The following is a 54,896-nucleotide window of genomic DNA, read 5'->3' as shown; positions in this document are numbered from 1 at the left end:
CGTTTCCGCGCGTGGAGGTGCATTCGCCGCCATAATCGTGCCGCGACCGCAAATACTGGAGGGGGCTTGCATCGATTTTTCGGGTGGGCACGCTATTTCCATGACGCACGCAATTCCGGCATGATGGCGGCCTCGTCGCCCTCGCCGGCGGATTTTCTGCGCACAAGCCTTCCGCCAAGGGCTTGAGCCTCATTCAACGGTGTTAACACAGGGGATATTCCATGCTGAAGAAACTCGCACTTGCCGTCTCGCTCTCCGCCTTCGCGGTGGGTGCGGCCCAGGCCGCCGACGTCGTCGTCTCGTCGAAGATCGACACCGAAGGCACGCTGCTCGGCAACGTCATCGCGCTCGCGCTCGAAGCCAACGGCATCAAGACGCAGGACCGCATCGCGCTCGGCGCGACACCGGTCGTGCGCAAGGCGATCACCGCCGGCGAAATCGACATCTATCCGGAATATACCGGCAATGCCGGCTTCTTCTTCAACAAGGCGGATGACGCCGCCTGGAAGAACATCGACCAGGGCTATGAGCTGGCGAAGAAGCTCGATTACGACGCCAACAAGATCGTCTGGCTGACGCCGTCGCCTGCCAACAATACCTGGGCGCTCGCCGTGCGCAATGATGTCGCCCAACCGAACAAGCTGAAGAGCCTGACGGACTTCGGCAAATGGGTTGCCGGCGGCGGTGCCGCCAAACTTGCCGCCTCCGCCGAATTCGTCAATTCGGCCGGTGCGCTTCCCGCCTTCCAGACGACCTACGGCTTCCAGCTGAAGCCCGACCAGACCGTCGTTCTCTCCGGCGGTGATACGGCGGCGACGATCAAGGCGGCCGCCGACCAGACGAACGGCGTCAATACCGCGATGGTCTACGGCACCGACGGCGCGATCGAAGCGGCCGAACTAACCGTTCTCGAAGACGACAAGAACGTGCAGCAGGTCTATGCGCCGACGCCGATCATCCGCGAAGAGGTGCTGAAGGCCAATCCGAAGATCGAGGAAGTGCTCTCGCCGATCTTCAAGAGCCTGACCGCCGACGAATTGCGCAAGCTCAACGCCAAGATCCAGGTCGACGGCGAGCCGGCAAAGTCCGTCGCCGAAGCCTATCTCAAGGAAAAAGGCTTCCTGAAATAGTCATCGCTCGCTCCGCCCGACGTTCGGGCGGAGCCTCCCTTTGCTGATAGGATTGAGCGGACAGGTTGGCAGACAGGGTTGAATTGATGGAAGAAACCTCAGCGGTCCGCAGGCTGGACCGGCTCGGCGTGGTTCTGGTGGCCGGCGGCATTGCGGCGACGGCCCTGATGCCCTTCATCTATGTGAAGGCCAACCGTATCGCCGCCGGCAAGCCGATGCTGCTCACGCAGCTTCTTCCCCAGCCTTCCGTCATCATCCTGACCGCGCTTCTCCTTCTCACCGCTTTCGCCGCGCTGCTGCTCACCAACGCCCTTGCCCGGCTTATGGTCGCGACGCTCTGCCTTGCGGCGCTGATCGTTGCGATCGGCCTCGTCTCGGCAGCGGCGACGCCGCCCGGCAGCACGGTGGCGCGGATGACGCCCGGCGGCGGTTTCTGGGCGCTGTTTGCCGTGATCGGGCTCGTGATATCAGATGCGCTTGTCAAAATCCGGCTGGCGCCGTGGATGCGGGTCGCAGCCCTTGCGGCCTATACGGCGCTGCTGTTCCTCTCGCTCACGTCAGGCCTGCTCGACAGCCTTTCGATCATGAAGGAATTTTCCACACGGGCTGCGCAATTCGAGACCGAGGCGATTTCGCATCTGCTGCTGGCCTTCGGCTCGCTTGCCATCGCCATCATTCTCGGCCTGCCGCTCGGCATCCTCTGCTTCTGGGTGCCGAAGCTGCGGGCCATCGTGCTGCAGGGGCTGAGCCTCATCCAGACGATCCCGAGTCTGGCGCTCTTCGGCCTGCTGATGCTGCCACTCGGTTATCTCGCCACCCATGTGCCGCTGGCCGCTGCCATCGGCATCCGCGGCATCGGCACGGCGCCGGCATTGATCGCACTGGTGCTCTATTCGCTGCTGCCGATCGTCGCTAACACCGTCGTCGGCTTGCAGGGCGTCGACCCCGCGGTGCGCGACGCGGCCGCCGGCATGGGACTGACGCGCTTGCAGATCCTGACCCGCATCGACATGCCGCTCGCCTTCCCCGTCATCCTCACCGGCATCCGCATCGTGCTGGTGCAGGCGATCGGCATGGTGACGATCGCCGCGCTGATCGGCGGCGGCGGCTTCGGCATCTTCATCTTCCAGGGGCTCGGCCAGACGGCCATGGACCTCGTCCTGCTCGGCGCCGTGCCGACCGTCTTCTTCGCCTTCTCATCGGCCGTCATCCTCGATGCGGTCATCGACAGCATCCGGGGATCCGCCGCATGAGCATGATCGAGATCAGGAACGTCACCAAGCGCTACGGCACGGCCACCGTCGTCGACAATGTCTCGATGAAGGTCGAGAAGGGTGAGATCACCGTCATCGTTGGCACCTCGGGCTCGGGCAAATCGACGCTGATGCGGATGATCAACCGGTTGGTGCCGATCACCGAAGGTCAGATCTTCGTCGGCGGGCAGAATGTCATGGACGTTGAGGTGACCGAGCTGCGCCGCAAGATCGGCTATGCCATCCAGGGCCACGGCCTGTTTCCGCACCGCACCGTGGCGCAGAATATCGCCACTGTCCCGCAGCTTCTCGATTGGGATTCCGCCCGCATCGCCAAACGGGTCGAGGAACTGCTCGGGCTTTTCAACCTCGATCCGGCGACCTTTGCCGACAAATACCCGCACCAGCTTTCCGGCGGCCAGCAGCAGCGTGTGGGCGTCGCCCGGGCGCTGGCGGCCGAGCCGGAACTGCTGTTGATGGACGAACCCTTCGGGGCGCTCGACCCGGTCATCCGCGGCAAGGCGCAGGACGATCTGCTGGCGATCCAGAAGCAGTTCGGCACGACGATCATTCTCGTCACCCACGACATGGACGAGGCCTTCCATCTCGGCAACCAGATCGCTGTCATGAGCCAGGGCCGATTGCTGCAATGCTCGACCCCGGAAAAGATCCTCACCGAACCGGCCGACCCCTTCGTGCAGCAATTGACCGGCACCTCCGACCGGGCGCTGAAGCTGATGTCGCTGCTGCCGCTGAAGGAAAGCATGGCGCCGGCGAAAAGCGGTCTCGCCTATGCCCTGCCGCAGTCGCTCAGCCTGCGCGATGCGCTGGCCGAAATGATCTGGCAGGGGGTCGACGAGGCGGCCGTTGAAAACGGCGAGAAGGCGGCTGTCGGGTCGATCTCGATGAGCCGGCTTCTCGAGCTGGGCCGCAAGGCATGAAACTCCTCGTCGCCAATCTCTTCCGCCTGGCGGCGCTCGCCCTGCTGTTGATCCTGCTGTTCAGGACGGAGTGGCTTTCCTTCCTGCTCACGCCGTTGACCAACAACAATGCGCCCGCCGTCTATACGCAGAACAGCCTTGCCTCGCTGGCCGTCGGCCATCTGCAACTGGTGATCGGCTCGATTGTCTGCAGCGCCGTGCTTGCCGTTGTCGGCGGCATTTTCGTGACGCGGGAAAGCGGGGCTGACTTCCTGCCGCTGTCGCGCGCCATCGCCAATGCGGGGCAGACCTTTCCGCCGGTCGCGGTGCTGGCGCTCGCCGTTCCCGCCACCGGCTTCGGCGCCATGCCGACGCTGATCGCGCTCTTTCTCTACGGCCTGCTGCCGATCTTCGAAAACACCGTCGCCGGCTTGAAACAGGTTTCGCCGCAGGTGCTCGATGCCGCCGACGGCATGGGTATGAACGGCACGCAGCGGCTGTTTCGCGTCGAGCTGCCGCTTGCCCTGCCGCTGATCCTCGAAGGGCTGAAGGTTGCGACCGTCATCAATATCGGCACGGCGACGATCGGCTCGACGGTTGCGGCAAAGGGTCTCGGCGAGGTGATCATCGCCGGGCTGATTTCCGACAATACCGCCTTCATTCTGCAGGGCGGCCTGATCGTCGGCCTGATGGCGGTGCTGATCTATGACGCCATGGGCCTGGTCGAAGCGGCGATCACCCGAAGAATCGGCTTGCGCCCGGCGTAAAAGGACGGGTACCAAGTGCCACAGCGTCCTTTGCGCGTCTGAAAAGACGCGCGGCGCCGTCGTGGAATGGGAGGCAGAATTGGCGAAGATGATCCACTCGATGATCCGCGTTCTCGACGAGGCGCGCTCGGTCGACTTCTACGGCAAGGCCTTCGGCCTTTCGGTCGCCGACCGCGTCGATTTCGAAACCTTCACGCTGATCTATCTGAGCAATGCCGAGACCGGCTTCGAGCTGGAGCTGACCGTCAACAAGGGCCGGACCGCGCCCTATGAGCTCGGCAATGCCTATGGTCATCTCGCCGTCTCGGTCGAAGAGGTGGCGGTCGAACGCAAGCGGCTGTCGAAGCTCGGGCTTCATCCCGGCGAACTGGTGGAGCTCAACCGCGACGGCAAGCTCTTCGGCCTGTTCTTCTTCATCAGCGATCCCGACGGCTACAAGATTGAGGTGCTGCAGCGCCACGGCCGGTTTCTCTGACGCTTCTTTCGGCGACATAGTTCTACTCCACACCTAATCCCACAGCTTCGAGCGGCATGAATCAGGAGCCCGCCCATGATCGAGAAAACCGCGCTCAATTCCGGCTGGACGCTTACCTGTAACGATACAGGAAGATCCGGCCTGCCGGCCGTGATACCCGCAACGGTGCCGGGCTGCGTGCATCTCGACCTGCTCGCCAACCGGCTGATCCCCGATCCCTATATCGACGTCAACGAGATCACCAATGACTGGATCGGCAAAACCGACTGGACCTATCGCTGCAGCTTCGAGGCAATGCCTGATGATGGCAGGGTATGGGAACTCGTCTTCGACGGGCTCGATACGATCGCGGTGATATCCCTCAACGGCCAAGAGATCGGCCGCACCTTCAACATGCACCGCACCTATCGCTTCGATGCGTCGGAGCTGCTGAAGGCCGGGAGCAACGAACTCACGGTCACCTTCCGCTCGGCCTACGCCTATGGCGCGCAGATGGAGAGGCATTACGGCTACCGCCCCAACAACTATCCGGGACCCGGCAATCTGATGCGCAAGATGGCCTGCAATTTCGGCTGGGACTGGGGACCGACGCTGGTGACGGCAGGTCTCTGGAAGCCGGTGCGGCTGGAAGGCTGGGATCGGGCGCGGCTTGCCGAAACGCGCGTATCGGCAACGCTTGCCGGCGGCGATGGGTTGGTCAAGGTCCATGCGAAGCTGGCGCGGCATGGCGACAAGGCGCCGTGCAAGCTCGTCGCCGCAATCGGCGGCGTGACCCAGACGGTGGCGATCGATGCTGACGAAGACGAGAGCGCCTTCGAGCTTACTCTGCCCTCGCCGCAGCTGTGGTGGCCGCATCATCTCGGCGCGCAACCGCTCTATCCGATGACGCTGAGGCTGGTCGACGAGGCCAGCGGCGATCTGCTCGACAGCTTTGAACGCGAACTCGGCTTCCGCTCGCTGCGGCTCGACACCGCGGCCGACGAACACGGCTCGGCCTTCACCTTCGTCATCAACGACGTGCCGCTGTTCATCTGCGGGGCGAACTGGATTCCGGACGATTGTTTCCCCCCGCGAGTGACGGCCGAGCGTTATGCCGCACGGATCGAGGAGGCAAAGGCCGCCAACATCCATCTGCTGCGCGTCTGGGGCGGCGGCATTTTCGAGGCCGACGAATTCTATCAGGCCTGCGACCGTATGGGCATGCTGGTCTGGCAGGATTTCCTCTTTGCCTGCGCCGCCTATCCGGAGGAGGAGCCGCTCAGAAGCGAGATCGAGGCGGAGGTGCGCGACAATGTCGTGCGGCTGATGCCGCATGCCTCGCTGGTCCTCTGGAACGGCAATAACGAGAATATCTGGGGCTTCGACGAATGGGGCTGGCGGCCGATCATCAAGGCGGGCAAGAGCTGGGGGCTCGGCTATTATCTCGACCTGCTGCCCAAACTCTGCCGCGAACTCGATCCCGATCGGCCCTATTATCCCGGCAGCCCCTATTCCGGCTCGATGGAGATCGAACCCAATGCGGACGGCCATGGCTGCAAACACATCTGGGACGTGTGGAACGATGTCGGCTATGAGGTCTACCGCAATTACATCCCGCGTTTCTGCTCCGAATTCGGCTGGCAGGCGCCGGCGGCCAGGGCGACGATCGAAGAGAGCGTGCACGACCAGCCGCTGACGCCGCAATCGAACGGCGTCTTCCACCATCAGAAGGCGACCGAGGGTAATGACAAGCTGATCCGCGGCCTTGCCGGCCATCTGCCGGAGCCGCAGACAATGGACGACTGGCATTTCGCCACCCAGCTCAACCAGGCGCGCGCCATCCGCTTCGGCGTCGAGCACATGCGCTCGCACCGGAATGTCTGCAAGGGCGCGGTGGTCTGGCAGTTCAACGATTGCTGGCCGGTGACCTCATGGGCGGCGCTCGATTCGGCCGGCCGCCGCAAGCCGCTCTGGTATGCGCTGAAGGCAGCCTATGATCCGCGCCTGCTGACGATCCAGCCGCGCGGCGGCGGGCTTGTCGCGGTGGCGGTCAACGAACGCACCCTGTTCTGGCGGGCGAAGATCAGCGGCAAACGCCTGAGGCTCGATGGCACCGTGCTTGCCGAATTCGAATTCTGGCGGCTGCTCTGCGACCGCTTCGAGGCCAAGGAATTTCCGTTGCCCGAGGATATCGTCACTCCCGGCTTACCGAAGGACGAGCTCATCGTCGTGCAGATGCTGGACAGGCGCGCCTTCCATTATTTCGTCGAGGATATCGAGCTTGCCTTGCCGGCACCGCGGCTGGCGGTCGATGTCACCAGCATTGAGGGCGGGTATCAGGTCAAGGTGACGGCGCAAAACTTCCTCAAGGATGTCTGCCTGATGGCGGATCGGCTGGATCCGGATGCCGTCGTCGATTCGATGCTGGTGACGCTGTTGCCGGGCGAGAGCCATGTCTTTGCGGTCAAGACGGCGAAGGCGATCAGGGCGGAGGATATTGTCATCGGCACCGTGCTGCGATCGGCCAATGATCTTGTTGTCGGTTCGCGCTAGCTGCCCCTCACCCTAACCCTCTGCCCGTAAACGGGTAGAGGGACGAGCCCTGCGAGAGCGATGTGGGAACGGAGAGGTCGCGGTACATCCCCATCGCCCCGTTTACGGGGAGAAGGTAGCGGCAGCCGGATGAGGGGCTGCCGAGCCATGACATTTGTCACCAAACACCAAAAAGGCCCCGCATGCCGCGGGGCCCTTCCAGCTCGGCCTATCGGACGACGTTACATCCAGTAGGGCGGCACGCCGTAGTAATCATAGACCCGGCGGCCATTATCGTTGTACCAGGTGTCGTCATCGTCCGAATAGCTCGGGGCGTCTTCGATCTGCTCCTTGGTCAGGTCGATGCGATAGCCGTCCAGCTGGGTGTCGTAGTTCAGCTTTTCCCAGGGAAGCGGATAGTGATCGTGGCCGATGCCCAGGAAGCCGCCGAAACTCAGCACGGCATAGGCGACGCGGCCGTCGAGTTTTCCGATAATCAGGCGTTCGATCGAGCCGATATGCCTGCCATCCGAACCATAAACACGGGTGCCTTCGACACGGTCGCTGGCGATCATCGCATGCGTGCCCTCGACGTTCGGGTCGCGGCGGGTGGCGTCAGTATCCTGGTTCAACATTGTGCACCTCCTTTTGGTGTTTCCTCATAGTGAGTCTGCAGGATCAACGTCATGGCCGACTCAAAGTTCCCCAGCCTTCCTACGATCCGGCGATGGCCGAATGTTGACGTTTACGTCAAGGTTAGTATAGCTTCATTCGGCTTGAACCGTTCAGGCAATGGCATAAGCTGCCGGACTGGAAGACGGAGGATCTTTCCGGTCAATATGGGCCAGACGATTGCTGGCTCAGCGGCGGCCGCAAGGGAGAGAGGATACGATGAACAGCATTTCCGTCCATCCGAACGGAGCCAAACCCGACAAGCCCTGGCTTGCCAGCTATCCCGATGTCGTTCCGGCCGAACTCCCACCTCTGGAATATGCCTCGCTTGCCGAAATGCTGGAAAAATCCTGCGCCCGTTACGCCGACCGGACGGTGTTTTCCAGCATGGGCAAGGCGATGCGCTATCGTGAACTGGAGAGCAAGACGCGCAAACTCGCCGCCTGGCTGCAGAGCATCGGCCTCGAGAAGGGCGATCGCGTCGCCGTGATGATGCCGAACGTGCTGCAGAACCCGATCGCCACCTACGCCATCCTGCGCGCCGGCCTCGTCGTGGTGAACGTCAACCCGCTCTATACGCCGCGCGAACTCGAACATCAGCTGCGGGATTCCGGCGCCAAGGCGATCTTCGTGCTGGAGAATTTCGCCCGCACGGTGGAGCAGGTGCTCAACAAGACGGATCTGCGCCATGTCGTCGTCACCTCGCTCGGCGAAATGCTGGGACCCAAGGGGCTGATCGTCAATTTCGTCGTGCGCAAGGTGAAGAAGCTCGTTCCCTCCTGGTCGATCCCGCAGCACAAGAGCTTCGGCCAGGTGCTGCGCGAAGGGGCGGGAAAGAAGCTTGCGCCGGTGACGCTTGCCGGCGGCGATATCGCCTTCCTGCAATATACCGGCGGCACGACGGGCGTTGCCAAGGGCGCGGTGCTGACGCATGCGAACCTGCTCGCCAACAAGCAGCAGCTGTCACTCTGGCTCCGCTCGGCCTTCGAGCGCAAGAAGCAGCCGGAGGTGCTGAATTTCCTCTGCGCCCTGCCGCTCTACCATATCTTTGCGCTGACGGTGAATTCGCTGATGGGCATGTCGCTCGGCGCCCACAATATCCTGATCGCCAATCCGCGCGACATTCCCGGTCTCGTCAAGGAATTCGGCAAATCCGACGTGCATATCTTCCCCGGCCTCAACACGCTGTTCAATGCGCTGATGAACAATGCCGATTTCGCCAAGCTCGACTTCTCCCCGCTGATCATGTCGCTCGGCGGCGGCATGGCCGTCCAGCGGCCGGTCGCCGACCGCTGGCTCAAGATGACGGGCACGCCGGTGACGGAGGGCTACGGCCTTTCCGAAACCTCGCCTGTCGCCACCGCCAACCGTTTCGATTCGGCCGAGTTCACCGGTACGATCGGCCTGCCGCTGCCCTCCACCGACCTCGACATCCGCGACGAGGAAGGCAATTCGTTACCGCTTGGCCAGGTCGGCGAGATCTGCATCCGCGGGCCGCAGGTGATGGCCGGCTACTGGCAGAAGCCGGAGGAGACGGCGCGGGTGATGACCGATGACGGCTATTTCCGCTCGGGCGACATGGGTTTCATGGACGAACGCGGCTATACCAAGATCGTCGACCGCAAGAAGGACATGATCCTGGTCTCCGGCTTCAATGTCTATCCGAACGAGATCGAGGAGGTCGCCGCCATGCATGCCGGCATTCTCGAGGCCGCGGCCATCGGCGTGCCGGACGGACATTCGGGCGAGGCGGTCAAACTCTTCGTCGTCAGGAAGGATCCGAACCTGACCGAGGCAGAGGTGAAAGCCCATTGCATCGCCAATCTTACCAACTACAAACGGCCACGCTTCATCGAGTTCCGCACCGAACTGCCGAAGTCGCCGGTTGGCAAGATCCTGCGCAAGGACCTGCGCGGCTGAATTTGACGAATTCAAAGTGTTACAACGTCCTTTGCACGTCTTTCGGACGCGCGGCGCTCTAATGAAATTGAGGGCCATCCGCTCGCCGCGGGTGGCTTTTTTCTATTTCGGCAGGTGGCTGAACTTGATTTGCGGGTGATAAAGCGAATAGTTTCCGCAACCCTTTCCGCCTCCAAAGGAGCCTCCCATGAACGCCATCGTCGAACAGCTGAAAAGCACCGCTGATGCCACCAAGGCGACCGATATCCGTGCCGCCTTCGCCGCCGATCAGCAGCGCTTTTCGCGTTTTTCCGTTTCGCTTGACGACCTGCTGATGGATTTTTCCAAGACGGCGGTGAATGACGATATCCTCAAGCTGCTGGTGAAGCTTGCCGAAGACGGCGGCGTCGAGAAGAAGCGCGAGGAAATGTTCTCGGGCAAGGCGATCAATTTCACCGAGGACCGCGCCGTTCTGCACACCGCGCTGCGCAACCGCTCCAACACGCCGGTTCTGGTCGACGGCAAGGACGTCATGCCCGACGTCAATGCCGTGCTTGCCGCCATGGGCAAGTTCGCCGACGAGATTCGCTCCGGCGCGCTGAAGGGCGCCACCGGCAAGGCGATCACCGACGTCGTCAATATCGGTATCGGCGGCTCGGATCTCGGCCCTGTGATGGCGACGCTGGCGCTTGCCCCCTTTCATGACGGCCCGCGCGCGCATTTCGTCTCCAACATCGACGGCGCCCATATCGCCGATATCCTGAAGCTGGTGCAGCCGGAAACGACGCTGTTCATCGTCGCTTCGAAGACCTTCACCACCGTCGAGACGATGACCAATGCGCAGACGGCGCGCAATTTCATCGCCAAGGCGCTCGGCGAAGCGGCCGTGCAGCACCATTTCGCCGCCGTCTCGACGGCGCTCGACAAGGTCGCTGCCTTCGGCATCGACAGCGCCCGCGTCTTCGGCTTCTGGGACTGGGTCGGCGGCCGCTACTCCATCTGGTCGGCGATCGGCCTGCCGCTGATGATCGCCGTCGGGCCGGAGAATTTCGGCAAATTCCTCGATGGCGCTCATGCCGTCGACAATCACTTCCGTAAGGCGCCGATTACCGAAAACCTGCCGATGCTGCTCGGCCTGATCGGCTTCTACCACCGCAATGTGCTGGGCTACCCCACCCGCGCCATCCTGCCCTACGACCAGCGCCTGTCGCGCTTCCCGGCCTATCTGCAGCAGCTCGACATGGAATCGAACGGCAAGGGCGTCACCATCGACGGCACGCCGGTCGAGGGCAATTCCGGCCCGGTCGTCTGGGGCGAACCCGGCACCAACGGCCAGCACGCCTTCTACCAGCTCATCCACCAGGGCACGAGCATCATCCCGGCCGAATTCATGATCGCCGCCAATGCCTTCGAGCCGGAGCTGCGTCACCAGCACCAGCTGCTCATCTCCAACGTTCTCGCCCAGTCGGAAGCCCTGATGAAGGGCCGCACCTTCGCGGAGGCCAAGAAGCAGCTGACCGACAAGGGTATGGACGACAAGAAGGCCGACTTCATCGCGCCGCACCGCGTCTTTAACGGCAACCGCCCATCGATCACCTTTGTCTACGACAAGCTGACCCCCTACGCCCTCGGCCGCCTGATCGCGCTTTACGAACACCGCGTCTTCGTCGAGGGCGTGCTTTTCCGCATCAACTCCTTCGACCAGTGGGGCGTCGAGCTCGGCAAGGAACTGGCAACCGGCCTGCTGCCGGTCGTCGAAGGCAAGGAAAGTGCAGCAGGCCATGATTCCTCGACGCAGGGCCTGGTTGCGGCGCTGGCGAAGCTGGCGAAGTAAGCGGGCGAGATTGCCCCTCACCCTGACCCTCTCCCCGTTCTGACGGGGCGAGGGGACGTGCCAAACGCAGCGTCAATGGGGATGGGGAGGTGGCCGCAGCCGGATGAGGGGCGAAGCGGGCTTTAACCTTACATACCAATCTCATGCACCCAGAGCGGATTGGCGCCAGCATGGTCATTGCGGCCCGCAAATGGTGAACTGATGGCGGCCTGCCTGAAGCATCCCTGTCGATGGGGCCTGTGGCGCAAAGCCGGATTGAACTTTCTTCTAATAGAAAATTTTAGAAAGAATTCTTTCAATCTGCCGCCATCGCCCTAGATTCAAGCAAAATATGTGCGCAGGGTACTTCCGACGACATGGCCTACAAGCCGGGGGCGATGCCCCGTTTCATTGTTTCCGCTGGCGTATGCGCCGGGCCACTCGCGTCCGGATCGGCTCTTTCGCGCCCAGTTCAGGAGATTGCCCGAGACGCTCACCATAGAGCGTTTTCACGATCCTTCTTCACCAAAGGAAATTCATGAGCCGTCTTATCGTCGTTTCCAATCGTGTTCCCATGCCGGCCAAGGATGGGAGCGCCGCGGCCGGCGGCCTGGCGGTCGCGCTGCAGGCAGCCCTGCAGGCGCGCGGCGGCATCTGGATGGGATGGTCGGGAGAGTCGAGCGGAGACAGGGAGCCTGGCCCGCTGTCGCAACTGCAGAAGGGTAACATTACCTATGCGCTGACCGATCTCACCGACACCGACGTCGAGGAATATTATCGCGGATTTGCAAACCGTGTTCTCTGGCCCATCTGTCACTACCGCCTCGACCTCGCCGAATATGGCCGAAAGGAAATGGCCGGTTATTTCCGCGTCAACCGGTTTTTCGCGCACCGGCTGGCGCCGATGATCGAGCCGGACGACATCATCTGGGTTCATGACTACCACCTCATTCCGCTGGCCGCCGAACTGCGCCAAATGGGGCTGAAGAACCGGATCGGCTTCTTCCTGCACATTCCCTGGCCGCCGGCCGACATTCTCGTCACGATGCCGGTCCATGAAGAAATCATGCGCGGGCTCTCGCATTACGATCTCGTCGGCTTCCAGACGGACTACGACCTCCAGAACTTCGCCGGGTATCTCAGAAGGGAAGGCATTGGCGACGACCTCGGAAATGGATCGTTCGATTCACATGGGCGGATATTCAAGGCGGGCGCCTATCCGATCGGTATCGAAACCGCGGGCTTCGCCGACTTCGCCGAGAGCGCCGCAAACAATGTCATGGTGCAAAAGACCCGGCGCAGCATCGAGGGCCGCGACATGATCATCGGGGTCGATCGGCTCGATTATTCCAAGGGCATCATTCAGCGGCTGGAAGCGTTCGAACGCTTCCTCACCGGCAATCCCGCCTATCAGAACAAGGTCACCTATCTGCAGATCACGCCGAAGTCGCGATCGGAAGTTCCCGAATACGAGCATATGCAGAAGATGGTCGCCGAGCAGGCCGGCCGCGTCAACGGCGCCATCGGGACGGTCGACTGGGTGCCTATCCGCTATGTCAACCGTTCGATCAACCGCACCGTGCTCGCCGGCCTCTACCGCCTGGCGACGATCGGGCTGGTCACGCCGTTGCGCGACGGCATGAATCTCGTCGCCAAGGAATATGTCGCCGCCCAGAATCCGGATCGCCCGGGCGTTCTGGTGTTATCGCGCTTCGCCGGCGCGGCTCGGGAGCTGAAGGGTGCGCTGCTGGTCAATCCCTACGATGTCGAAGGCACTGCCAATGCGATTGCCAGGGGCCTTGCCATGTCGCTTGGGGAGCGCCGCGAACGCTGGAGCATGATGATGGAGCATCTGCTCTCTCACGATGTCTCGCTTTGGTGCGAAAACTTCTTGCGGGACCTGGTGACCGCTCCCGAACTTCCCCGGACAATCGCCTGATCGATCAGCGTCCAGCCGTCATCGCAAAAAGCCTCGCACCGTCCCCGGCGCGAGGGTTAAAGCCCGATCTCATGCGCCCAGGGCGGATTGGCGCCGGCGCGGGAGACCGTGACGGCGGCGGCTTTGGCGCCGAGGGCCAGGGCGTTGTGGAGTGCCTTTTCGTCGAGCGAGGCGACCTGAGGCTTGGTCAGCAGACCATCCATCTTCAAGGAAGCCAGGATTCCGGCATCGAAGGTGTCGCCGGCGCCGACCGTGTCGACGACGGTGACGCGTTGGCTCGGGACCGTGACTTTACGCTCCTTGGTATAGCCGGAAGCACCTTCCGCACCCTTGGTGATGACGACGAGCTTGGCGCCGTGGGCAAGCCAGTGGGCGGCGAGCGTATCGTGGTCGCCTTCCAAGCCGAACCATTCGAGGTCCTCGTCGGAGAATTTGACGATGTCTGATTTGGCGGCCATGCGCTTGATGCGGGCCATATGCGACGGCTTGTCCTTGATGAAACCGGGACGGATATTCGGATCGAGCGAGATGACGCGGCTTGCGGCTTCGCGGTCGAGAAGCGCCTCGTAGGTTTCGCCGCAGGGGCTGGGGATCAAGCTGATGGCGCCGAAATGCAAGGCTTCGCAATCATCGCCCAGAACAGGCAGGTCGGCCGTGGTGATCATCCGGCCGGCCGTGCCCTCGTCGTAAAAGGCATAGGTCGCCTGGCCATTGACCAGCTTGACGAAGGCGATGGTCGAGGGACGCGGCGTGATGGCGCACGGGCTGTAATCGACATTGCTCGCCTTCAACGTCGCGAGCAGGATTTCGCCCATCATGTCATCGGCAATGCCGGTGAAGAAGGCGGTGGGGATGCCGAGGCGGCCGAGCGCGATCGCGGTGTTGAAAATCGCGCCGCCGGCATAGGGCGCAAAGCCCTTTTCGCCGAGCGTCGTGTCCCTCGGCAGCATGTCGATCAAGGCTTCGCCGCAGCACAAAATCATCGTATTCCTCCCAACAGCACTGATATGTCCATCAATCGATTAAGTGAGCTTTTGTCAACTGGCTAGAGCGAAAGCTCACTAACCCCACCATTCCTGCCCGACCAGGCCAGCGGCGCATCAAGGAAGGCCTCGACCTCCGTCAGCGTCTTGTCGTCAAAGAGCTTCTGCGCCTTGGCGACGGCCAGAACATTGCGCCAGGTGGCGATGTGATGCAGCCGGACCTTGCCGTCGGTAAAGCGCTGTTCGCCGAAGATACCGTAGAAGAACAGCGCAATGCCATGATCGACTATGCCGCCGGCGGCACGAACCGCGTCGATGAACTTGAACATGCTGCCGCCGGCTGTCGTCAGGTCTTCGATGACGAGAACGCGCGAGCCTTCCGGCATGTTGCCTTCGATCTGGGCATTGCGGCCATGGCCCTTCGGCTGCTTGCGGACATAGATCATCGGCAGGCCGAGGCGGTCAGCCAGCAGCGCGGCAAAGGGGATGCCGGCGGTCTCGCCGCCGGCGATACAATCGAACTGCTCGAAGCCGGCATCGCGCAGCAGGGTGCTGGCAGCGAAATCCATCACCGTCGAGCGGATGCGCGGGAAGGAAAGCAGCTTGCGGCAATCGATATAGACCGGGCTCGCCATGCCGGAGGCGAGTTTGTAAGGCTGGGCGGCATTGAAATGCACCGCCTTGATTTCCCAGAGCATCTTGGCCACCAGTTCGGCCATCACGGCGCGGTCGGGAAATGTGGTCTGGATCATGCGGCTCTCCTTCGGCTTGGGTCCTTGGGGGAATAGCAGCAAGAGCCCGACGTTTCCAGACGAAAGGCGAGCCAATTACCGCAGCAGACGACCGATATCGGCGATCTGCATCTTCTTGAACAGGGCGATCGCCTGGGCGCCCTCCTCCGCATCGAGCGAAACCGCATATCGCACGCCGGCGGCAAGCAGTTGCATCGTCAGCCGGGCGATCGCCAGCAGTTCCTTGCGGTCGCGATCCGGCCATAGGCGGACGAGCACGGCGAGAAATGCCTGGGCATGAAATTCCATGTCCTTGGCATCGACCTGCTGCAGCAGCTTGTCGGTATGGGTCGCATGCCAGATGTCGCGCATGACGGGCTCGCGGCGGAAGAAGCCGTAATATTCGTCAACGATCGTGGCGAGCGCGCCTTGCAGCCCCGCAGCATCGGTGACCTTCGCCAGCTCCGCCTCGACGCATCGCCTGCCCTCTTCGTTGAAACGCTCGGCCAATGTCCGGATGATCGAGCTCTTATCGGGGAAATATTGGTAGAGGGCGCCGAAGGAAAGGCCGGCCTTTTCGACGATCTCGCTCATTTTCAAGCCGTCGCTGCCATGGCTTTCGATCAGCTCGGAGGCGACGGCGAGGATCTTTTCGAAGCGCTCACGGCCGCGCTGCTGGCTGGGGATCCGGCGCAGCTGGCCGCTATGCTCCTGCTGGCGCCTGCGCGTTGCGACCGGCTGCTCCGACATCGTCTGCTCCTTTTCCAAGTTGACAAAGAAAATAAGAGAGTTTATCTCATTTTGCAAATGAGAGAGTTTCTCTTGTTTTGATCAAGGAAGGAGCTTCGACATGCAGAATTCCGAAATCGTCCTCGTCGGTGGATCGGGAAAGACCGGCGGCCGCATCATCAAGCGCCTGGAAGCGCGCGGGCTGAACGTTCGCGCGGCGTCACGCTCCAGCGCCCGTCCCTTCGACTGGGAGGACAGGTCGACCTGGCGCGAGGCGCTTGAGGGCGCATCGAGCGCCTATGTCGCCTTCCAGCCGGATCTTTCCGTCGCCTGGGCGGCAGAGGCGATCGGCGCACTCGCCAAGGTCGCGGTCGACTGTGGCCTTACGCATATCGTGCTGCTTTCCGGCCGCGGCGAAGAGGGCGCGCAACGCAGCGAGGCAGCGCTGAAGGCGTCCGGCATTGACACCACCATCCTGCGCGCCTCCTGGTTCTGCCAGAACTTCAGTGAGGGCGCCTTTGTCGAGCAGATCATCGGCAGCCGGCTGCAATTGCCGGCAGGCGAGATCAGCGAACCGTTCATCGATGCCGACGACATCGCCGATGCCGCCGTCGCCGCCTTGACCGATCCCCGCCATCGCAACAAGGTTTACGAACTGACCGGCCCGCGGGCACTGACCTTCCGACAGGCGGTCGCCGAGATCGCCGCGGCCACTGGGCAGCCGATCGAATATAAGCAGGTGTCGATGGCGGATTTCACCGGCGGGCTTGCTGCAGCCGGCCTGCCCCAAGGCCTGATCGATCTTCTGGAGGAACTGTTCGGCCAGGTGCTCGACGGGCGCAATTCCAAGGTGATGGGCGGTGTCACCGAGATCCTCGGCCGCCCTGCCACCGATTTCAGCCAATATGCCCGCCGAGCGGCGACAAGCGGAATATGGAGCGCCTGACCATGCAGATCGTTCTCACCCTCTCCCTCGCCGCCGCGGCAATCGGCAGCGGCCTCGTCGCCGGCATCTTCTTCGCCTTCTCGACCTTCATCATGACCGCCTTCTCGCGCATCCCGGCGGAACAGGGCATCGCGGCGATGAACTCGATCAACGCCACGATCGTCCGCTCGCCCTTCATGGGCCTTTTCGTGCCGACGGCAATCCTCTGCATCGTCATCGCGGTGCTGGCGGTGATCGACTGGCGCGGCGGGGCATCCGTGTTGATGCTCGCAGGTGCGACCCTCTATGTCGTCGCCTCATTCCTCTCGACCATCATCTTCAACGTGCCGATGAACGATGCGCTTGATAAGGTCGGCGGCAGCGGGGCGGAGGCGGTTCAGCTCTGGACCAGCTATCTCAGGGACTGGACATGGTGGAACCATGTGCGGACGATCGCCTCGCTGCTCGCCTCGGTGGCATTCGTGCGGGCGCTGATGATTGTCTAGGCGGCGCGTCTGCCACACGTCCTTCTCCCCGGCGGGGGTCCGAAGGACGGGTCGAGACCCGCGGCTCGACCTCGGTCGGTGCCGGCAGGCGGTTGAGGGGGTGAGCGGCAAGGCCGCGAATGCACGGAGCGTAAGCGAAGGGCAACATATAGGGTGTGCCGTGCGCCCCCTCATCCGACCCTTCGGGCCACCTTCTCACCGCTGGGGAGAGGAGGGAGCCAAGCCGCCCCTCGTCTACTTCTGCTCGCAAAAGGCAATGCGGTTGCTGAAAGGATCGATGACCGTCATCTCCAATCCCCACGGCGCTTCCTCGACGCCGGGCTTCATGTAGCGGTAGTCCTTGCCCGAGAGTTCGGCGTGGTAGGCCCGGATATTGGCGACACGGACGAAGGCTTTGGCGCCGGGGCTGGCGTCGCCGGAATGTTCGCTCAAATGCAGCGCCATGCCGTCGCGCGAGACCTGGCAATAGAGCGGGAAGTTCTCGCCGAAACGGTGCTCCCAATCGAGATGAAAGCCGAGGAATCCGCAATAGAATTCCATGGCTTTCTCGACCGAGAAGATCCGGAAGATCGGCATCGGCGGCTCGATGCCGATGGCGGAGGAAGCGCCCGCCGCATCGATCTTGGCCGAGAGGATGTTCCATTGGTCGAGCCCGAACTGGCGGGCGACGATTTCGAGAGTCTCGCTGTGGGTCAGCGAAATGTCGCGGTCGGCGAGAGCCTGCCGCAAGGTTTTTGCCATGAGCTTGGCGTCGCGAAAATCGCGCATGATGTCATCCTTCCGTTGGCGGCAAACAGGAAGATCAGTGCCCGCGTCTGCTGACCCGTTCGCCATCGATCGCCAAACGGCAAGGGATGTGAAGGATGTTTTCTGGATGCATTCACCATAACGCCAAAGTGTCAAACGTCGAGCGTCGCGGGGCGGCTGGCCGCATCCAGCCGAGGTCGATTTTATGAAAGCACCGGTCAGGAATCAAGACGCGGTGCGCGAGGGAATCGCCTGCAGGTGGCCGGCAAGCTCAACCCTGTTGCGGCCGCCGCGCTTGGCGACGTAGAGCGCCTTGTCGGCGGCACTCAGCATGGCGTCGAAATCCAGGCTGTTCGAGCGGCCGGGCGCAACGCCGACGCTGACCGTGCATGTCAGCACTTCGTTGTCGATCTGGATCTCGCGCGCTTCGAAGGCGCGGCGGATGCGCTCGGCCGCCAATTCCGCCCGGCCGGGCATGATCTCCTTCAGTACCAGCGCGAATTCCTCGCCGCCGAGCCGGGCGGCGATATCTCCGGCGCGGCAATGGGCGGCGAGTTCGGCGGCGAAGGCCCTGATCACGCTGTCGCCCACGGCATGGCCGAAGCGGTCGTTGACGGATTTGAAATGATCGATATCGAAGACGATGACGGCGGTGGTGTTGCCCATCGGGCGCGTGCCGTACTCGTCGAACAGGGCGCGGCGGTTGAGCAGGCCGGTCAGCGGATCGGTGATCGCCTCGAGGCGATGGCGAGCGGCGAGCCGCCACTGATGCAGCGCCAGCGACAGCGCGCCGATCCCGGTCATGCCGGCGATGCAGACGGCGAGACTCAGATCTTCGGCCCAGTTGCTGGGGGCCTTGCCGAGCACCAGCTTTCCGTCGGAGATCAGCACGGCGGCGCAGAGGACGAAGGAGATTGCGGTCAGCGTATAAAGCGCGGTGATGCCGAGGAGCGGGGCCGGCGCCTCGGCGCGGGCGAGCCAATATTGCCGGGCGGTGGCAAAGAGCAAAAGAGCAATGGCGATATTGTCGGCAATGAAGGCGAGGCCGTCATAACCCAACAGCATCGGCACGACGGAGAAGACCATCGCCGCAAGGGCGCGGATCGCGATGGCCGGAACGGACGGACGGCCGGTGAGGAACTGCCGGCCGGCCCCCCAGATGGTAGCAAAACCGGCATGAAACAGCACGAAGTTGGCGACGCCCAACCATGTCTCCGGCGTATTGACATAGGCGCTGTAGACAAAAATGCCGCTGACGACCAGGACCAGGCCGACGGTGGCGGTGAGCAGCACCGTTTCCGCCCGGCGGACAATCCAGCTGCCCATCAGTGTCACGGCAAGGCATGCCGCGGAGACGCCGAGCGCTAGCAAAAGGGAGTTGTAGTCAAGCATCATGCTCTTCAGTCTCCGCAGCTATTCCAGTGCCGGATGTTGGCAGCTTCTGGGGTTCGCAGCGAGGAATGTCTTATGCATCCGTTAACAAATGATGCACTGCACAATGCAAATGTTACGCGTTTAACGTCACGCCGAAACTTAAGATGAATATTCCATTTAAAATTGAATTCTGAAAACCTATACCTGCTACACCACCTGCCAATGCAGGGGAAACATCGGATCGAACACCGTCACCGGACCGGCGCCGGTTTCAATCTTCGCGGGAAAGACGACCGGCTCGGCCTGCCGTGAGAGCGTGATGCGCTCTTCGTTCGGCGCAAGCCCGTACCAGGCCGGCCCGTTCAGCGAGGTGAAGGCTTCGAGCCGCTCCAGCGCGCCCTCCTGCTCGAAGACATGGGCAAGGCAGCTCATCGTATTGACCGAGGTGTAAATGCCGGCGCAGCCGCAGGCGCATTCCTTCAGCGGATCGACATGCGGGGCGGAATCGGTGCCGAGGAAGAAGCGGCCGTCACCGCTTGCGGCGGCCGCACGCAGGGCCAGCCGGTGGTTCTCGCGCTTGGCGACCGGCAGGCAGTAATAATGCGGGCGGATGCCGCCAACCAGGATGGCGTTGCGGTTGATGATCAGGTGATGGGTGGTGATCGAGCCGGCGAGATTTGATTTGGCGGCCTTGATGTAATCGACGCCATCTGCTGTCGTGACATGCTCCATCGTCACCTTCAGTTCCGGCAGACGCTTCCGCAGCGGATCGAGCACGGTGTCGATGAAGACGGCCTCACGATCGAAGATATCGACCTCAGGCGTCGTCACCTCGCCATGGACGCAGAGCGGCAGGCCGATCTTCGCCATGCGTTCCAGCACCGGCATCGCCTTTTCCATATCGCGCACGCCGCCATGCGAATTGGTCGTGGCGCCGGCGGGATAAAGCTTGACGGCAGTGATGAGGCCGCTCGCAGCCCCCTCCTCCACGTCATCGGGGCTGGTATGCTCGGTGAGGTAAAGCGTCATCAGCGGCTGGAAGCGATGGCCGTCCGGCAGCGCCTTGAGGATACGCTCGCGATAGGCCCTGGCGTCAGTGGTGGTGACAACGGGCGGCACGAGATTGGGCATGATGATGGCGCGGGCGAAGGTGCGGCTCGTATCGGCGATCACGCCTTCCAGCATGGCGCCATCGCGCAGATGCAGGTGCCAGTCGTCAGGACGGCGGATGGTGATCGATTGCATGGCGGGCCTCCGAAGCGATGCGTCTGCGGCCTCGATAGCACTAAAGCGCGTCGCATTGAAATTGATTCATGCGACGCGCTTTCGCTCTTTTTTCAAGCATGTCGTTACCCCGGAACCGCAGCACACTTCCGGGCGACATGCATTAGCGCCTCGCATTGAAATTGATTCATGCGATGCGCTTTCGCTCTTTTTCCATGCATGCCGCACGGGATCACGCCAGCGCGATCTCCAGCGTCACATCGGCCGGGCGGCGGTTTTCGAGGATCAGCCGGCCGTTCGGCAGGTCGTTGCCGTAGACCTTGGCGCTGGCGGCTTCCTCGGTCAGCTTATAACCGCGCCAGCGATCCCAAAGGCGCTCTTCCAGCACCTCGATCGGAGGGGCGAGCATGATCGTGTAGTCGAAGATGCCGTCGAGTTCAGCCCATTTGCCCTGCGTGAAGAGCAGATAATTGCCCTCGATGATGATGAAACGATCCTCGGGAGAGATCGGGCGGGCAGAGGCAATCGCAAGCTCGCGCGAGCGATCGAAGACCGGGACGAGGACTTCCTGATCTGCGGGGCGAACCGCGCGGACGATATCCAGGAAGCCGCGCACATCGAAGGTTTCCGGAATGCCCTTGCGGGCAAGCAGGCCGCGTTCGATGAGAATGGCATTGTCCATGTGGAAACCATCCATGGGCAGCACCGCGACACGCTCGCCTTTCGCCTTTAGGGCGTTGGCCAGATTGTCGGCCATGGTCGATTTGCCGGCACCCGGCGGCCCGGCGATAGCGACCAGGAAACGCCTGGAGTTGCCGGCGCGGTCAAGAACTGCGCCGGCGATTTCGTCGATGCGTGCCGTCATGCCGCGACGGTCTCCGTCGGCACCGCCTTGGCGCCGGTCATGAAGGCGACGGCGTCGGACATGGTGTATTCCTTCGGATCGATCACCGTGAGACGCCGGCCGAGGCGGTGGATATGGATCCGGTCGGCCACCTCGAACACATGCGGCATGTTGTGGGAGATCAGCACGATCGGCAGGCCGCGGGCTCTGACGTCGAGGATCAGTTCCAGCACGCGGCGGCTTTCCTTGACGCCAAGGGCTGCCGTCGGTTCGTCCATGATGATGACCTTCGAGCCGAAGGCGGCGGCGCGGGCGACCGCGACACCCTGGCGCTGGCCGCCGGAGAGCGTTTCCACCGCCTGGTTGATGTTCTGGATGGTCATCAGGCCGAGTTCGGACAGCTTGTTGCGCGCGAGCTTCTCCATGGCCGGCCGGTCGAGCATGCGGAACATGGAGCCGAGCATGCCCGGTTTGCGGATCTCGCGGCCGAGGAACATGTTGTCGGCGATCGACAGCGCCGGCGACAGAGCAAGGTTCTGATAGACGGTCTCGATGCCGGCCTCGCGCGCTTCCATCGGCGAGCGGAACTGCACCTGCCGGCCTTCCAGCGTGATCACCCCCTCGTCCGGGGTGACGGCGCCCGAGATCGCCTTGATCAGCGAGGACTTGCCGGCGCCGTTATCGCCGATGACGGCGAGGATTTCACCCGGATAGAGGTCGAAATCGGCATTGTCGAGGGCGGTCACGCGGCCGTAGCGCTTGACGAGACCGCGGGCGGTGAGAAGGGGTTCGCGAGCCATGATTACACCGAAACCTTTCTGATCCACTGATCGATAGCGACGGCGGCGATGATCAGCACGCCCGTCAGGAGGACTTTCCATTGCGGGTCGGCACCGAGCATGTTGAGGCCCATCGACACGACGCCGACGATCATCGCGCCGAACAGCGTGCCGAGAATGGAGCCGCGGCCGCCGAAGAGCGAGATGCCGCCGATCACGGTCGCGGTGATCGCCTGGAGGTTATAGTCGGTGACCGCCGAGGACGGCGAGATCGAGCCGTTGCGGCCGATCGAGACCCAGGCGGCGAAGGCGGCGATGACGCCCGAAATCGTATAGACGGTAAGCAGCACCTTCTTGGTCTGGATGCCGGAGAGCTTGGCCGCTTCCGGATCGTCGCCGACCGCATAGACATGCCGGCCCCAGGCGGTGTGATTGAGCACATACCAGAGCAGCAGGACGAGCAGCACCATGGCGATGACGCCCAGCGTCAGCACGGCTGTGCCGGCTTTGAAGCTCATGGCGAAAAGATGCAGCAGCGGCGCCTGTTCGTCGACGTCGGTGTCGCGGATCGTCTCATTGGCGGAATAGATGAAATTCGTCGCCATGACGATATTCCAGGTGCCGAGCGTGACGATGAACGGCGGCAGTTTCATGTAGGCGACGAGGAAGCCGTTCAGCAATCCGCACAGGCCGCCGACAAGCATGCCGGCTGCGACCGCGATCGGTGTCGGTATGCCGTAGGTGATGGCGACATTGCCCATGATGACGGCCGAGATCACCATGATGACGCCGATCGAAAGATCGATACCGGCCGTCAGGATCACCAGCGTCTGGGCGGCGCCCAGAATACCGACGATGGCGATCTGCTGCAGGATCAGCGTCAGCGTATAGGACGAAAAGAACCGTCCGCCGATGGCGATGCCGAATATGATGATTGCCAGCACCAGCACGATCAGCGGCACGGCGGCCGGCGTCGAGTGCAGAAAATGCTGGGCGCGCTTGATCAGCGAGACATCCTGGTGCTCGAAGGAGGCAACGCTCTTGTCGCTGCCGTCGAGAACGCGTTCGAATTCCTGTGTTCCGGTCATGGTTCCTCCTCCGCATCCGCGCGCCGAACTCGCGCGGGGGCCGTCACCGATATCCTTCCGGTCTTTGCTTAGCCGGTTCGCGAGGCGACGGCACATCGTCCGTCGAAAACGGCCGGGGATCAAGCCCCGGCCGGTCTGCTTTTAATAAAGTGGGCTCAGCCCCAGCACTTGTCGGTGCCTTCCTTGGTGTCGATCGACTTGACGCCGGAGACCGGCTTGTCGGTGACGAGCGAAACGCCGGTGTCGAAGAAGGACTTGCCTTCGGTCGGCTTCGGCTTTTCACCGCTATCGGCGAACTTCTTGATCGCCTCGATACCGAGCGACGCCATCAGCAGCGGATATTGCTGCGAGGTGGCGCCGATGACGCCTTCCTTGACCGACTTCACACCCGGGCAACCGCCGTCGACGGAGACGATCAGCACGTTCTTTTCCATGCCGACAGCCTTCAGCGCCTGATAGGCGCCGACAGCGGCCGGTTCGTTGATCGTGTGGATGACGTTGATGCCAGGATCCTTCTGGAGAAGGTTTTCCATGGCCTTGCGGCCGCCTTCTTCATTGCCGTTGGTCACGTCATGGCCGACGATGCGCTTGTCGTCTTCGTCGCCGATCTTGTCCGGGTTCTTCGGGTCGATGCCGAAGCCGATCATGAAGCCCTGGTCGCGCAGAACGTCGACCGTCGGCTGCGACGGGGTCAGGTCGAGGAAGCCGACCTTGGCGTCCTTGGCCTTGTCGCCCAGCGTTTCCTTGGCCCACTGGCCGATCAGCTTGCCGGCGAGCAGGTTGTCGGTGGCGAAGGTGGCGTCGGCGGCATCGGCCGGCTCGAGCGGCGTGTCGAGAGCGATGACCAGCAGGCCGGCATCACGCGCCTTCTTGACCGACGAGACGATGCCCTTGGTGTCGGAAGCGGTGAGCAGGATGCCCTTGGCGCCGTCGGCGATGCAGCTTTCGATGGCGGCGACCTGGCTTTCGCTGTCACCGTCGATCTTGCCGGCATAGGACTTCAGCGAAACGCCGAGTTCCTTGGCCTTGGCCGTCGCACCTTCCTTCATCTTGACGAAGAAGGGGTTGGTGTCGGTCTTGGTGATCAGGCAGGCAGCAACGTCAGCCGCCATGACAGGAGCGGAAAAAGTGACACCAAGCGCGAGCGCGCCGAAAGCGAGAACAGATTTCTTCATGGAACTCCTCCCAGAGTTTGCCGGCGCCGCCCCTGCGGGGCCGGAATCTTAAGATATGACACTTCGCCGTGGATCGCTAATGCCTCCCAGCGGTCCCGTGCCCTTGACGACGGCAATTAAGAGCGAAAAGAAATCGGCTTGTCAATAAATAAATCCAATTGAATTATTAATTCGATGTGGCATGCTCAATCGAATTAGGGCATAGGCCAACAATCGGGAGGAGCGGCCATGTCGTCCTTGGATGGACCGGCGAATATACCGGTCCCGCCACCAATTCTGAATCCGGCCGGAGGTGCGAACCAGGTCAGGGTACGGGCCTATAACGAACGGCTCGTGCTGTCGCTGGTGCGTCTCTACGGCGCGCTGTCGAAGGCCGATATCGCACGCCGCAGCGGCCTGTCGGCGCAGACCGTCTCCGTCATCATGCGGGTCCTGGAGAAGGAAGGGCTGCTTTCGCGCGGGGAACCGGTGCGCGGCCGTGTCGGCCAGCCGTCGATCCCGATGCATCTCAATCCCGACGCCGTCTATTCCTTCGGCCTGAAGATGGGCCGGCGCAGCGCCGATCTGGTGCTGATGGATTTCGTCGGCCGCATTCGCATGCAGTTGCATAGGACCTATGCCTATCCGCTGCCGCATGAAATCCTCGCCTTCGTCACATCGGGCATCCGCGAACTCGAAGACCGGCTCGACGACAAGCAGCGCGGCCGCATTGCCGGCCTCGGCATCGCCGCGCCTTTCGAGCTCTGGAACTGGGCCGAAGAGGTGGGGGCGCCGCCGGGTGCCATGGAGGTCTGGCGGGATATCGACCTGCAGGCCGACATCGCCGAACGCGTCGCCCACCCTGTCTTCATGCAGAACGATGCGACCAGCGCCTGCGGCGCCGAACTCGTCTTCGGCGTCGGGCCGTCCTATCCCGATTTCGTCTATTTCTTCATCGGCTCCTTCATCGGCGGCGGCATCGTCCTGAACTCGGCGATCTTTTCCGGCCGCACCGGCACGGCGGGCGCGATCGGGCCGCTGCCCGTGCGCGGCAAGAATGGCGAGACCAAGCAGTTGCTCGAGATCGCCTCGATCTTCGTGCTCGAAAACATGCTGCGCGAGCGCGGCATCGATCCCGAGCCGCTCTGGTATTCGGCCGACGACTGGGTGGATTTCGGCGAGCCGATGGAAAGCTGGATCCAGGATAGCGCCAAGGCGCTGGCGCAGGCGATCGTCGCGGCCGCCTCGATCCTCGATTTCAGCGCGGCCGTCATCGACGGCGGCTTTCCCGGCTGGGTGCGCAGCCGCGTGGTGCAGGCCACCATCGACGAAGCCGCCAAGCTCGACCTGCAGGGCGTCGTCATGCCCGAAATCATCGAGGGCGCGGTCGGCGCCCAGGCGCGCGCCATCGGCGGCGCCAGCCTGCCGATCTTCGCGCGTTACCTCACCGACCAGAACGTACTCTTCAAGGAGGTAGACCATGCTGAAAGGACTTGATCCACTGTTGAGCCCGGAGCTGCTTTTTACGCTTCGCGCCATGGGTCACGGCGACGAGATCGCCATCGTCGACGGCAATTATCCGGGCGTCGAACATGCGCGCCGGCTGATCCGGCTCGACGGCCACCACCTCATCCCGGTGCTCAACGCCGTGCTCAGCGTGCTGCCGATCGACGATTTCGTTCCCGAGGCGATCTTCCGCTCGACCGTCAAGGCCGAGCGCGACAAGCTCGACCCGGTGCATGAGGAGATGATCGACTGCTGCGCCCACCACGAGCCGCACCGGCAGGTGGTGCCGCTGATCGGCCAGGATTTCTACGGTCGGGTGAAAACCGCTCATGCGGTGATCCAGACCGGCGAGCCGAGGCTCTATGCCAATATCATCTTGCGCAAGGGGGTGATTTATCCGAGGGAGGCGGGTGCCAAGGCGGCGGCCGGGGTGGATCCGTTCGTCTTCTAGCGGTCACCCGTCAATTTCGACTTCCGCTTCACAGTTTACGGGCGCATTTAAAGGGATGGCCATGCCGATGGACGAGCGGGCGTGGGCGCCAATGTTTGGCCCGTACAGCTCCAGTATCAGATCGGAATAGCCGTTTGTGACCAGCGGCGTCTCATTAAAACTCGGAGCAACATTCACCATGGCGAAGACGCGCAGCCAAGCCGTGACCCGATCAAGGTCTCCGATAGCACGTTTGAGGCTGGCGAGGTGGGCCAGGGCAACGAGCCGGGCCGACGCGTAACCCTGCTCTGGCGAGACCTCCGCTCCGACCTTGCCAAGCGGGGCTGCCAATGTCCCATCGCGGTTGCACGCGACGTGACCGGAAATGTAGGCGCGGTTGCCGCGCACCCGAACCCAGACGAAGGGCATTCGCAGCCCTTCGCGAACTTTCAAAGGCTCGGGCAATTCCAGACCCATGTCGGCCAGACGTTGTTCGATGATGGCCATGGTGCACCTCCCGGCATGATCAAGGTAGGATGTCATCGAGCTCCGGCATCAGAACGACGCCCTCGTTGGCGGCGGGGTCATTGCGGGCACCGAGGAACTCGGCGTTTTCGGTGCAGCGATTGACGGCCACATGGGGAACGCCGGCCGGAATGAAAAGATAGTCGCCGGCGTGGACCAATTCGCACTGTTCGAGCCTCGACCCCGACCAGATCTCGATCTCGTGACCCGCGGTCATGAGAAGGGCCGTCTCGTGTCCCTCATGGCGATGGGCCCTGGTTCGTCTGCCTGCGGGTAGCGAAATCGTCCCGAGCCACAGCATGGTTGATCCGACGCTTTCCGCCGAGACGCCCGAGCGATAGACAGACCCCTGCTCGGCGACATGGCTGCCGCTCCCGCGTACGACTTTCGCGGCTAACAGATGCGGATTTTTCGGTTGCGTTGCTTCGTTCTTCATCGCTTTCACCACTTCAACCGCTGCACTGGAGCAGACTGCGCGTTCAGCCGGCGCAAGTCCTGAAGCGGGGCCGAAAAGTTTCCGAAAAGCTGCGAAATCGCGGTATCATTCCCGGCCATGAACACCCAGCACCTTGCCTTCGGCCACTTCGAGTTCATTGCCGAGAACGGATGCCTGTTTCGCGACAATAGGCCTGTCGCTATCGGCGCCCGAGGTGCTTCGCTGCTTGCCGTTCTGCTTTCGGCACAGGGGGGTGTCGTCTCCAAGTCGGCCTTGATGGATGCCGCGTGGCCGGGATTGGCCGTCGAGGAAAGCAATCTTTCCGTTCAGATTGCCGCCCTTCGCAAGCTGCTCGGCCCCGCATCAGACGGCAGCGGATGGATCGTCACGGTTCCGCGGGTCGGCTACAGATTCTCCGGTCCGGTGGAGAGCCGGACCGATGCAGCCGATAGCGGATGGCATGCGCAGACCAGTTCGATCCCGGCGATTGCGGTACTGCCGTTCGAGAATCTCGGCGGCGATGCTGAAAGACAGTATCTGGCCGACGGCATCACCGACGACCTGATCATGGCGCTCGTCCGGTTCAGATGGTTCCGCGTCGCGTCACGTGGGGCGAGTTTCACAAGGAGGAATGGCTCGAGCGATCAGCAATCTATCGCGCACGAACTTGGCGTCGATTTTCTGGTGGATGGAGCTGTTCGGCATGCCGGCGATCGGATACGAATATCGGTGCACCTCGCCGACGTCGCGAAAGGCGCCACCGTCTGGTCCGAACATTACGATCTTCAGGTGGCCGAGGTATTTGCGGTGCAAGACGCCATCGCCGAACGGATTGCAGCGGCGGTCGAGCCCGAGCTGCTGTTGCGCCATGGGCTTCAGGTCGCTCCGCACACCGGCAACATCACTGCCTGGGATCTTGTCCGGCAAGGCACATTCCATTTCCACAAGGTCACGCAGTCCACCCACCTCATGGCCCGGCGATTTTTCCGCGAGGCCACGGAGCTCGATCCCCTGCTGCCGGAGGCGCAGATCTGGCGGGCGCGGGTCAATGCGGGCCTCATTGCCTACGGCTGGACCGATAACCCCGCCGCGGACGGGAAGGAGGGTTTGGATGCGGCGCTGCGCGCGATCTATCTCGACGCGCGAAACCCGTATTCGCACTATGCGCTGGCGATTGTGTCGGCCTATACAGGCAGGGCTGACCAGGCGATCCTCGCAGCGGAACGGTCCATCGAACTCGGTTCGAGTTTCGCGTTGGGCTATCTCGTCCTCGGCATGGCCCGTCTTTTTTCGGGTGATGCCGCCGGTGCGCGCAAGCCCCTGGCTCGCGGCCTCGAACTCAACCCCCATGATCCGCAGAATGGGGTTTGGTTCGGCCTCTTGATGCTTGCATTGTTGTTTTCGGGCGACGTGGAGAGCGCGCTCGAAACGGGGCGTACGGCGTTAAAGGCGCGGCCTGACTGGCCGGCGCTTCTGCGCATTCAGGCGTGTTGCCATGCGGCCGCGGGACATCGTGAGCAGGCTCGCCGCTTTGCTACGGCGGCCAGCGACTTTCCCGAAGCTGCCGGCGATGCGCTTGGTCCTTTCAGAGATGGCAACAAGGAATGGGCCACCCGCCTGGACGAGCTGCTGCGAGAGGCGGAACTTTAGAACGACCGGTTGGCAAAGGCCGCTCAGGATCGGCGCCGAAGAAGCCTGAGGATTTCTACGGTCGGGTGAAAACCGCCGTTCGGTGATGGGAAATTCCAGTCGGGATCGGCTTCATTAGCCGTCGCTCAGTCGCAAAACCTCAAACAAAAGTTAGACTTTCACAACCTGGATCTGCAATAGTGTTGTCTGATCTCTTTCCGTGCAGCGCCTCGCGCCCTATCGCGGACGACGATCTACCGGGTGATGAAGCGGTTGGGTGTCAAGCGCTCAACGCCGTAAGACATGTGGAATCCGGGAGTGTCGATTGATCGATCATCTGTGTGCGTCGAACTGGTTTGGGAAAATCAAATGAAGGAGCGCCTGGTGATTGCTTGCGTGCTCGTTGCCGCCGCCTACATGGCGCTCCCGACAGAAACTCGATTGTCTACCCCTATCAAGCCAGACGGCATCCCACCGGCGAGCGAAACGCCGCCTTCCAGGATCTACAAGGATGCTTCAGGGCGCGAGGCGCATATTGCGACGCCCTTGCTAGACAAATTCTCCTATGCCGGAGATGCCGACCTCTGCATCGAACTACGGGAAATGACAAAATCCAATGCGGATGCCGCAGAAGAGCTTCTAGACGCCTGCGGCAACATTTCAACGGGCAGCGCAGCTGAGATAAGCCAAAAACGTATCTGGTTGGCCATGATCCTTGGCGACGCGGACGAGGAGTATACTTATTCTCTTTCCGACAACGAAACCGATCGAAACAGGCGCGCTGTCCTGGCAATCTCGATGCTGAGAGCCGCACTGGATGCGGCTGCGCCGGATGCTGCGAAAGAAGCCTTCTCTGCTCTCGATAGCCTTTGGATCGCAAATAATGCGAGCGGGGCCTCTACCGGTTATTATCCACCCTTCCTGTTTGGCTCTGCCATGAAAGCTGAATCTGGTGAAGCGCTGTTGGCCCTGTGCCCGCTTGCCGGTCGGACCGACTGCGATAGGTTCGTACCAAGCGGAATGCCCAAGGCTCTGGAAGAGCTTGGGCGCTGGAAATCCAACGAGACCCTGCTGTTGCGTTCTGCAGAACTATTGGAACGCGAACACAAAGGCATCAAAGATCCAGACAAAGAAGCGGAGCTCGACTTTGCTGAGGACTTTTCTGCAACGCTGGGCTATGCCAATGAGCTCAATCCAGGAAACGGAAGCGCTCACGCCAGGCGGGGTGTGAAGCCGCTGGAGGAGTGGCTGAGCAAATTTGAAAACAGCACCGATGAACGTGAATTGCGATACATCTATAGCAAACTTGGCACAGCATACGGACGCATCGCATCGGATACCCAGCAGCGCACAGACGCTGAAAAGGCTGTAAAATTCAATAGTCAGGCATTTGAAATAGCCAGAAAATTAGACAAGGACGGCCCCAGCTGGGAAAACATGGCGAACCTTGGCGATGACACGCTACTCCTAGCCGAACTGAACCAGCAGGAAGCTGGATTTCAGAAAGCGTTGAAGCTTCATCGTGACGCATACGCGATAACGGAAAAGCAGAATTCGCAAGACGCTTCCGCCTATATGAATATGAAACTTGCGCGGACCCTGCAGCACTATGCAAAGGCAGAGCTTCCTTCGGTTCCGAAAAACGAGAGGATCGCGATGTTGGACGAGGCGGTCAATTTAGCTGAAGGCGTCAAGCCGCTATTCGAACAGACGGGCACATCACTCTACCTTCGAATGACGAACAACGTCCTCGCTGAAGCAAAAGCCCAACTCACCTCGCTCCACCAATCGAAATTGCCTTGACAATCCGGCCTATGAAAAGGCGCCGATGTCTAATTCATGGTTTCCGTTGAAGCGAGGTAATGCATCGTGGAAGCGGCTGATTAATCAAAGTCGTCAAGCGGGATTTTCCGGGCCTGGTAAAGCCTCATCCGATTTGCGGGAGAAATATCCGTTTCACGCATCGAAACGCCCGCCCCTTCTTCAATGCAACCCGCCATTAACTTTCAAGGGTCACAAACGAGTTACGGACCTGTGCGGCTTTATCAACGACGGTATTGCCCGACTTTCTTAATTCCGCCCGAATGAGTTGTGGCGGTCTTCAATCACGGACAGGACGCCGATGCCGTGAAGTTGCCCATTGGTCGCCGGTATCCGGTGACACGAGCAGCAGCCGTGCCGGCTGTTGATTGAAACATGTCGGAGACGATGCGGTTCTCCAAACTGGCCATGAGGGCTCTTCGCACAACAGGAGCCTGTTCATATGCCTCGCGTCCAACCGACCAGACCCCAGGTGGAGATCCTTGTCTGGCTCGCGGTCTTCCTGCTTCTCTTCTGCCTGTCGTGGTTCTTCCACTGGCATGAGGGGCTGGATGCGTTCATCGAGAAGCATCATGACTATCCGCTGGACCACGCGCTCCTTGCCCTGAATATCTCCGGGTTTCTCGGGCTGATCTATTCCGCACTGCGGATCCGTGATCTCTCGAGGGAGGTTCGTCGCAGGCTGCAGGCCGAAAAGAACGTGGATTGGATTGCCTGTCACGACACGCTGACCGAACTGCCGAACCGCAGATTTCTGGAATCCGTCTGCGCGCAGTCGATGAGCGATCAGAGGGCACAAGAGACCTATGCCGTGTTCAGCATCGATCTCGACGGCTTCAAGAAGATCAATGACCTCTTGGGGCACGATCACGGTGATGCGGTGCTGAAGGCCGTTGCGCAACGGCTCTCCTCCCTCTTTCCGCGTGAGCATGTCTTCCGCCTTGGTGGAGACGAGTTTGTCGTTCTGGCGCGGCGCACGGGAAATCCCGATCTTGCCGCCTTGGGGAACCGCATCGTGAGCGTGATCGGCAAGCCCTTCACCTTCAATGGCGTCGCCGTCGACCTCGGCGCCAGTGTCGGCTTCGCGCTTTATCCGGAGAACGGTGATGACCTCAGCCAGGTCATCCGACATTCGGACTGCGCGATGTATGTCGCCAAAAAGCAGGGGCGCGATCTGGTGAAGCCCTTCGTGCCTTCGATGCAGGAAGAGTTGGCGAAACGGATTCGGGTGGAAGCCGATCTGAGAGCCGCCATCAGGAAGGCTGAGATCGTTCCCTACTATCAACCGCTCGTGGACCTGAAGACCAACAAGATTATCGGCTTCGAGGCACTGGCACGCTGGAAGACCGCTTCCGGCGAATTCATCCCGCCGAACGAATTCATTCCTGTGGCGGAAGAAGCCGGGCTGATCGTCGAATTGACCGACCAACTGCTTCGCCGCGCCTGCACCGACGCGCTGTCCTGGCCAAATGAGCTCGTCCTGTCATTCAACCTTTCCCCGATCCAGTTGAGCGACCGGTTGCTGGGCCTCAGAATTCTCAAGATATTGGGCGATGTCGGTCTGCCCGCGCACAGGGTCGAGCTCGAAGTGACCGAAAGCGCCATCATCCAGGACGCCGTCACGGCACGTATCGTGCTCGACGATCTGGTGAACGCCGGTGTCAGGATTGCCCTCGACGACTTTGGAACGGGCTATTCCAGCCTCTCGCAGCTCTCCAACTACCGGTTCGACAAGATCAAGATCGACAGGAGTTTCGTCGCTTCATTCGAAACCAACGACAAGCAGGACAAGGTGATCAAGGCCATCATCGCTCTCGGCGCCGGGCTTGGCGTGACGATCACCGCCGAAGGCATCGAAGAGGAGAGCCAGCTTCAGCGGCTTCAGGATTTGGGCTGCGACATCGGCCAGGGTTATCTGCTCGGCAGGCCAGCCCCGGCCGAGATGCTCGCCGCAGACCATGTCAGCGCCAGACTTTCGCAACGGCGCTGACGGGTCGACGGGTCTTACTTGGAATTCTTTGTCGCGCTGCTTTGTTGGAAATGCTCAACGGCGCCGTCGATATGAAGCCAGTGATGTTTTGATTGCTCAAAGATGGACAGGGCAGGAGCCGGAGATCGCGGGTCTGCCAACGCACCGACGGCAACACCGGTAAAACCTGGCAGGTTGTCGGCCCTCCAATAGACCGTAGACCCGCAGTTCGGGCAAAAATAGTTGCGGATCTTTCCACCGCTTGCGGCTGTCCGGTTAAATTCACGCTGGCTTCCCGAAACGGCGACGGAGTCCGAGGGATAAAACGCACCGACGCCGAATGGACTGCCAGTTCTGCGCTGGCAATCGAAACAATGACATGCAACGACCAATCTTGCCTGCTGCGAGAGTGTAACGGTGAGTCCACCGCAACTACATTGTGCACGGGTCATTCGGAAATCTCCGGATATTTTGGGATAATCGGCAAAGCTTGGCACCAGGACAATACGCCTGGCAGTGCTGCAGTCGCCACTGATGTGGCCGATCAATACAGCAATCTTTGCTCAAACAGGTTATGACAGGACCTGGGAGTTTTCAAGCGCGTGCCTATTCTTGGCGGATGCGAGGTCGGGCATTCCGTCGTTGGATCTATGCAAGGAGCAGCGTCGCGGCGTGTCCTTCGAGGCTTCGCCCTGCGGGCTGCGCGCCGCAGGATGAAGACAATTGGAGTGCCGCGACAAGGTCAGGTGTTCAAGCCGCCGTCCACCGTGAGAATGGTTCCCGTGATGTGCCTTGCAGCCGGGCTCGCGAGGAAAGCCACAGCCGCCGCCACATCTTGCGGCTTGCCGTAACGACCAAGTGGGATCAGCGCACGCTGGAAGTCGGCGAAGTCGCCATCGGCGGGATTCATATCGGTGTCGGTCGAGCCCGGCTGGACCAGGTTTACGGTGATATCGCGAGATCCCAGTTCCCGAGCGAGGCCGCGGGTAAACGAGTGAAGCGCGGATTTTGTCATGAAATAGACCGTACCGGTGTCACCGACGATGCGTTCGGCACCGGCCGAGCCGATCGTGATGACTCGGCCTCCCGCCTGCAGATAGGGAATGGCGGTCTGCGAAGCGAGCAAAGGCGATCGCACATTGACATCCAGCAGCGCATCGATGTGCTCGACGCTGACGTCGGCGATCGCACCGTAAAGCGCAATTGCGGCATTGTTGACGAGAATGTCGAGACCGCCGAGCGCCTGGGCGGCCTCGTCGACCGAACGCTTCACGGCCGCCGGATCGGCACTGTCGGCCTGGATGGCAAGCGCCTTGCGGCCCTTGTGCTCGATCGCCCGGACGACTTCGGCGGCGCGATCGGCCGAACGCTCATAGGTGATGGCGACATCAGCGCCTTTGTCGGCAAGCGCCAATGCGATGGCGGCGCCGATCCCACGCGAGCCACCGGTGACCAGGGCACGCTTACCAGCCAGTTCTGTCATGATCTTCTCTTTCTGTAATGATCGATACATAAATAGCTAGGCGCATTGCCGCGAGGTGTCAACGGGTTTATATAATGATCGATGCAGAAATCGGATGAGAACCGGAAAGTCGATGACAGCCCTGCCCGCAGCCGCGGACGGCCGCGGGCGTTCGATCGGGAAGCAGCCCTCGCCCAGGCGACCCGTCTGTTCTGGATCAAGGGCTTCGAGGCGACCTCAATCGCCGACCTCACCGAGGCGATGGGGATCGGATCGCCGAGTCTCTACGCCGCATTCGGCTCGAAGGAGGCGCTCTATGCCGAAGCGTTGCGCCACTATCGCGAGGACAACGAGGCGCTGGTCTGGGCAGGCTTCTTTTCGGCGGGCACGGCCCGCGAAGCGGTCAAGTCGCTTCTGATGGATTCGGCCGCTGTCCTGACCGGCTGTGTCGTGGATATTCCCCGCGGCTGCATGGTGACGCTGTCTTCGGTCGGCAGTGAGGGCTATGTGGAACTCGGCGAACTCGTGCGAGCCGCCCGCACCGTGACGCTCGACCGCCTGAAGCTGCGCCTGAACCAGGCGATATCAGAAGGCGAAATTCCGGTCTCGACCGACATCCATGCGCTCGCCCGATTCATCCAGACCGTTCAGAACGGCATGTCGATCCTGGCCCGTGACGGAGCGAGCCGTAGCGAACTGGAGGCAGTCGCCGAGCTGGCCATGCTGGGTTGGGACACTCGGACCGCGGATGCCGAACGCGGGCAAGGCTGATCGCGTTTCATACATCGCTGCGTGGATGCTCATGTGTCACCTTGGTCAATCGCCTCGGGAGCTTCGGGCGACCACTTCATCAGCGCTAGAGCGGTTCACCTTCTCATGGAAACGCCGAACCGCTCTAACTTTTTGTTTTTACACAATTCCGAACGGAAAACCGCTTCGCACTTTTCCTGGAATTGCTCTAGGCTGAGACGAGGCAGTCTCTTCTCACGCCAAATTTCGTACGAAGTCCTGAGTGGCTCCCCGGCACATTCCAATCCCGTGGAATCGCCTGGCTCGACCGAGGTCGATCTGGCGGGATTTTCCGGAAAGTCACCGGAGGCGGTTGCTTTTGCATTCTTTATCAGCCATTCTAGAATGAACGATAAAGAATCGGAGCGACTATGGGCCGGACGCGGGAATTCGATGAGGAGGCGGTGCTGACGGGGGCGATGCACATCTTTCGCAAGCAGGGCTATCAAGGCGCATCAATCCGGGACCTTGAGGAGGCGACGGGCCTCAAAGGCGGCAGCATCTATCATTCGTTCGGCGACAAGGCCGGCCTCTTCGACGCAGCGTTCGGACACTACCACCGGATTGTCCTGGAAGGGCGGATCGCGCGATATGCGCCGCCAGGGAGCGGACTTCAAGGCTTGCGCCAACTGTTCCTTTCACTCCTGCATGAGCCCGACGACGGCTCCCTCGGCTGCCTGATCACCAACACGGCGGTGGAATTCGGCGGTGGTGTCCAACCGCATCCCCGTGTCGAGGCCGCGCTCGGTCTCCTCCGCACCACATTCGGCTCGAGGCTTACCGAGGCGTCGACCTTCGCTCGGGATGCCGATGGCGCCAAGGCGACGAGGACAGCCATCCGCCTTCTTGCCCTCTATCAGGGCCTCCTCGTGCTCATTCGCGGCGGCGAAGACAAGACCGGCCTGCGGCAGGCAATAGAAGACGAATTCAATCAACTGGAGACGCTGTCATGACACCTGAGGCGCTATGGAATCGATATGCAGCCATCTGGTCGCTGGATGCTGCCGCTCGCGAGCCGGAAATGTTGGCTTGTCTCGCTGACGATGTGACCTATTGCGATCCGAATGGAACGATCGCGGGACGAACCGGTCTCTCGGCTTACATGGCCGGATTTCAGGAGAGCGTACCGGGAGGCCGGTTCAAGATATTGAGCGTTCTCCATCATAATGAACGTTCGCTGGCACGCTGGGCACTGCGCCGGGAAGGCGACATGGTCTTGCAGACGGGCACCAGCTTCGGAGTGATTTCCGATGGCCGGCTCGGCGCGATCACCGGCTTCTTCGATCCTCTGGCGCCACAGCCGCATGAGTAGCGAGGCGACACGCAGGCTGGCGCTCGACTTTGCGGGCCAGATCGCTCCAGCCGGCTCCATCGATGTCCGACGCTTCTTCGGCGGATCCGCTCTGGTCCGAAACGGCGCGCAATTCGGATTCGTCATGAAGGGCATCTTGTATCTCCGCGTCGACGATGCGATGCGCGCGGAGTTCGAGGCCGATGGTTCCGAACCGTTCAGCTACCGTGCGGCCGGCAGGGAGGTGACGGTTCGCCGCTACTACGCAGTCCCGGCCTATGTGATCGATGATCCCGCATTGCTGCACGCGTACTCGCAGCGGGCATTGCACGCTACGCCCACGGCCGGCCACAAACTCTCCGACACGATGCTCGCTTTCAACCCACCTGGCTAATGCCGATGCCAGGCCCGGCCTTCGCCGGATCGAGCCTGAGCGTCAAATCTCTCCCGCCGAGGGTCCCCAGACATCCGTCAGGGCGAAGCCGTTCGGATGCGGGTCGAAGGGGTCGAGGGCCACCTGGGTCAGGCCGAAGGTGAAGCCGCGGCCGGTGATCGTGGGGATGACGGCCGGGCGGCCGGCCACCTCGGTCACCGCCTGTAGCCCGACCTCGAATTCCGAGCCGATGATCGATTTCGAGGTGAAGGTGTCGCCGACCTTGGCCTTGCCGCGGGCATAAAGGGTGGCAAGATTGGCGGAATTGCCGGTGCCGCAGGGCGAGCGGTCGGCCCGGCCGGGCCACATGGTGGTGCAGGTGCGCACCGTGCCGTCGGCTTCGGTATCGCGGAACATGACATAGGCGACACCGGAGATTGCCGGGATCTCGGGATGGACGACCTTGATGTCGCGGTTGATCAGTTCCTTGAGGATCATGCCGGCCTGGACGAGGCCAGCGGCATTGGCCTTCTCGATCGTCAGGCCGATCTGGCCGACATCAACAAGGGCATAGAAAATGCCGCCATAGCAGATATCGGCCTTGATCCTTCCCCAATGCGGCGTGTCGACGCCGACATCGAGCTCATGCACGAAGGAGGGCACCATGGTGAGCTTGACCTTCTCGCAGCGCCCGTCGCGGCAGGTTGCCGTCGCCTTGACGAGGCCGGCGGCGGTTTCGAGCGTGACGATCGTTTCCGGCTCCTGCATCTCGACGATGCCGGATTCGAGCAGGGCGGTGGTGACGCAGATCGAATTCGAGCCGGAGCTCGCATGCGCCTGGTCGGGCTGCAGGATGACGAAGGCGGCATCCGCGTCAGGATGACGCGCCGGCAGCAGCAGGTTGACCGAGCCGATCGGCGCGCCGCGCGGCTCCAGGCAGAGGAAGCGGCGAAGCTCATCGCCCTTCGGATCGGTGTTCAGCCAATGCAGCTGGGCGGCGATGGTGTCGCCCGGGATCTTCGGCACGCCGCCGATCGCAACGCGGCCGATTTCGCCCTCGGCATGGACATCCAGCAGCTGGATCGTGCGCTTCCATCTCATATCGAAAACTCCAGTTCGGACGTGACGGGGGATGCCGCCATCGATGCGGATCGTTCCAAGTTAATACCGGTCTATGCGGAACGCGGTCAAATCGACGGATGGTTTCACCCCGGTCACCATATCGGCGATCACAAGCGCTGTCGTTGCGGCATAGGTCAGGCCGAGATGGCCGTGGCCGGTCGCATAGAAAACACCCGGCATCTTCGACGACGGCGAAATGATCGGGATCGTATCGGGCAGCGCCGGGCGATGACCCATCCATTCCGTCGCCTCCTCGACCTTCAGGCCGGGCAGCGCACGCTGGGCATGGCGCACCAGCACCCGGGGGCGGCGGAAATCCGGAGCCGCGTCGAGACCGGCGAGTTCGACATTGCCGCCGACCCGGATGCCGCCCGCCGTCGGCGTCACCATGAAGGCGCGATGCGGCCAGATCACCGAATAGCGCATGGAGATGCCGGGCTTCATGATCTGGGTGTGATAGCCGCGTTCGGTTTCGAGCGGGATCGGCTCGCCGAGTTTTTCGGCGAGGAAACGGGTGTGGACACCGGCGGCAAGCACCACCGAACCGGCTTCGATGCGCCTGCCATCCTCGAGGAGAATGACTGATGTGCCATCGCCCCGGCGCTCGATATTCCTCACCGCGCCGGAAACGAAGGCAGCACCGGCGGCCAGGGCGGCCTCGGTCAATTTGACCACCAGCCTGTAGGGATCGCGGATCGACTTATTGTCGGGGAGCAGCACGGCTTTGGCGATCGCCGGTGATAGTGCGGGTTCGTAATATTGGATGGCGCCGTTGCTCAAGACCTCGAATTCGAGACCGTAGCGCTGCATCATGGCGAGATGCGCGCGATCGGCGGTAAATTCCGCCTCGGTCTCGTAGATCGCCAGGCATCCTTCCTCGGTCATCAATTCAGGCGCGCCGATCGCCTGCAACATCTGCCTGAAATCGCCGAGCGCACGGTTCGACAGGCTCATGCCGGCATCCTCGATCGCTCTCAGCCGCGAGGGCCGGCCGGCGGCGAGGAAGCGCAGGAACCAGGGCAGCATTTTTGCCGCATAGGAGGGCCGCAGCCAGACCGGGCCTTCCGGATCGAGCAGCCAGCCGGGGATCTTCTTCCAGGTCGAGGGGCCGGAACCGGCGGCAAAATCCAGCGCGATACTCGCCATATTGCCGAAAGAGGTGCCGCGTCCCGGCTCGCCCTTGTCGATCAGCGTCACCGCCAGGCCCCGCCGCTGCAGCTCGAAGGCGATCGAGGCGCCGATCACGCCCGCGCCGACGACAACCACGCTCTTCTTCGTCTCATCCGCCATGAATCAACCCATCGCACGGCAGACAGGATTGCCGTCGCGACTCTGATATATCAGATCTTCGATGATGCCTATGGAATTCTTACTGGCTTTCGGGGAGACCGGCACCGACGCTGTCGCCGACCGAACCGACGGTATTGTTCATCGACTGACCGAGACGTTTCAGCTGGGCGTCGTAGTTGCGCCGGGTGCGCGGATCGAAGATGGCGATCGGCGTGCTGACGGCGACGCTGACGGCACTTCCGGCGGTCTGGGCAGCGCCCATCGCCACCGCGCCGACGGCTTCGCCGAGCCCGACATTGGAATCGGTGATCGTCTGGCCGGCAATCAGCCGGTCGCCGATCAGCTTTACCACTTCGGGGCTTTCGGCGAACTTGCCGTGGTTCAGCCGGTCGCCGCCCTTGAGCTTGGTGAGGTCGAGCACGGTGATGCCGGCCGCCTCGAGCTTGCTGCGATAGGGCTCGGCGGAGGGATCGATCTGGCCGAGCCGGTCGACATTGCCGGAGATGCGCCGCGACAGCGCCAGAGCCCGGTCGTCCTGCGAGACGAAGATGGTGAAGTGCGGCTTGTCCTTGCCGAGACTTGCGAACTGGCGGCCGAAGACGTCGACATCGAGATCGGGCGAAGCGAGGATGACGTTATTGATCTTCGAAGCGACGTGACCGTTGCGGATCGCCATCTGCCTGAGCGCCTCGACGGTGAGCCACGTGCCCATCGAATGGGCCATGATGGTGACGTCGCTGACGGCGGGATTGGCGGCGGTGCGGGTCAGCAGCTCCTCCAGCGCGTCGCGGGAATAATTGGTGCTTTCCTTGTCGTAATTATAATCGAAGATGCTGGCGCGTGACGGCCAGGTGAAGACGACCGGCGCGACGTCGGCATGCGAATCATGGACGATCTGTGCGAAGCGGTAGACGGCGTCCTCATAACGATTGTTGAAGCCGTGGACGAAGACCAGCACCCGCCGGCTCTTCGGCATGTGGCTCTTCAGCCAGGTCTCGCCTGCCCGCTCGCCTTCCAGCGGATCGACGGAAACGGTGACGAAATCGCGCAGCGGATCGGCCGGCAGCCGATTTGGCCATTGCACCTGGCCGACCTTGCGATTGGCGTCCGGCGGAATGGAGACGTCGACGGCATTGACGGCGAGCCCGGTGCCGCGTTCGCCGGAGAACAGCACGGCGGGATTGTCATCGGCAGCCCGCGTCGTCGCGACGAGCAGATCGACCTTCGAGGTGCCCGGCGGCACGCTGCCGGCCGCCTGCATGACACCGACCGGCCTGCCGCCGCAGCCGGAAAGCGCCATGATTGCCACCAGAAGACCTGTCAGAGCCGCACGCGAGCCGCGCCTTTTGCCGATCATGACCAAACTCCAATCGGTTCACGCACCGGACAGGCGGCGCCCGTTCAAATAGTCCGACGAGGCTTGCCGAGTCAAACCGCGCGGGCTGGAAGCCTTTTGTTTGCGCAATCCCGGACCCGGACCGCGGCGCAGTTTTGCGGGCTTGCTCTTGAACTTTCTGCCGTCCACGGCGTTTTTCCCGATCGCATTCAATCGATGGATCACGGTGATGAAATTGCTCGGGATCACATGCTTATCGACGTTGGTGCTGATGCCTTCGCTCGGCTCGACCGAGACGCTCGGCGAGGCCGAGATCCGCCGCGATATCATCGGCAGGACGGTCTACCTCTCCACCCCGCTCGGCGGCGAACTACCGCTGATCTTCCGCTCCTCCGGCAAGGTCGACGGCAACGGCAAGGCGATCGGTCTCGGCCGCTATTTCAAGCCCAGCGATAGCGGCAGATGGTGGATCGACGCCAACCGCCTCTGCCAGAAATTCCAGAGCTGGAACAAGGGTAGGCCGATGTGCTTCGCACTCGAACGCACTGGCGCCAACAAGGTCAAATGGACCCGGGATAACGGCAGGACCGGCGTGGCACGGATCGGCAATTGATCGATTTCGATGGGGAAACGAAAAAAGCCCGACGCGGGAGGAGGTGCGCCGGGCTCTTGATCCTGACTGACAACTGGGAGGAGGAGTGTTGTCAGTCCGATGTAAGAGCGCTGGGAGGAGGAGTGCGCTGCTTACGAAGATAGTAATACCCAATTCTTTTGATCGGGAATAGCGAAAATACCGCAATGCAGCAATGCAATCAGCGCATGGCTTGCCTCTAAAATAACAGGCCAGCGCCTCATTTTACGGCATGTTTGACCATGTGGTCAAAATTCTGCCGAAAATTGCGGCCTAGGAGATCGGCGAGGCTGGACCCCTCATCCGCCTGCCGGCACCGACCGGGGTCGAGCCACTGGTCTCGACCCGTCCTTCGGACCCCCGCAAACGGGGCGAAGGGGATATGCCGCGCCCTCTCCATTCCCGCCTCGGCTCTCGCATGGCAGGTCCCCTCGCCCCGTTTACGGGGAGAGGGTTACGGTGAGGGGCAGCCACCGGGTGCAAATCAAGCCGCCTTGAACACCCTCCGACCCTCGGCATCGAGAGCCGAGAATTCCTCGTCCGACAGCGTGATATCAACCGCCGCAACGTTTTCCTCGAGATGCTTGACCTTTGAGGTGCCGGGGATCGGCAGCATGACCGGGCTGCGCTTCAGCACCCAGGCGAGCGCGATCTGGCTGGGGGCGGCATTGTGCTTTCTGGCAATCGTATCGAGCAGCGAACCCGGCTTGGCGAGATCGCCGGCGGCGAGCGGATACCACGGGATGAAACCGATATTGTGCTTGGCGCAATAATCGAGCACGTCCTCGCTGGTGCGGTCGACGAGATTGTAGCGGTTCTGGACGGTCGCGACCTTGAAGTGCTTCGACGCCGCTTCGATGTCGGCAACCGACACTTCGCTCAGCCCCGCATGGCGGATGAGGCCGGCATCGAGCAGCGATTTGATCGCGTCGAACTGTTCCTTGGCCGGCACTTTCGGATCGATGCGGTGCAACTGCCAGAGATCGATCTGCTCGACACCGAGATTACGCAGGCTCTTATGCGCCTGCTGGATCAGATATTCCGGACGTCCGACGGGCAGCCAGATGTTCGGGCCGTGGCGGGTGAGCCCGCCCTTGGTGGCGACGACGGACTTGGCGGCATAGGGATGCAGTGCCTCCTTGATCAGCCATTCGGAAATATCGGGGCCGTAGGAATCGGCCGTATCGATGAAGTTGACGCCAAGCTCCGGCAGCCGCTTCAGCGTGCGGATAGATTCGGCATGATCGGCGGGCTCGCCCCAGATTCCGTCACCGGTCACGCGCATGGCGCCGTATCCGAGACGGTTGACCTCGATCTCGCCGCCGATCTTGAAGGTGCCTGACTTGGCTGCGTTGTAACTGGACATGGTCTTTCCTCTCTTGGGTCAATAGATCACTGAAAGTCGATGAAACGGTCGGAGATGCCTGGGCTTTTGGGATGCCTTCGAGCGCGAATGCGCCCTGATCGAAAGGAATGCCGGCATGGTGATGACCCGCCCATCGAGATGATGAATGAGAATGTGGTCGCTGCGACGCTTGCACATATAGGATGGCACTGCAGGGATAACAGTGACGGCGATGAAAACATTGCCGTCGGACGGACGCGCAGCGCGTACAGGCGACTGCGAGGCGCCCTACGTCAAAGCCTGGTCTTCGCCTGGTCGCCGAACTCCGCCAGCATTTTCCAAAGCTCGGCGAAGATCTCATGCGCGAAAGCCTGCGGCGAGGCGCCTGCCGGGCGCTGCTGCCAGAGTTCGCCGCCGACGCGCAGCGCGCCGATGACGATTGCCGCCAGGACGCGCATCCGCGACCGCTGCTCCGAGTCATTTCCCCTGCGCAGCAGCAGCGCCTCGGCGAGCTTCTGTTCGAGCTTGGCGTATTTCAGCTGGTCGCGGGCTTTCAGCGCCGGCGTGCAACGGATGAGTTCGCCGAGCGCCAGGCCACGCTCGTCGACGGAAGCGATGACGGTTGTGGTGATCGCGGCCTCGACCGCCTCGACGGAGGATTCCTCTGCAGGCCTTGCGGCGATTTCCGCCATCAGCCGATCGGCAAAGCTATCCTGCCAGGCGAAAACCACCTCTTCCTTGGAGGGGAAATAGTCGAAGAAACTGCGCTTGGAGACATCAGCCGCCTCGGTGATGTCTTCGATCGTCGTGGCGTCGAAGCCGCGCTGGAGAAAGAGGGCCATCGCCGCGTTTTCGATGCGCTCGCGCGTCTGCCGCCGCTTGCGTTCCCGCCGGCCCTCCCCCGTCTCCGTCCGCTTGCTCTCAGCCATTCCTGCCCGGCATCACAATTCAGCCGCCGGTTTCGTTGGAAAAAGCGGCGACATCGTCGATTTCGGTCTCGCTGTTGCGATAGTTGAAGCGCTCGCGCGACAGTTCCAGCGGCTTACGGCGCGAAATCCTGTAAACGGAGGCCGGCGGCAGGTTGCGCACCGTGCCGCCGATGCGCACCGCCTTCAGGCCGAGACGGTCGAGGATCGGCCGCGGCACCGGGCAGCGCGGACCGTAGGTAAATTGATAGACCGCCCCGCCCGGCCGCATATAGGCGAAGGCGCCCGCCATGATCGAGGCGATCTTGCGCGGCGACATGGAGAGCAGCGGCAGGCCGCTGACGACAGCGCCAACCGGTTCGCCGTCGAAAATATCGGCATGAGCGAGCTGGGCCGCGTCCATCTGCAACACACGCGCCGTGGGGAAACGCGCCTGCAGAGAGTTTATGAACTCCGGACCGTATTCAATCAGCGTCAGATCCGCCTCACTGACGCCGCGCGCCAAAAGCGCGCGGGTGAAGACGCCGGTGCCCGGGCCGAGCTCGATGATCGGCCCGTCAAGTGCGACAATTTCACTGGTCATGATCCTGGCCAGCGAATCGCCCGACGGCGCGATGGCCGCGACGCGAAGCGGGTTGCTGATCCATGAGCGGAAAAAATGCAGGAAATCGGAGCATGCGGCCTTTGCGGTCATGACTATCCCACCTGTCTGAAATTCGATTGATTATGAAAAGCGACCATCGCGGCGAGCATGGCAATTCCAAGGCAGACAGGTCAATCGCTCTTCGATGCGGCTTATTGCAGCGCCGGCATCCAATATTGTTTGATTCTGTACTTATTGCATTTTTGCATTTGATGCAAGATATGAGCGTGACCGTTGCGGAAGGCCATGTCGTGGGCTGGGGTCCCGCCCCTCATCCGCCTGCCGGCGCCGACCGGGGTCGAGCCACGGGTCTCGACCCGTCCTTCGGACCCCCGCAAACGGGGCGAAGGGACCATGCCGCGACCTCTCCGTTCCCACTAACCTTTCGCAGGGCACGTCCCTTCGCCCCGCGAGCGGCGAGAGGGTTAGGGTGAGGGGCAGCCACAAGCGCGAACAGGAGGACTACCGCACTGGCCTCAGTAGTTGCAGCTGGAACTGCTCGTCGGGTTGAAGCCGAGCTTGCAATCCATGTTCAACGGCTTCTTCGGGTTCATCATATAATGGGTCGAGCCCGTGGTGTCCGAGGCGCGCGTGCCGATCGAATCGGTCGTGCGCCGGTCGCGCTCAACCCTGGTTTCCTGGCCGGCAACCGGACGCGTGGCTGCACCCTGCTCCGTCGCGCTCGACTGGAGGGGAGCTGCCGTGACCGAGAAAGCGGAAAGGCCGAGCATTGCGCCGAAGGCAGCGGCCATCAGGCCGTTGTTGAACGTGGTGGTCATCATCGTCTCCTTGGGAGGATTCAGGGAATTTGCGCCCCGGAGTTAGGAAGGCGATCTGTCACATACTACGGCGCCGAAACAGAGGTCACGGATATGTGAGCGGCACGCCGAGCAAGAAAAAGGCGGCTCGTCGCCGCCTCTTTCCTGTGCCGGCTCAATAGCCGTTATCACACGGCATGCTGCCGGGGCCGATCGATCCAGAAAACGTAGGGTTGCACATTTCCGGTGCTGCCGGCCTGTTCACCGGCTCGCGGATAATGGAGCCCGTGGTGCCGGCTTCGACGCCGAAGGCGGCCAGCGGATACCAATAGCCATCGGAATGGCGGCGGGTGCCGGGGCGTTCGGTGCGGAAGCCCTGATAACCATGCCAGGATCCGGCATGTGGTTTATATTGCACCGTTTTTACCTCCGAAATACCGGGCGGGAAAGCCGTCTGGACGGGAGCCGCCTGCACTGATGCAATCGAGGCGATGGCGAGAAGGGTGGCGAGCGCGGCGGTGGAAGGGGCAAGTCTGAGCATTTTCATGATAAACCCTCCTTACTGGATTTATCTCGGGAGAATGCCTTCCCCACCGGCGGAGTTCCGTGGCTCACATGCAATTCCAAAACTCGTGATTGCAGGCGATCCGGCGTGACTAAATCGCCGAAAAACGTGAAAAGTCGCGATCAGAAGAGGAGCTCAAAGAGCAGCCGGGCTGCACCGTGAATTCTCTGTTCTCAATTCGCGTATAATGTCCGGTAGCCCTGGCCGGAGAGGCAGGCGACATATTGACGATGGGCGGCGGCGCGCGCCGTGGTTTCCGCCTCAAGTTCATCGGCCCCGGCATAACCGGTCAGCTGGGCGCGCAGCTGATACTGCTTCCGCGCCTCGTCATACATGGCGTTGCCGTCGGTCATGCAAATGCCGTGCGCAACAGAAGGCGGGTTGACCGGCACGCCGACTGCCAGGAGCACGGGATCATTGGCATGGTCGACACAGCCGGCAAGCGCCGTCATCATCGCCAGGGCAGCCAGAGCCCGAAAAATTCCCACCATCATGCATTCCTCCGGCCGAAGCGCCTCTGAGATCATCAGAGCTGCGGATACATCAGGAAGGTTGCGCGAAACTAGGCAAATCACCCTTTCAGACAAAAGCCGCCGCTTGTCTATTTCGGGCATGCGGGCCAAGAATGGCGGGCGCCCCGAATATGTTTAAAATATTGCTAAATTATTACATTGATGCTTACTTACAATAGTAGACACTAATCTCTCCGGGGGAGGAAGATTATGGCTTCGCCGTGGGTAAACGACGCACTGTCACATGCACAATCAGCGTTTTCCAGCAAGATCAACACGGATATCCTTGAGGTTGGGGGCGGCTCTCGCACGCATATCCCACTAAAAGGCGCGCGATATACGGTCCTGGACATCTCCAAGGAGCAGCTCGAGAAGAACAAGGACGCCGCGGAAAGGATCCTCGGCGATGCTCAAACCATCGACTATGGAGATCGCCGCTTCGACGCCTGCGTGTTCTGGGACGTTCTCGAGCATTTGGAAAACCCGCGCTCCGCCTTGTTGAGAGCCCATGATACCTTGTCTCCCGGCGGTCTGGTGTTCGTCAAAGGTCCGATCCTCAGTTCCGCCAAGGGGATCTTCACCGACCTCACACCCTGGTGGAGCCATGTCCTGTTCTATCGCTACGTGCTGCGGCAGAAAAACGCAGGGAAGCCGGGCTATGCGCCGTTTCGCGTCGAGCACGCCGCCGAGGCATCCCATTCGGAGATTGCCCAGACATTGAAGGAACTCGGCATGGATATCGTCTTCGTCGGCGAATATGTGTCGACCCAGGTGCATGCGCTCAAGGACAGAATTCCCCCGCTTTATTGGCTCTATGAGGCTTTCGGCCTTCTGCTGCGCGCAGTTTCGGCCGGAAGGATCGGGGGACGGGAGACGGAGTTCCTGATCGTCGCCAAGTGCCTTCGACAGTAACTCCCCACCAAAATCTATATAGCACTGCGGAATCCCGAAATTGGCTGCGCTATTGAAATCATTCCATATTTCCTGATGCCGACGCCTCACGAAGCGCGGCGAATTTCGGAATCCCGAAGCGGGGGAATTTCGGGATCCCGAAGTGGCGTTTTTTTCTTCCTGCCGACGCGACCGCGTTTGTCAGCGGCAATCTTGCGGTCGGTCTCGGACCATTTCCGGCATCTTTCGGCCGTGCATCGCTTCCACTCGTCGGTGGGCGGCGCGCCTTCATGATCACCGACAAAGGTGAGCGTGAACCGGTTGGGATGCGCGACCCCGCTGCCCGCCCGGCCGCGGCGAACTTTTATCAGCCCCTTATATTCGAGCTCGTCGATCGCATCGGCCACATATTCGCCGGTCACGCCGTAGGAAACGAACTGCGGATGCGTCACGACAAGCTTGCCGTTTTCCAAGGCGGCGTGCGACGTGTGCTCGATGACGATGCGGAAGAAGGCGCGGCAGGCATTCGCACTCAGTGTCGTGAAGGCCGCAGATTCCAGCAACTGAATGGTGAACCATTGCCAGCGAAGGCACCCGTCATCCGTGCCGCTCGGCGGAGCGGTATGCTTGCGCACCATCGCCCGCGTCTTTCCCTGACTGGTTCGGCTTTTGTCGCGAGGGTTGAATTCCGCCATCAGCCCCTCGCCCGCGTTGCCGGCCGATCCTTCGGCAATCTACTCACCCTGCGAGACCGGGAATTCTGTTCATAAAGCGGGCGGCGGCCCAGGCTCGTCCCGGCGACCAACTCGCCGATAAGGAAAAATTTGCTCGACATCCGGCATTCCATGGTTGCAATCATGGCAACCTAGCGCAAGAACGATCCATGAACTAGGAAAATATTCTTAGTTTCGATCTTACATCGTTCGGTTGCGTCTGCTAGGATCAGGGCGCTGAATCTCGAGGGGTAGGAGCGCGATGCGAATGATCGGCATGGGGGAAAAGAGCGTGGTGGTTTGCGGCAAGCGATTGCTGGTCTTGTTTTCGATCTTGCTGGCAAGCGCCGTCCAGGCCTTTCCCTGCGATCAGCCGGTCGTGATCTCGAATTGGTCGTTCTGTGCGACCGGCAATGTGAGCGCTGAGGGCGGCGCCGCTGATTGGAAAATCGTTCCCGCATGGACTCACCAGGACGCCATAAGCGCGTATTTCGGAAACGATCCGCGGCTCCTGGCAAACCACGGGCTTTGCAACGCCAAATTCCGTCGCGTCGTCCTCTGCCAGCCGGGATGGCAAACGGGCAACCCGGATGAGTGCTCATACCTGGTTTGCAGCGGCTATTACTCATCCTTGTTCGGGAAGGAAGAAAGGGAAGCCTATATGAAAGACCATCCGGACGAGCAATAGTTTTTCGATTCGCTGTCTTGGGGGCCTTTCGCTTCGCTGTCTTGGGGCAGAGACTGGAACGGCCGATGAGAAGTACTTGACCTTCTCCCGATCTCGATCTTGAAAACCTCAAGCAGTTTCGCGCAGGACGATTATCGCAGCCTCGGCACTACCCGTCCTCTTCATCAGCAAATATGCTCGCGGTCGGCGGCCGAACGGCGCCCCACAACCTTTAATGTTCAGAGGCCCTGCCCGCATGACATCACTGCATTGGAAGAGATTTGCCTGGTTTTGCCTGTGCCTCACACTCTCCCATCCGGCCTGGTCCGCCGGCGGCATCGAGATCCCGGGCTACGCGCCGGCGACGGGCGTCGAGCGCAGCTACCGCGTTCAAAAAGCGACTGAGACCGATATGTCGTTCTGGTTCGACAAGCCAGGCGCCTCGGCCATGACGATGCGCGGCGCGTTTCGCCAGCGTATGACGGTGCTGTCGCGGGATGAAGACGGCATGCGGGTCCGCTGGTCCCTCAGCGCCGATTTGCCGGCAGGCACCGCTGGCCTTGCCGATAGCTATCAGATGAACCTGCTCTATCGGAATTCTCTGACAGCCTATGGCACCGCCACGCTCGAATTCGAAACCGACCTGAACGGCAACCCGCGCACTCTCTCCGATGCCGATCAGATCGTGGCGCATATGCGGGAGATGGCTGCTGGCGGCGCTCCCTCAGCCGGCGCCTCCGCGGCGCGGGAAAGCGGGGTCTATGACATTATCGCCAAGCTGGAGGCGAACCCTCTGCAGATCGTTGCCGCCCTGGCGCCGGAAGCGCAACTGCTTGCCACAGGGCAATCCTACCAGGCGGAGACGATGGAAATGGGACAGGCCTCGGTGGCATCCCGAGACGAGGACTATGGCGGCGTCAATGTCCCGGTGACCTCGACCTGGACCCTGAAATCGACCGACGCAACCGCAGGCACGGCAACCCTTTCGCTGTCGGAGGAAGCCGATGCCGCAGCGTTCAGCCAGTCGCAGCAGCCGGTGATCGCAAATTTGATGAGCAGCTTTGCCGAGCGGGCAAAGAGCCTGACGGCCGATCAGCTGGCTTCCGTCAAACGCGCCAGCAAGAACCGAAGCGTCGAACTCGTGGTGTCCCTGAACGATGGCTCGACGCTCGAAGCGTCGGAGATCGTGACCGTTACCACGGGAGACGCAACGTTTCGCACATACACCCATATCCAACGCGAGGACATGCCGGCCAAGCTGCCGCTGCCTGCCGTGCTGACGGCAAAAGACTTGCAGACGCCTGATTTGGGCATCGAGCCGCTGCCATCGGCCAAGACCGGGCCGGGCATCCTGGATGAGCTTTCGACACCTCCTGCGCCGCCAACGGCATCACAAGATACGGCCGCTGCCGCAGATGATGACGGGGCCAAGGCAATCGCACCTGTCTCGCTTGCGGTGAAGAGTGCGGAGGTAGCTCTGTCCCCCGTGTCCTACGACCACGGACTGAATATCATGCTCACCCCGGAAAGCGCTGCCGCATTCCGCGATTTCACCCAGGCGGCATTGGGGCGACAAACGCAGATGCTGATCAACGACAATGTCGTCATGGAACCCTGGATGAGGGAGCCGATCATGGATGGCCGCATTGTTCTGTCGGGAACGGATCGGAAAGATTTGGAAGCGCTGGCGGAACAGCTGAAGGCTCCCGGCGCCAAGATTGTCGTCCGGCTACGCCCATGAAGGCGCCACCTGTGCAGTCTGCCTTCCCGGCGGCATCATCGGCCGCGCCCTGGTCAGCTGCCCCTCACTTCAGCCGCCGGGTCAATCGCCGATGGCAAAATGAACGGGGGAACGACGCGGGGCTTCAATCCTTTGCTTCGGGGATCAGACGTATCAAAGTTCCATCCCTCGCCGCAGCGCTGATTGCCGTTGCGATCTGCCGGAGCGGTCCATCGGCGACGAGCATATCTGGCGCAGGGTGTTTTCCGGGACCCGGATCGATAAAGGCCGAACACCGGTGATCCGAGTCGAGCATCGCCATGAACGATGTCGCGACGATTGCTTCGCCGCAGGCGGCGCATCGAAGAATGTACGAACCGCCATGGACGATCGATTCGGTTTCATCCAATCCGCAGGACGGGCAGGCCAACATATTGTTCATTGCGGGTGAGACTATGAGGCTGCGGCTAGAATGATGGCGATCACGAGCAGCAAAGGACCCATCCACTTGAAGTGACGAACCACCGGCGGCCGGCTGGCCGGATTGCCGGGAAAGGGCAGATAACCAAAGCCGACGGACGCCATCCACAGGCCGGCGCAAAACATGATGATTTCATCGATATAGGCTGCGATCATGGGTTCTCCTGTCTTCGAAAGACGTCACTACAATCTCTCTCTCCGCAGTTTTGCGCGACATGCTTTAGCGGAGCCGTTCATCATAGGAATCGGCACGGGCCAGACGGAACAGATCGGGATAGAGACCCAACCATAGAAACACACCCTGGCGTCGTGTGCCAAAACGCTTGTGCCCTTTCATCATTCGAAAAGCCACATCACGTTTCGCGAACAGGTGGCCGCCATTGGCTGCAGCCAACAGAATGTCATCGGCTTCGTCGGCATGCCGCGCCAAATGGGGATGCGCCTCGATCGTCCTGTATTGCCAATAGAGCGACGATATCGGGTGATGCCGGTCTCTCCGGAACCATTCCAGCGCGAGTTCGGCGCGTCCAGCGTCGAAATGGCTGAGCCCAAGAGGATGAGCAGCGGACTCGTTTCCACCGTCATAGGCCAGCTGGTAGTGGTGAAGCGATTGATCTTTATCCTTTCGAACAGCATGGCCATACCAATACATCCAACCCAACACTCCATGAGCCCAGGCAGATCCGGCATTTGCCGCCTCCTCCAGCAGAGGCAAGGCTTCCTTATAACGCTTCTGTTTGTACAATTGCTGGGCCAGTTCCTCATTAGACGCAGTCATGCCAGCATTGCTCCGATCAATTGGACAGCCTCTCTGACCTCAGGGCCGTGACGCATGTCGAGCCGATCCGCCAGCCTCCGCCCCAATTTCCGCCACCGGTCGCAATGGGTGTCATAGCCGGTTCCCGAAACCAGCCACGCTCCGCTTGCATCCATGCCGGGGGATCTGCGGCGCCTGGCGGCCTCTTCGGCGACCATGATCCACTCGCAGAGACCGAGAAGCGCTGCGTCGTTCCATTGGTGCGGACGGCCAAGCGCGAACCACAGCATGGCCAGCCCGAAGAAGGGGATCTCTCCCGCTTCATGTTCCGGCAGGCGCGGAATCAGCCAGAATAACAGCGACAGAACGTCATCCCCGACATCCAAGCCGAGGGCTTCCAGGCTGCCGATCAAGTTTATGAGTGTCTGGTTGCCGCCATAAGAAGCACCCGCGTTGCGCGGGTCGCCATAGGAGACGAGCAGAACCGTGCACGCAAACGCGCATTGCCTGGATAGGTTCGCCACCATGCCGGGACCCTGCTGCCCGGGTTCAGACCACCGGGTCAGTTCCAGAACCTCGCGGGGATGCCATTGCAATGGCGACGGCAATTCGCACAGCCGGGCGATATCGACGAGCCGGGCGAGATGTTCTTCGCTGTCATTGCCGTAGTCGGCGCGCGCAATGCTCTGCAGATCGGCGTCATCCAGCAGGCCGGCCGTGGCCTTGAGAAGAGAGTTTGGATTGCCTGATGAAATCGATGACACACTGCCGGCGAGGCTCTGAAATTCGACGACGTGCTCCTGCATTCGTGACGTCATTTACATTTTCGCCCTACCAAACTGTCCGGACTCCGAGCCGGGCAAGCCGAATTGTCCGTTCGCCATCGACAGCGCCCTTTCGCTCAACATTTGGCAGCCCTTCAGAAAATGTCGAGGGGCTAAACTTAAGGTAGCACAATTGCTTCGAATCCCCTAAGCATCCCGATGCATTACAACGAATGCTAACCGCCATAGCGCTCTCAGGAATATTCCATGCCCAACGCTCAATTCATTCGCTCCGCCGCCTTCTCTGTGTGCGTCGCTTTTGCGGCATTTCAGGCCGGACAGGTTCTGGCCGAGTCAGCCAATGACAAGTTCTTTGACGCAGCCCTTTGCAAGCCACCCTATACGATGACATCGGCAATGAAGATCTATGACGTCGTGGAGGCTTTGGCCAAACCAGACACGTCGTCTCTGGGTGCGGCGATCTACAAACTCCCGAACCAGATCGGCCGCGACGGCTTCAAATCGAACGAGGTTTTCTTTGCAAGCAACGCGGTTGGAATTTTGGTCGAAGGCGAACGCGCCGACGATCTGGCCGCAAAATACGGCTTGAAGCGGGAGACCTCGGACCTGCTGGGTGCATCTACGAAGGGCTATTCGCGCGAACTGCCGGCAGATCTGCAGCCGGAACCGGGAATGGCCGGACCCGGAAAGGTCTCCATCGTTGCCCGCCAAGGCAATGCCCTGCCAGGCAAAACCTTGCTGGCGTGTGAATTCGTTCAGGAATTCTAGGCGTCGCCGGGGCGCCATCAGCTTCCCGGCAAGGCCTGATCTTGTGGAGCGGGCAACGATACCCTCACCGTTTCCAGATGCCAGACCTTGGCGACGATCCGCCAGCCCTCGATGCCTTTCACGAAGCAGAGATGGTCGATGAAAACGTTGGAATGAATCCGCAGCCTGACCTTCACGGTGGCAGCGGCCGGCGAAAGCCAATCGATCAGGAGGCGCGACAGGCGTTTATCGACGCTGCGATCGAAGCCGGAATCCCGATCAAGGAATGAGGCCAGGAGGCTCTGCTAGCTGAGCTTCCATCCGGTCGGCGAGAGCCAGGTAGCGCGGATGGTTCCGGAGAGGATCTAGATCGCTGTCCTTCTTCATCCACGCCACGACCGACGCGACATAGGTAGGCGATCCGGACGCCTGCCGTTCAAGGCAGGCAATGGCCTCAGCAGGTTTGCCGAGCTTCGCATAGCAACAAGCGAGATTATAGAGCACTCTGAGGTCGTCCCCAGCGATTGCGGCGGCACGGGACGCCCACGACGCTCCACGCTCCATCTCGCCCAGATCCGCCAGCAAACAGCCGCCATAGCACATAAGGATCGGCTCGTCTGGATGTGCGGCAATCTCTCCTTCTATCAGCCGAAGGCACTCTCGCGCCGACTGAACTGCTTCTTGATGGTGCCCAAGGGATATATGGACCGCTCGCAGCTGGTCCCAGGCCCGATAATCATCTGGCTTCAAGGCGATAGTGCGCTCGTAGAGGCCGCGCGCCTTTTCGAACTGGCCCTGCGCGTGACAATTGCGCCCGTAGAAGAAGTTCGCCTCGAAAGAGGTCGGATCTCGTTCGAGGGCGAGCTCGAACTCTGCCTCGGCCTCAGCCCGCAGGCCCTTGGTAAACATTGCGATGCCTCGCGATGCATGGGCGTCGGAGAGACCTGGATCGAGCTCCAGAGCCCGGTTGGCGTTGTCTAGGATGTTGTCATATGTGGCAGCCGGATCATTGGCGAGCAGAAGGTAGGAGTCGCAGTCGGACAGTCCGGCATAAGCCCGTGCATAGCGCGGATCTAGGTCGACGGCCTTCGCGAACAGACCCCGGGCTGCCTTTATGCTTCTCGATTCGTGTCCACGGTTAAAGAACGACCGCCCCATCAGATAAATTTGATAGGCCTCCGGATTGTCGGTTCCCCGCTTGGTGATAGTCTCAAGCTCCTTTGCGAGGAGCCGGACCTTAAGCGCGTCGACAATGTGCTTGGAGATTTCGTCCTGCAGCGCGAATATATCTTCAAGGTCGCGATCGTATCGCTCCGCCCACACGTGCCGGCCATCCGTTCCGTTGATAAGCTGAGCCGCAATGCGCACTTTGTTTCCGGCCTTGCGCACGCTGCCTTCCAGCACATACCGCACGCCGAGTTCGCATCCCACCTGCTTCATGTCCACGGCGCGACCTTTGTAGATAAAGCTTGAATTGCGGGCGATGACGCTGAGCGCGGACACTTTCGCAAGATCCGTAATGATGTCCTCGGTGATGCCATCACTGAAGTATTCCTGTTCCGGATCGCCGCTCATGTTGGTGAACGGTAGCACCGCAATAGACACGCCTTCGCTTTCGGCGATCACCGCCGCAGGAGGCCGCTTCGGCGGTGAATCCTGCCATCTGTGTCCGAAGCGCGCCATGTGGACTTGTATGGGCCTCTCGTGGTTCTTCACGGAATGTTGGCCGAAATCCTCGAAGTCGACCCCCAACTTGCTGCCGATATGCTCGCGCACGATGCCAGCGATCGCGACCCCGCCGGGATCGGCGAGGGATTGCAGGCGCGCCGCGACGTTGACCCCGTCACCATGGATGTCGTCACCATCGACGATGATGTAGCCAAGATTGACCCCGATGCGATATACGAGACGGCGGTCTTGGGCCTCCTGGGGTTCGGCTCTGGCTATCGTGCTTTGAATCTCGGTGGCGCACCTTACGGCATCGGCAACGCTGGCGAACTCCACCAGCATCCCATCACCCATCAGCTTGACGATTCGTCCGTTGTGAGTCGCAATACAGGGGTCGACCAGGTCATGGCGCAACGACTTGAGGCGGTTCAGCGTGCTGATGTCATCGATTTCCATCAAACGGGTGTAGCCGACGATGTCAGCCGAGAGGATCGCCGAAAGCCTGCGTTGCATTGGAAGCCCCCACTCCCTGTTGACCGCAATGCTTAATCGTAGCGCTTAGAATCCGGCGCAATCATGTCGGGAAAATAGCCGATTTTAGAGGTGAGCCATTGGGTTGGCCGCGTTGGGTGCAATTGGCTCCTTC

General features: G+C 61.4%; 58 protein-coding genes. 26 read left to right on the top strand and 32 right to left on the bottom strand.

The genetic code is table 11. From position 1 onward, the window contains the following. The first annotated feature begins 221 nt into the window (after positions 1-221). The 6 genes from FHT69_RS25495 to FHT69_RS25470 all read left to right on the top strand — a co-directional run bounded on the left by FHT69_RS25495 (position 222) and on the right by FHT69_RS25470 (position 7,077). Positions 222-1,130, top strand: a complete 909-nt coding sequence (locus FHT69_RS25495; RefSeq protein WP_028756619.1) for an ABC transporter substrate-binding protein — start codon at positions 222-224, stop codon at positions 1,128-1,130. A gap of 86 nt (positions 1,131-1,216) precedes the next feature. After that, the gene (locus FHT69_RS25490; RefSeq protein WP_183906133.1) at positions 1,217-2,383 is read left to right on the top strand and encodes an ABC transporter permease; all 1,167 of its coding nucleotides are present in this window, start codon (positions 1,217-1,219) and stop codon (positions 2,381-2,383) included. Beyond that, positions 2,380-3,324, top strand: a complete 945-nt coding sequence (locus FHT69_RS25485) for an ABC transporter ATP-binding protein (RefSeq protein WP_183906132.1) — start codon at positions 2,380-2,382, stop codon at positions 3,322-3,324. Before FHT69_RS25490 ends, FHT69_RS25485 begins: the two co-directional genes overlap by 4 nt. Further along, entirely contained in the window at positions 3,321-4,070 is a 750-nt protein-coding gene (locus FHT69_RS25480; RefSeq protein WP_028756622.1) for an ABC transporter permease, read from the top strand. The genes FHT69_RS25485 and FHT69_RS25480 overlap by 4 nt, the downstream gene beginning before the upstream one ends. 79 nt (positions 4,071-4,149) lie before the next feature. Beyond that, a complete protein-coding gene (locus FHT69_RS25475; RefSeq protein WP_047617276.1) occupies positions 4,150-4,545 on the top strand; it encodes a VOC family protein in 396 nt (131 codons plus the stop codon). 75 nt (positions 4,546-4,620) lie between these two features. Beyond that, positions 4,621-7,077 carry a glycoside hydrolase family 2 protein gene (locus FHT69_RS25470; RefSeq protein ID WP_183906131.1) on the top strand — a complete coding sequence of 819 codons (2,457 nt, stop codon included), beginning with the start codon at positions 4,621-4,623 and terminating at the stop codon, positions 7,075-7,077. A gap of 221 nt (positions 7,078-7,298) precedes the next feature. Here the strand turns inward: FHT69_RS25470 and FHT69_RS25465 are convergent, their stop codons facing one another. Then, on the bottom strand, positions 7,299-7,691 hold the full coding sequence (locus FHT69_RS25465) for a PRC-barrel domain-containing protein (protein ID WP_183906130.1): 393 nt from the start codon (positions 7,689-7,691) through the stop codon (positions 7,299-7,301). A gap of 256 nt (positions 7,692-7,947) precedes the next feature. Here FHT69_RS25465 and FHT69_RS25460 point away from each other — a divergent pair, with 256 nt between their 5' ends. The 3 genes from FHT69_RS25460 (at position 7,948) to otsA (ending at position 13,379) form a co-directional block, all read left to right on the top strand. After that, on the top strand, positions 7,948-9,648 hold the full coding sequence (locus FHT69_RS25460; protein ID WP_047617089.1) for a long-chain fatty acid--CoA ligase: 1,701 nt from the start codon (positions 7,948-7,950) through the stop codon (positions 9,646-9,648). A gap of 187 nt (positions 9,649-9,835) precedes the next feature. Next, entirely contained in the window at positions 9,836-11,461 is a 1,626-nt protein-coding gene (gene pgi / locus FHT69_RS25455) for a glucose-6-phosphate isomerase (protein ID WP_127431002.1), read from the top strand. 517 nt (positions 11,462-11,978) lie between these two features. Beyond that, a complete protein-coding gene (gene otsA / locus FHT69_RS25450) occupies positions 11,979-13,379 on the top strand; it encodes an alpha,alpha-trehalose-phosphate synthase (UDP-forming) (RefSeq protein ID WP_097543243.1) in 1,401 nt (466 codons plus the stop codon). Positions 13,380-13,435: 56 nt separating this feature from the next. Here otsA and FHT69_RS25445 read toward each other — a convergent pair whose 3' ends face one another. The 3 genes from FHT69_RS25445 to FHT69_RS25435 form a co-directional block, all read right to left on the bottom strand. Next, a complete protein-coding gene (locus FHT69_RS25445) occupies positions 13,436-14,362 on the bottom strand; it encodes a carbohydrate kinase family protein (RefSeq protein WP_127431005.1) in 927 nt (308 codons plus the stop codon). A gap of 62 nt (positions 14,363-14,424) precedes the next feature. Beyond that, positions 14,425-15,114: an orotate phosphoribosyltransferase gene (locus FHT69_RS25440; protein WP_047617096.1), complete on the bottom strand. Its 690-nt coding sequence runs from the start codon at positions 15,112-15,114 to the stop codon at positions 14,425-14,427. A 75-nt stretch (positions 15,115-15,189) separates the two neighbouring features. Beyond that, positions 15,190-15,843 carry a TetR/AcrR family transcriptional regulator gene (locus FHT69_RS25435; protein ID WP_097594949.1) on the bottom strand — a complete coding sequence of 218 codons (654 nt, stop codon included), beginning with the start codon at positions 15,841-15,843 and terminating at the stop codon, positions 15,190-15,192. Positions 15,844-15,943: 100 nt separating this feature from the next. Between FHT69_RS25435 and FHT69_RS25430 the strand changes: the two genes are divergently transcribed. Together FHT69_RS25430 and FHT69_RS25425 are read left to right on the top strand one after the other, a co-directional pair. Further along, a complete protein-coding gene (locus FHT69_RS25430; protein ID WP_183906129.1) occupies positions 15,944-16,768 on the top strand; it encodes an NmrA family NAD(P)-binding protein in 825 nt (274 codons plus the stop codon). Positions 16,769-16,770: 2 nt separating this feature from the next. Then, positions 16,771-17,253, top strand: coding sequence for a DUF1772 domain-containing protein (locus FHT69_RS25425; protein WP_048338267.1), 483 nt, complete (start codon positions 16,771-16,773; stop codon positions 17,251-17,253). 234 nt (positions 17,254-17,487) lie between these two features. Here the strand turns inward: FHT69_RS25425 and FHT69_RS25420 are convergent, their stop codons facing one another. The 7 genes from FHT69_RS25420 to FHT69_RS25390 form a co-directional block, all read right to left on the bottom strand. Further along, on the bottom strand, positions 17,488-18,021 hold the full coding sequence (locus FHT69_RS25420) for a glyoxalase superfamily protein (RefSeq protein ID WP_048338239.1): 534 nt from the start codon (positions 18,019-18,021) through the stop codon (positions 17,488-17,490). 204 nt (positions 18,022-18,225) lie between these two features. After that, entirely contained in the window at positions 18,226-19,395 is a 1,170-nt protein-coding gene (locus FHT69_RS25415; protein WP_028756636.1) for a GGDEF domain-containing protein, read from the bottom strand. 186 nt (positions 19,396-19,581) lie between these two features. Continuing rightward, a complete protein-coding gene (pyrC, locus tag FHT69_RS25410; RefSeq protein ID WP_183906128.1) occupies positions 19,582-20,619 on the bottom strand; it encodes a dihydroorotase in 1,038 nt (345 codons plus the stop codon). A 211-nt stretch (positions 20,620-20,830) separates the two neighbouring features. Further along, positions 20,831-21,463: a nucleoside triphosphate hydrolase gene (locus tag FHT69_RS25405; protein WP_028756638.1), complete on the bottom strand. Its 633-nt coding sequence runs from the start codon at positions 21,461-21,463 to the stop codon at positions 20,831-20,833. Continuing rightward, positions 21,460-22,242, bottom strand: a complete 783-nt coding sequence (locus FHT69_RS25400; RefSeq protein WP_028756639.1) for an ATP-binding cassette domain-containing protein — start codon at positions 22,240-22,242, stop codon at positions 21,460-21,462. Before FHT69_RS25400 ends, FHT69_RS25405 begins: the two co-directional genes overlap by 4 nt. 2 nt (positions 22,243-22,244) lie before the next feature. After that, positions 22,245-23,309: an ABC transporter permease gene (locus tag FHT69_RS25395; RefSeq protein WP_028756640.1), complete on the bottom strand. Its 1,065-nt coding sequence runs from the start codon at positions 23,307-23,309 to the stop codon at positions 22,245-22,247. Positions 23,310-23,464: 155 nt separating this feature from the next. Continuing rightward, positions 23,465-24,484, bottom strand: a complete 1,020-nt coding sequence (locus FHT69_RS25390) for a sugar ABC transporter substrate-binding protein (protein WP_028756641.1) — start codon at positions 24,482-24,484, stop codon at positions 23,465-23,467. A 228-nt stretch (positions 24,485-24,712) separates the two neighbouring features. On the opposite strand from FHT69_RS25390, the gene FHT69_RS25385 reads away from it, so the two are divergent. Next, positions 24,713-25,960 carry an ROK family transcriptional regulator gene (locus FHT69_RS25385; RefSeq protein WP_028756642.1) on the top strand — a complete coding sequence of 416 codons (1,248 nt, stop codon included), beginning with the start codon at positions 24,713-24,715 and terminating at the stop codon, positions 25,958-25,960. Next, entirely contained in the window at positions 25,944-26,420 is a 477-nt protein-coding gene (locus FHT69_RS25380) for an RbsD/FucU family protein (protein ID WP_028756138.1), read from the top strand. Before FHT69_RS25385 ends, FHT69_RS25380 begins: the two co-directional genes overlap by 17 nt. Positions 26,421-26,423: 3 nt before the next feature. Here the strand turns inward: FHT69_RS25380 and FHT69_RS25375 are convergent, their stop codons facing one another. Further along, positions 26,424-26,906 carry a RidA family protein gene (locus FHT69_RS25375; RefSeq protein WP_028756137.1) on the bottom strand — a complete coding sequence of 161 codons (483 nt, stop codon included), beginning with the start codon at positions 26,904-26,906 and terminating at the stop codon, positions 26,424-26,426. A 19-nt stretch (positions 26,907-26,925) separates the two neighbouring features. Then, on the bottom strand, positions 26,926-27,360 hold the full coding sequence (locus FHT69_RS25370) for a cupin domain-containing protein (protein ID WP_183906127.1): 435 nt from the start codon (positions 27,358-27,360) through the stop codon (positions 26,926-26,928). A 117-nt stretch (positions 27,361-27,477) separates the two neighbouring features. Here FHT69_RS25370 and FHT69_RS25365 point away from each other — a divergent pair, with 117 nt between their 5' ends. The 3 genes from FHT69_RS25365 to FHT69_RS25355 all read left to right on the top strand — a co-directional run bounded on the left by FHT69_RS25365 (position 27,478) and on the right by FHT69_RS25355 (position 32,800). After that, complete coding sequence (locus tag FHT69_RS25365) at positions 27,478-29,010, top strand: winged helix-turn-helix domain-containing protein (RefSeq protein WP_028756135.1); 1,533 nt, start codon at positions 27,478-27,480, stop codon at positions 29,008-29,010. Between the two features lie 348 nt (positions 29,011-29,358). Beyond that, positions 29,359-30,792, top strand: coding sequence for a hypothetical protein (locus FHT69_RS25360; protein WP_183906126.1), 1,434 nt, complete (start codon positions 29,359-29,361; stop codon positions 30,790-30,792). Positions 30,793-31,252: 460 nt separating this feature from the next. Next, entirely contained in the window at positions 31,253-32,800 is a 1,548-nt protein-coding gene (locus FHT69_RS25355; protein WP_183906125.1) for a bifunctional diguanylate cyclase/phosphodiesterase, read from the top strand. A gap of 14 nt (positions 32,801-32,814) precedes the next feature. On the opposite strand, the gene FHT69_RS25350 is transcribed toward FHT69_RS25355, so the two are convergent. After that, positions 32,815-33,231 carry a GFA family protein gene (locus FHT69_RS25350; protein ID WP_183906124.1) on the bottom strand — a complete coding sequence of 139 codons (417 nt, stop codon included), beginning with the start codon at positions 33,229-33,231 and terminating at the stop codon, positions 32,815-32,817. A gap of 290 nt (positions 33,232-33,521) precedes the next feature. Next, complete coding sequence (locus tag FHT69_RS25345; protein ID WP_183906123.1) at positions 33,522-34,262, bottom strand: SDR family NAD(P)-dependent oxidoreductase; 741 nt, start codon at positions 34,260-34,262, stop codon at positions 33,522-33,524. Between the two features lie 81 nt (positions 34,263-34,343). Here FHT69_RS25345 and FHT69_RS25340 point away from each other — a divergent pair, with 81 nt between their 5' ends. The 4 genes from FHT69_RS25340 to FHT69_RS25325 all read left to right on the top strand — a co-directional run bounded on the left by FHT69_RS25340 (position 34,344) and on the right by FHT69_RS25325 (position 36,715). Then, positions 34,344-35,012, top strand: a complete 669-nt coding sequence (locus FHT69_RS25340) for a TetR/AcrR family transcriptional regulator (protein ID WP_168332445.1) — start codon at positions 34,344-34,346, stop codon at positions 35,010-35,012. Between the two features lie 389 nt (positions 35,013-35,401). Further along, positions 35,402-35,983 carry a TetR/AcrR family transcriptional regulator gene (locus FHT69_RS25335; protein ID WP_132573651.1) on the top strand — a complete coding sequence of 194 codons (582 nt, stop codon included), beginning with the start codon at positions 35,402-35,404 and terminating at the stop codon, positions 35,981-35,983. After that, complete coding sequence (locus FHT69_RS25330; protein WP_183906122.1) at positions 35,980-36,342, top strand: nuclear transport factor 2 family protein; 363 nt, start codon at positions 35,980-35,982, stop codon at positions 36,340-36,342. Before FHT69_RS25335 ends, FHT69_RS25330 begins: the two co-directional genes overlap by 4 nt. Continuing rightward, complete coding sequence (locus FHT69_RS25325; protein ID WP_183906121.1) at positions 36,335-36,715, top strand: TfoX/Sxy family protein; 381 nt, start codon at positions 36,335-36,337, stop codon at positions 36,713-36,715. Before FHT69_RS25330 ends, FHT69_RS25325 begins: the two co-directional genes overlap by 8 nt. Positions 36,716-36,757: 42 nt before the next feature. Here FHT69_RS25325 and FHT69_RS25320 read toward each other — a convergent pair whose 3' ends face one another. The 4 genes from FHT69_RS25320 to FHT69_RS25305 form a co-directional block, all read right to left on the bottom strand. After that, a complete protein-coding gene (locus FHT69_RS25320; RefSeq protein ID WP_028756127.1) occupies positions 36,758-37,795 on the bottom strand; it encodes a 4-hydroxyproline epimerase in 1,038 nt (345 codons plus the stop codon). A gap of 60 nt (positions 37,796-37,855) precedes the next feature. Further along, positions 37,856-39,106, bottom strand: a complete 1,251-nt coding sequence (locus FHT69_RS25315; protein ID WP_183906120.1) for an FAD-binding oxidoreductase — start codon at positions 39,104-39,106, stop codon at positions 37,856-37,858. Positions 39,107-39,185: 79 nt separating this feature from the next. Next, positions 39,186-40,463, bottom strand: coding sequence for an alpha/beta hydrolase (locus FHT69_RS25310; protein WP_028755436.1), 1,278 nt, complete (start codon positions 40,461-40,463; stop codon positions 39,186-39,188). Between the two features lie 18 nt (positions 40,464-40,481). Further along, positions 40,482-40,691, bottom strand: coding sequence for a hypothetical protein (locus FHT69_RS25305; protein WP_168332448.1), 210 nt, complete (start codon positions 40,689-40,691; stop codon positions 40,482-40,484). Here FHT69_RS25305 and FHT69_RS25300 point away from each other — a divergent pair. Further along, positions 40,672-41,055 carry a hypothetical protein gene (locus FHT69_RS25300; protein WP_028755437.1) on the top strand — a complete coding sequence of 128 codons (384 nt, stop codon included), beginning with the start codon at positions 40,672-40,674 and terminating at the stop codon, positions 41,053-41,055. The genes FHT69_RS25305 and FHT69_RS25300 overlap by 20 nt on opposite strands. 502 nt (positions 41,056-41,557) lie before the next feature. Here the strand turns inward: FHT69_RS25300 and FHT69_RS25295 are convergent. From FHT69_RS25295 to FHT69_RS25270, 6 genes are all read right to left on the bottom strand, one after another. Continuing rightward, the gene (locus FHT69_RS25295) at positions 41,558-42,439 is read right to left on the bottom strand and encodes an aldo/keto reductase (RefSeq protein WP_048338230.1); all 882 of its coding nucleotides are present in this window, start codon (positions 42,437-42,439) and stop codon (positions 41,558-41,560) included. A gap of 272 nt (positions 42,440-42,711) precedes the next feature. After that, positions 42,712-43,347, bottom strand: a complete 636-nt coding sequence (locus FHT69_RS25290; RefSeq protein ID WP_183906119.1) for a TetR family transcriptional regulator — start codon at positions 43,345-43,347, stop codon at positions 42,712-42,714. A gap of 19 nt (positions 43,348-43,366) precedes the next feature. Next, complete coding sequence (locus FHT69_RS25285) at positions 43,367-44,038, bottom strand: class I SAM-dependent methyltransferase (protein ID WP_183906118.1); 672 nt, start codon at positions 44,036-44,038, stop codon at positions 43,367-43,369. Between the two features lie 425 nt (positions 44,039-44,463). Further along, the gene (locus FHT69_RS25280; RefSeq protein WP_183906117.1) at positions 44,464-44,766 is read right to left on the bottom strand and encodes a hypothetical protein; all 303 of its coding nucleotides are present in this window, start codon (positions 44,764-44,766) and stop codon (positions 44,464-44,466) included. A gap of 154 nt (positions 44,767-44,920) precedes the next feature. Next, on the bottom strand, positions 44,921-45,292 hold the full coding sequence (locus tag FHT69_RS25275; protein ID WP_028755441.1) for a hypothetical protein: 372 nt from the start codon (positions 45,290-45,292) through the stop codon (positions 44,921-44,923). 191 nt (positions 45,293-45,483) lie between these two features. After that, positions 45,484-45,804 carry a hypothetical protein gene (locus tag FHT69_RS25270; RefSeq protein ID WP_028755442.1) on the bottom strand — a complete coding sequence of 107 codons (321 nt, stop codon included), beginning with the start codon at positions 45,802-45,804 and terminating at the stop codon, positions 45,484-45,486. A gap of 228 nt (positions 45,805-46,032) precedes the next feature. On the opposite strand from FHT69_RS25270, the gene FHT69_RS25265 reads away from it, so the two are divergent. Then, positions 46,033-46,734, top strand: a complete 702-nt coding sequence (locus FHT69_RS25265) for a class I SAM-dependent methyltransferase (protein ID WP_028755443.1) — start codon at positions 46,033-46,035, stop codon at positions 46,732-46,734. Between the two features lie 86 nt (positions 46,735-46,820). Here the strand turns inward: FHT69_RS25265 and FHT69_RS25260 are convergent, their stop codons facing one another. Then, a complete protein-coding gene (locus FHT69_RS25260; RefSeq protein ID WP_183906116.1) occupies positions 46,821-47,408 on the bottom strand; it encodes a hypothetical protein in 588 nt (195 codons plus the stop codon). A 280-nt stretch (positions 47,409-47,688) separates the two neighbouring features. On the opposite strand from FHT69_RS25260, the gene FHT69_RS25255 reads away from it, so the two are divergent. Both FHT69_RS25255 and FHT69_RS25250 read left to right on the top strand, forming a co-directional pair. Continuing rightward, positions 47,689-48,114, top strand: a complete 426-nt coding sequence (locus FHT69_RS25255; protein ID WP_132573669.1) for a hypothetical protein — start codon at positions 47,689-47,691, stop codon at positions 48,112-48,114. A 235-nt stretch (positions 48,115-48,349) separates the two neighbouring features. Further along, positions 48,350-49,834 (top strand): hypothetical protein, encoded by a 1,485-nt coding sequence (locus FHT69_RS25250; RefSeq protein ID WP_028755446.1) that lies wholly within the window; start codon positions 48,350-48,352, stop codon positions 49,832-49,834. Positions 49,835-49,958: 124 nt separating this feature from the next. Here FHT69_RS25250 and FHT69_RS25245 read toward each other — a convergent pair whose 3' ends face one another. The 4 genes from FHT69_RS25245 to FHT69_RS25230 all read right to left on the bottom strand — a co-directional run bounded on the left by FHT69_RS25245 (position 49,959) and on the right by FHT69_RS25230 (position 51,868). Continuing rightward, entirely contained in the window at positions 49,959-50,255 is a 297-nt protein-coding gene (locus FHT69_RS25245) for a hypothetical protein (protein WP_127431024.1), read from the bottom strand. 11 nt (positions 50,256-50,266) lie between these two features. Then, entirely contained in the window at positions 50,267-50,449 is a 183-nt protein-coding gene (locus FHT69_RS25240) for a hypothetical protein (protein ID WP_127431025.1), read from the bottom strand. Positions 50,450-50,513: 64 nt separating this feature from the next. Next, positions 50,514-51,071: a sel1 repeat family protein gene (locus tag FHT69_RS25235; protein WP_183906115.1), complete on the bottom strand. Its 558-nt coding sequence runs from the start codon at positions 51,069-51,071 to the stop codon at positions 50,514-50,516. Further along, on the bottom strand, positions 51,068-51,868 hold the full coding sequence (locus tag FHT69_RS25230) for a hypothetical protein (protein ID WP_168332450.1): 801 nt from the start codon (positions 51,866-51,868) through the stop codon (positions 51,068-51,070). The genes FHT69_RS25235 and FHT69_RS25230 overlap by 4 nt, the downstream gene beginning before the upstream one ends. A gap of 213 nt (positions 51,869-52,081) precedes the next feature. Here FHT69_RS25230 and FHT69_RS25225 point away from each other — a divergent pair, with 213 nt between their 5' ends. Next, positions 52,082-52,603: a hypothetical protein gene (locus tag FHT69_RS25225; protein ID WP_028755451.1), complete on the top strand. Its 522-nt coding sequence runs from the start codon at positions 52,082-52,084 to the stop codon at positions 52,601-52,603. A 17-nt stretch (positions 52,604-52,620) separates the two neighbouring features. On the opposite strand, the gene FHT69_RS25220 is transcribed toward FHT69_RS25225, so the two are convergent. Then, the gene (locus FHT69_RS25220) at positions 52,621-52,779 is read right to left on the bottom strand and encodes a nuclear transport factor 2 family protein (protein ID WP_312865608.1); all 159 of its coding nucleotides are present in this window, start codon (positions 52,777-52,779) and stop codon (positions 52,621-52,623) included. On the opposite strand from FHT69_RS25220, the gene FHT69_RS34355 reads away from it, so the two are divergent. Beyond that, the gene (locus FHT69_RS34355) at positions 52,735-52,872 is read left to right on the top strand and encodes a DUF982 domain-containing protein (protein ID WP_246740085.1); all 138 of its coding nucleotides are present in this window, start codon (positions 52,735-52,737) and stop codon (positions 52,870-52,872) included. The genes FHT69_RS25220 and FHT69_RS34355 overlap by 45 nt on opposite strands. Here the strand turns inward: FHT69_RS34355 and FHT69_RS25210 are convergent. Then, complete coding sequence (locus tag FHT69_RS25210; RefSeq protein WP_168332451.1) at positions 52,862-54,763, bottom strand: adenylate/guanylate cyclase domain-containing protein; 1,902 nt, start codon at positions 54,761-54,763, stop codon at positions 52,862-52,864. The genes FHT69_RS34355 and FHT69_RS25210 overlap by 11 nt on opposite strands. Positions 54,764-54,896: the final 133 nt, after the last annotated feature.

Origin of the sequence: Rhizobium sp. BK008, assembly GCF_014197345.1 — a bacterium.
GTDB lineage: Bacteria > Pseudomonadota > Alphaproteobacteria > Rhizobiales > Rhizobiaceae > Rhizobium > Rhizobium anhuiense.
Note: the sequence above shows the minus strand (reverse complement) of the source record. Positions and strands in the feature narration are given on the sequence as shown.

Coding starts and splice junctions, on each gene's coding strand:
- FHT69_RS25495 (WP_028756619.1), top strand. CDS start 222: ATGCTGAAGAAACTCGCACTTGCCGTCTCGCTCTCCGCCTTCGCGGTG.
- FHT69_RS25490 (WP_183906133.1), top strand. CDS start 1,217: ATGGAAGAAACCTCAGCGGTCCGCAGGCTGGACCGGCTCGGCGTGGTT.
- FHT69_RS25485 (WP_183906132.1), top strand. CDS start 2,380: ATGAGCATGATCGAGATCAGGAACGTCACCAAGCGCTACGGCACGGCC.
- FHT69_RS25480 (WP_028756622.1), top strand. CDS start 3,321: ATGAAACTCCTCGTCGCCAATCTCTTCCGCCTGGCGGCGCTCGCCCTG.
- FHT69_RS25470 (WP_183906131.1), top strand. CDS start 4,621: ATGATCGAGAAAACCGCGCTCAATTCCGGCTGGACGCTTACCTGTAAC.
- FHT69_RS25465 (WP_183906130.1), bottom strand. CDS start 7,691: ATGTTGAACCAGGATACTGACGCCACCCGCCGCGACCCGAACGTCGAG.
- FHT69_RS25460 (WP_047617089.1), top strand. CDS start 7,948: ATGAACAGCATTTCCGTCCATCCGAACGGAGCCAAACCCGACAAGCCC.
- pgi (WP_127431002.1), top strand. CDS start 9,836: ATGAACGCCATCGTCGAACAGCTGAAAAGCACCGCTGATGCCACCAAG.
- otsA (WP_097543243.1), top strand. CDS start 11,979: ATGAGCCGTCTTATCGTCGTTTCCAATCGTGTTCCCATGCCGGCCAAG.
- FHT69_RS25445 (WP_127431005.1), bottom strand. CDS start 14,362: ATGATTTTGTGCTGCGGCGAAGCCTTGATCGACATGCTGCCGAGGGAC.
- FHT69_RS25440 (WP_047617096.1), bottom strand. CDS start 15,114: ATGATCCAGACCACATTTCCCGACCGCGCCGTGATGGCCGAACTGGTG.
- FHT69_RS25435 (WP_097594949.1), bottom strand. CDS start 15,843: ATGTCGGAGCAGCCGGTCGCAACGCGCAGGCGCCAGCAGGAGCATAGC.
- FHT69_RS25430 (WP_183906129.1), top strand. CDS start 15,944: ATGCAGAATTCCGAAATCGTCCTCGTCGGTGGATCGGGAAAGACCGGC.
- FHT69_RS25425 (WP_048338267.1), top strand. CDS start 16,771: ATGCAGATCGTTCTCACCCTCTCCCTCGCCGCCGCGGCAATCGGCAGC.
- FHT69_RS25420 (WP_048338239.1), bottom strand. CDS start 18,021: ATGCGCGATTTTCGCGACGCCAAGCTCATGGCAAAAACCTTGCGGCAG.
- FHT69_RS25415 (WP_028756636.1), bottom strand. CDS start 19,395: ATGATGCTTGACTACAACTCCCTTTTGCTAGCGCTCGGCGTCTCCGCG.
- pyrC (WP_183906128.1), bottom strand. CDS start 20,619: ATGCAATCGATCACCATCCGCCGTCCTGACGACTGGCACCTGCATCTG.
- FHT69_RS25405 (WP_028756638.1), bottom strand. CDS start 21,463: ATGACGGCACGCATCGACGAAATCGCCGGCGCAGTTCTTGACCGCGCC.
- FHT69_RS25400 (WP_028756639.1), bottom strand. CDS start 22,242: ATGGCTCGCGAACCCCTTCTCACCGCCCGCGGTCTCGTCAAGCGCTAC.
- FHT69_RS25395 (WP_028756640.1), bottom strand. CDS start 23,309: ATGACCGGAACACAGGAATTCGAACGCGTTCTCGACGGCAGCGACAAG.
- FHT69_RS25390 (WP_028756641.1), bottom strand. CDS start 24,484: ATGAAGAAATCTGTTCTCGCTTTCGGCGCGCTCGCGCTTGGTGTCACT.
- FHT69_RS25385 (WP_028756642.1), top strand. CDS start 24,713: ATGTCGTCCTTGGATGGACCGGCGAATATACCGGTCCCGCCACCAATT.
- FHT69_RS25380 (WP_028756138.1), top strand. CDS start 25,944: ATGCTGAAAGGACTTGATCCACTGTTGAGCCCGGAGCTGCTTTTTACG.
- FHT69_RS25375 (WP_028756137.1), bottom strand. CDS start 26,906: ATGGCCATCATCGAACAACGTCTGGCCGACATGGGTCTGGAATTGCCC.
- FHT69_RS25370 (WP_183906127.1), bottom strand. CDS start 27,360: ATGAAGAACGAAGCAACGCAACCGAAAAATCCGCATCTGTTAGCCGCG.
- FHT69_RS25365 (WP_028756135.1), top strand. CDS start 27,478: ATGAACACCCAGCACCTTGCCTTCGGCCACTTCGAGTTCATTGCCGAG.
- FHT69_RS25360 (WP_183906126.1), top strand. CDS start 29,359: ATGAAGGAGCGCCTGGTGATTGCTTGCGTGCTCGTTGCCGCCGCCTAC.
- FHT69_RS25355 (WP_183906125.1), top strand. CDS start 31,253: ATGCCTCGCGTCCAACCGACCAGACCCCAGGTGGAGATCCTTGTCTGG.
- FHT69_RS25350 (WP_183906124.1), bottom strand. CDS start 33,231: ATGACCCGTGCACAATGTAGTTGCGGTGGACTCACCGTTACACTCTCG.
- FHT69_RS25345 (WP_183906123.1), bottom strand. CDS start 34,262: ATGACAGAACTGGCTGGTAAGCGTGCCCTGGTCACCGGTGGCTCGCGT.
- FHT69_RS25340 (WP_168332445.1), top strand. CDS start 34,344: ATGCAGAAATCGGATGAGAACCGGAAAGTCGATGACAGCCCTGCCCGC.
- FHT69_RS25335 (WP_132573651.1), top strand. CDS start 35,402: ATGGGCCGGACGCGGGAATTCGATGAGGAGGCGGTGCTGACGGGGGCG.
- FHT69_RS25330 (WP_183906122.1), top strand. CDS start 35,980: ATGACACCTGAGGCGCTATGGAATCGATATGCAGCCATCTGGTCGCTG.
- FHT69_RS25325 (WP_183906121.1), top strand. CDS start 36,335: ATGAGTAGCGAGGCGACACGCAGGCTGGCGCTCGACTTTGCGGGCCAG.
- FHT69_RS25320 (WP_028756127.1), bottom strand. CDS start 37,795: ATGAGATGGAAGCGCACGATCCAGCTGCTGGATGTCCATGCCGAGGGC.
- FHT69_RS25315 (WP_183906120.1), bottom strand. CDS start 39,106: ATGGCGGATGAGACGAAGAAGAGCGTGGTTGTCGTCGGCGCGGGCGTG.
- FHT69_RS25310 (WP_028755436.1), bottom strand. CDS start 40,463: ATGATCGGCAAAAGGCGCGGCTCGCGTGCGGCTCTGACAGGTCTTCTG.
- FHT69_RS25300 (WP_028755437.1), top strand. CDS start 40,672: ATGAAATTGCTCGGGATCACATGCTTATCGACGTTGGTGCTGATGCCT.
- FHT69_RS25295 (WP_048338230.1), bottom strand. CDS start 42,439: ATGTCCAGTTACAACGCAGCCAAGTCAGGCACCTTCAAGATCGGCGGC.
- FHT69_RS25290 (WP_183906119.1), bottom strand. CDS start 43,347: ATGGCTGAGAGCAAGCGGACGGAGACGGGGGAGGGCCGGCGGGAACGC.
- FHT69_RS25285 (WP_183906118.1), bottom strand. CDS start 44,038: ATGACCGCAAAGGCCGCATGCTCCGATTTCCTGCATTTTTTCCGCTCA.
- FHT69_RS25280 (WP_183906117.1), bottom strand. CDS start 44,766: ATGACCACCACGTTCAACAACGGCCTGATGGCCGCTGCCTTCGGCGCA.
- FHT69_RS25275 (WP_028755441.1), bottom strand. CDS start 45,292: ATGAAAATGCTCAGACTTGCCCCTTCCACCGCCGCGCTCGCCACCCTT.
- FHT69_RS25270 (WP_028755442.1), bottom strand. CDS start 45,804: ATGATGGTGGGAATTTTTCGGGCTCTGGCTGCCCTGGCGATGATGACG.
- FHT69_RS25265 (WP_028755443.1), top strand. CDS start 46,033: ATGGCTTCGCCGTGGGTAAACGACGCACTGTCACATGCACAATCAGCG.
- FHT69_RS25260 (WP_183906116.1), bottom strand. CDS start 47,408: ATGGCGGAATTCAACCCTCGCGACAAAAGCCGAACCAGTCAGGGAAAG.
- FHT69_RS25255 (WP_132573669.1), top strand. CDS start 47,689: ATGCGAATGATCGGCATGGGGGAAAAGAGCGTGGTGGTTTGCGGCAAG.
- FHT69_RS25250 (WP_028755446.1), top strand. CDS start 48,350: ATGACATCACTGCATTGGAAGAGATTTGCCTGGTTTTGCCTGTGCCTC.
- FHT69_RS25245 (WP_127431024.1), bottom strand. CDS start 50,255: ATGAACAATATGTTGGCCTGCCCGTCCTGCGGATTGGATGAAACCGAA.
- FHT69_RS25240 (WP_127431025.1), bottom strand. CDS start 50,449: ATGATCGCAGCCTATATCGATGAAATCATCATGTTTTGCGCCGGCCTG.
- FHT69_RS25235 (WP_183906115.1), bottom strand. CDS start 51,071: ATGACTGCGTCTAATGAGGAACTGGCCCAGCAATTGTACAAACAGAAG.
- FHT69_RS25230 (WP_168332450.1), bottom strand. CDS start 51,868: ATGACGTCACGAATGCAGGAGCACGTCGTCGAATTTCAGAGCCTCGCC.
- FHT69_RS25225 (WP_028755451.1), top strand. CDS start 52,082: ATGCCCAACGCTCAATTCATTCGCTCCGCCGCCTTCTCTGTGTGCGTC.
- FHT69_RS34355 (WP_246740085.1), top strand. CDS start 52,735: ATGGTCGATGAAAACGTTGGAATGAATCCGCAGCCTGACCTTCACGGT.
- FHT69_RS25210 (WP_168332451.1), bottom strand. CDS start 54,763: ATGCAACGCAGGCTTTCGGCGATCCTCTCGGCTGACATCGTCGGCTAC.